42 protein-coding genes are annotated in these 43,474 nt (G+C 66.8%); 13 read left to right on the top strand and 29 right to left on the bottom strand.

Annotation, left to right across the window (positions count from 1 at the left end; translation table 11 throughout):
- Positions 1–163: 163 nt before the first annotated feature.
- From QRM89_RS20820 to QRM89_RS20810, 3 genes are all read right to left on the bottom strand, one after another.
- A complete protein-coding gene (locus tag QRM89_RS20820) occupies positions 164–937 on the bottom strand; it encodes a pseudouridine synthase (RefSeq protein ID WP_343237693.1) in 774 nt (257 codons plus the stop codon).
- A 96-nt stretch (positions 938–1,033) separates the two neighbouring features.
- Entirely contained in the window at positions 1,034–2,707 is a 1,674-nt protein-coding gene (gene ubiB, locus QRM89_RS20815) for a ubiquinone biosynthesis regulatory protein kinase UbiB (RefSeq protein WP_014509433.1), read from the bottom strand.
- The gene (locus QRM89_RS20810) at positions 2,704–3,348 is read right to left on the bottom strand and encodes an SCP2 sterol-binding domain-containing protein (protein WP_285448993.1); all 645 of its coding nucleotides are present in this window, start codon (positions 3,346–3,348) and stop codon (positions 2,704–2,706) included. The genes ubiB and QRM89_RS20810 overlap by 4 nt, the downstream gene beginning before the upstream one ends.
- 173 nt (positions 3,349–3,521) lie before the next feature.
- Here QRM89_RS20810 and ddlA point away from each other — a divergent pair, with 173 nt between their 5' ends.
- The gene (ddlA, locus tag QRM89_RS20805) at positions 3,522–4,628 is read left to right on the top strand and encodes a D-alanine--D-alanine ligase (protein WP_285448991.1); all 1,107 of its coding nucleotides are present in this window, start codon (positions 3,522–3,524) and stop codon (positions 4,626–4,628) included.
- Positions 4,625–5,107 (top strand): GNAT family N-acetyltransferase, encoded by a 483-nt coding sequence (locus QRM89_RS20800; RefSeq protein ID WP_285448989.1) that lies wholly within the window; start codon positions 4,625–4,627, stop codon positions 5,105–5,107. The genes ddlA and QRM89_RS20800 overlap by 4 nt, the downstream gene beginning before the upstream one ends.
- A gap of 102 nt (positions 5,108–5,209) precedes the next feature.
- On the opposite strand, the gene QRM89_RS20795 is transcribed toward QRM89_RS20800, so the two are convergent.
- The 3 genes from QRM89_RS20795 to oleC form a co-directional block, all read right to left on the bottom strand.
- Positions 5,210–5,368 carry a DUF1328 domain-containing protein gene (locus tag QRM89_RS20795; protein ID WP_003468167.1) on the bottom strand — a complete coding sequence of 53 codons (159 nt, stop codon included), beginning with the start codon at positions 5,366–5,368 and terminating at the stop codon, positions 5,210–5,212.
- Between the two features lie 64 nt (positions 5,369–5,432).
- On the bottom strand, positions 5,433–6,443 hold the full coding sequence (gene oleD, locus QRM89_RS20790) for a 2-alkyl-3-oxoalkanoate reductase (RefSeq protein ID WP_285448987.1): 1,011 nt from the start codon (positions 6,441–6,443) through the stop codon (positions 5,433–5,435).
- Between the two features lie 96 nt (positions 6,444–6,539).
- Positions 6,540–8,192, bottom strand: coding sequence for an olefin beta-lactone synthetase (oleC, locus tag QRM89_RS20785; RefSeq protein WP_285448985.1), 1,653 nt, complete (start codon positions 8,190–8,192; stop codon positions 6,540–6,542).
- Between the two features lie 359 nt (positions 8,193–8,551).
- Between oleC and QRM89_RS20780 the strand changes: the two genes are divergently transcribed.
- Positions 8,552–8,935, top strand: coding sequence for a YkgJ family cysteine cluster protein (locus QRM89_RS20780; RefSeq protein ID WP_285448983.1), 384 nt, complete (start codon positions 8,552–8,554; stop codon positions 8,933–8,935).
- 143 nt (positions 8,936–9,078) lie between these two features.
- Here the strand turns inward: QRM89_RS20780 and QRM89_RS20775 are convergent, their stop codons facing one another.
- The 3 genes from QRM89_RS20775 to QRM89_RS20765 form a co-directional block, all read right to left on the bottom strand.
- Complete coding sequence (locus QRM89_RS20775; protein WP_115576118.1) at positions 9,079–9,996, bottom strand: alpha/beta fold hydrolase; 918 nt, start codon at positions 9,994–9,996, stop codon at positions 9,079–9,081.
- An 89-nt stretch (positions 9,997–10,085) separates the two neighbouring features.
- Positions 10,086–11,102, bottom strand: coding sequence for a 3-oxoacyl-ACP synthase III (locus QRM89_RS20770; RefSeq protein WP_040940356.1), 1,017 nt, complete (start codon positions 11,100–11,102; stop codon positions 10,086–10,088).
- Between the two features lie 101 nt (positions 11,103–11,203).
- Positions 11,204–11,524 carry a DUF4156 domain-containing protein gene (locus tag QRM89_RS20765; protein ID WP_014509441.1) on the bottom strand — a complete coding sequence of 107 codons (321 nt, stop codon included), beginning with the start codon at positions 11,522–11,524 and terminating at the stop codon, positions 11,204–11,206.
- Between the two features lie 387 nt (positions 11,525–11,911).
- Here QRM89_RS20765 and QRM89_RS20760 point away from each other — a divergent pair, with 387 nt between their 5' ends.
- Together QRM89_RS20760 and QRM89_RS20755 are read left to right on the top strand one after the other, a co-directional pair.
- Positions 11,912–12,370: a hypothetical protein gene (locus QRM89_RS20760; protein ID WP_225043201.1), complete on the top strand. Its 459-nt coding sequence runs from the start codon at positions 11,912–11,914 to the stop codon at positions 12,368–12,370.
- A 54-nt stretch (positions 12,371–12,424) separates the two neighbouring features.
- Positions 12,425–12,901 (top strand): tRNA (cytidine(34)-2'-O)-methyltransferase, encoded by a 477-nt coding sequence (locus tag QRM89_RS20755; protein WP_285448979.1) that lies wholly within the window; start codon positions 12,425–12,427, stop codon positions 12,899–12,901.
- Positions 12,902–12,910: 9 nt separating this feature from the next.
- On the opposite strand, the gene QRM89_RS20750 is transcribed toward QRM89_RS20755, so the two are convergent.
- From QRM89_RS20750 to poxB, 6 genes are all read right to left on the bottom strand, one after another.
- Positions 12,911–14,131 carry an MFS transporter gene (locus QRM89_RS20750; protein WP_285448977.1) on the bottom strand — a complete coding sequence of 407 codons (1,221 nt, stop codon included), beginning with the start codon at positions 14,129–14,131 and terminating at the stop codon, positions 12,911–12,913.
- 102 nt (positions 14,132–14,233) lie between these two features.
- The gene (locus QRM89_RS20745) at positions 14,234–14,869 is read right to left on the bottom strand and encodes a hypothetical protein (protein ID WP_285448975.1); all 636 of its coding nucleotides are present in this window, start codon (positions 14,867–14,869) and stop codon (positions 14,234–14,236) included.
- A gap of 139 nt (positions 14,870–15,008) precedes the next feature.
- Positions 15,009–15,791 carry a hypothetical protein gene (locus QRM89_RS20740; protein ID WP_285448973.1) on the bottom strand — a complete coding sequence of 261 codons (783 nt, stop codon included), beginning with the start codon at positions 15,789–15,791 and terminating at the stop codon, positions 15,009–15,011.
- Between the two features lie 177 nt (positions 15,792–15,968).
- On the bottom strand, positions 15,969–17,330 hold the full coding sequence (locus QRM89_RS20735) for a sigma-54 dependent transcriptional regulator (RefSeq protein WP_285448971.1): 1,362 nt from the start codon (positions 17,328–17,330) through the stop codon (positions 15,969–15,971).
- On the bottom strand, positions 17,315–18,757 hold the full coding sequence (locus tag QRM89_RS20730; protein ID WP_285448970.1) for a HAMP domain-containing sensor histidine kinase: 1,443 nt from the start codon (positions 18,755–18,757) through the stop codon (positions 17,315–17,317). The genes QRM89_RS20735 and QRM89_RS20730 overlap by 16 nt, the downstream gene beginning before the upstream one ends.
- A gap of 45 nt (positions 18,758–18,802) precedes the next feature.
- Entirely contained in the window at positions 18,803–20,512 is a 1,710-nt protein-coding gene (gene poxB, locus QRM89_RS20725; protein ID WP_285448996.1) for a ubiquinone-dependent pyruvate dehydrogenase, read from the bottom strand.
- A gap of 364 nt (positions 20,513–20,876) precedes the next feature.
- Here poxB and QRM89_RS20720 point away from each other — a divergent pair, with 364 nt between their 5' ends.
- Positions 20,877–21,473 (top strand): diffusible signal factor-reguated Ax21 faimly virulence factor, encoded by a 597-nt coding sequence (locus QRM89_RS20720; RefSeq protein WP_103701217.1) that lies wholly within the window; start codon positions 20,877–20,879, stop codon positions 21,471–21,473.
- A 480-nt stretch (positions 21,474–21,953) separates the two neighbouring features.
- On the opposite strand, the gene QRM89_RS20715 is transcribed toward QRM89_RS20720, so the two are convergent.
- From QRM89_RS20715 to QRM89_RS20695, 5 genes are all read right to left on the bottom strand, one after another.
- On the bottom strand, positions 21,954–22,979 hold the full coding sequence (locus QRM89_RS20715; RefSeq protein WP_011035460.1) for an NAD(P)H-dependent glycerol-3-phosphate dehydrogenase: 1,026 nt from the start codon (positions 22,977–22,979) through the stop codon (positions 21,954–21,956).
- Positions 22,980–22,996: 17 nt separating this feature from the next.
- Positions 22,997–23,509 carry a protein-export chaperone SecB gene (gene secB / locus QRM89_RS20710; protein WP_011035459.1) on the bottom strand — a complete coding sequence of 171 codons (513 nt, stop codon included), beginning with the start codon at positions 23,507–23,509 and terminating at the stop codon, positions 22,997–22,999.
- Between the two features lie 109 nt (positions 23,510–23,618).
- On the bottom strand, positions 23,619–24,056 hold the full coding sequence (locus tag QRM89_RS20705) for a rhodanese-like domain-containing protein (protein WP_012437015.1): 438 nt from the start codon (positions 24,054–24,056) through the stop codon (positions 23,619–23,621).
- An 88-nt stretch (positions 24,057–24,144) separates the two neighbouring features.
- Positions 24,145–24,567 (bottom strand): hypothetical protein, encoded by a 423-nt coding sequence (locus QRM89_RS20700; RefSeq protein WP_285448965.1) that lies wholly within the window; start codon positions 24,565–24,567, stop codon positions 24,145–24,147.
- A 30-nt stretch (positions 24,568–24,597) separates the two neighbouring features.
- Positions 24,598–25,068, bottom strand: coding sequence for a YiiD C-terminal domain-containing protein (locus tag QRM89_RS20695; RefSeq protein ID WP_019237134.1), 471 nt, complete (start codon positions 25,066–25,068; stop codon positions 24,598–24,600).
- 233 nt (positions 25,069–25,301) lie between these two features.
- Here QRM89_RS20695 and QRM89_RS20690 point away from each other — a divergent pair, with 233 nt between their 5' ends.
- From QRM89_RS20690 to QRM89_RS20680, 3 genes are all read left to right on the top strand, one after another.
- Positions 25,302–26,186 carry a uroporphyrinogen-III synthase gene (locus QRM89_RS20690; protein WP_285448963.1) on the top strand — a complete coding sequence of 295 codons (885 nt, stop codon included), beginning with the start codon at positions 25,302–25,304 and terminating at the stop codon, positions 26,184–26,186.
- Positions 26,187–26,289: 103 nt separating this feature from the next.
- Entirely contained in the window at positions 26,290–27,267 is a 978-nt protein-coding gene (locus tag QRM89_RS20685) for a uroporphyrinogen-III C-methyltransferase (protein WP_285448961.1), read from the top strand.
- Entirely contained in the window at positions 27,264–28,529 is a 1,266-nt protein-coding gene (locus QRM89_RS20680) for a heme biosynthesis HemY N-terminal domain-containing protein (RefSeq protein WP_011035452.1), read from the top strand. Before QRM89_RS20685 ends, QRM89_RS20680 begins: the two co-directional genes overlap by 4 nt.
- A gap of 55 nt (positions 28,530–28,584) precedes the next feature.
- On the opposite strand, the gene QRM89_RS20675 is transcribed toward QRM89_RS20680, so the two are convergent.
- Positions 28,585–29,127 (bottom strand): hypothetical protein, encoded by a 543-nt coding sequence (locus QRM89_RS20675; protein WP_285448958.1) that lies wholly within the window; start codon positions 29,125–29,127, stop codon positions 28,585–28,587.
- Between the two features lie 150 nt (positions 29,128–29,277).
- Entirely contained in the window at positions 29,278–30,573 is a 1,296-nt protein-coding gene (locus QRM89_RS20670) for an acetyl-CoA C-acetyltransferase (RefSeq protein WP_011269465.1), read from the bottom strand.
- Between the two features lie 88 nt (positions 30,574–30,661).
- On the opposite strand from QRM89_RS20670, the gene QRM89_RS20665 reads away from it, so the two are divergent.
- Positions 30,662–31,546, top strand: a complete 885-nt coding sequence (locus tag QRM89_RS20665) for a hypothetical protein (RefSeq protein WP_070689331.1) — start codon at positions 30,662–30,664, stop codon at positions 31,544–31,546.
- Complete coding sequence (locus QRM89_RS20660) at positions 31,543–31,980, top strand: VOC family protein (RefSeq protein ID WP_285448955.1); 438 nt, start codon at positions 31,543–31,545, stop codon at positions 31,978–31,980. The genes QRM89_RS20665 and QRM89_RS20660 overlap by 4 nt, the downstream gene beginning before the upstream one ends.
- A 750-nt stretch (positions 31,981–32,730) precedes the next feature.
- Here the strand turns inward: QRM89_RS20660 and QRM89_RS20655 are convergent.
- The 7 genes from QRM89_RS20655 to glnA form a co-directional block, all read right to left on the bottom strand.
- Complete coding sequence (locus QRM89_RS20655) at positions 32,731–33,378, bottom strand: superoxide dismutase family protein (RefSeq protein ID WP_019237109.1); 648 nt, start codon at positions 33,376–33,378, stop codon at positions 32,731–32,733.
- A gap of 48 nt (positions 33,379–33,426) precedes the next feature.
- On the bottom strand, positions 33,427–34,029 hold the full coding sequence (locus QRM89_RS20650; protein ID WP_070689325.1) for a superoxide dismutase family protein: 603 nt from the start codon (positions 34,027–34,029) through the stop codon (positions 33,427–33,429).
- Positions 34,030–35,182: 1,153 nt separating this feature from the next.
- Complete coding sequence (gene ntrC, locus QRM89_RS20645; protein ID WP_011035445.1) at positions 35,183–36,613, bottom strand: nitrogen regulation protein NR(I); 1,431 nt, start codon at positions 36,611–36,613, stop codon at positions 35,183–35,185.
- Positions 36,606–37,661: an ATP-binding protein gene (locus QRM89_RS20640; RefSeq protein ID WP_014509462.1), complete on the bottom strand. Its 1,056-nt coding sequence runs from the start codon at positions 37,659–37,661 to the stop codon at positions 36,606–36,608. Before QRM89_RS20640 ends, ntrC begins: the two co-directional genes overlap by 8 nt.
- Before the next feature lie 264 nt (positions 37,662–37,925).
- Entirely contained in the window at positions 37,926–39,368 is a 1,443-nt protein-coding gene (locus tag QRM89_RS20635) for an ammonium transporter (RefSeq protein WP_042596697.1), read from the bottom strand.
- Positions 39,369–39,390: 22 nt separating this feature from the next.
- Positions 39,391–39,729 carry a P-II family nitrogen regulator gene (locus QRM89_RS20630; RefSeq protein WP_002808480.1) on the bottom strand — a complete coding sequence of 113 codons (339 nt, stop codon included), beginning with the start codon at positions 39,727–39,729 and terminating at the stop codon, positions 39,391–39,393.
- 287 nt (positions 39,730–40,016) lie between these two features.
- On the bottom strand, positions 40,017–41,426 hold the full coding sequence (glnA, locus tag QRM89_RS20625) for a type I glutamate--ammonia ligase (RefSeq protein WP_012437000.1): 1,410 nt from the start codon (positions 41,424–41,426) through the stop codon (positions 40,017–40,019).
- A gap of 222 nt (positions 41,427–41,648) precedes the next feature.
- Here glnA and QRM89_RS20620 point away from each other — a divergent pair, with 222 nt between their 5' ends.
- Both QRM89_RS20620 and QRM89_RS20615 read left to right on the top strand, forming a co-directional pair.
- Positions 41,649–42,440, top strand: coding sequence for an undecaprenyl-diphosphate phosphatase (locus QRM89_RS20620; protein ID WP_011035441.1), 792 nt, complete (start codon positions 41,649–41,651; stop codon positions 42,438–42,440).
- 90 nt (positions 42,441–42,530) lie between these two features.
- On the top strand, positions 42,531–43,352 hold the full coding sequence (locus tag QRM89_RS20615) for an META domain-containing protein (RefSeq protein WP_285448952.1): 822 nt from the start codon (positions 42,531–42,533) through the stop codon (positions 43,350–43,352).
- Positions 43,353–43,474: the final 122 nt, after the last annotated feature.

Raw genomic sequence — 43,474 nt, 5'->3', positions numbered from 1 at the left:
TTCGCTCGCACCCTCATCCGCCCCTACGGGGCACCTTCTCCCGAGGGGAGAAGGACCAGTCAAGCCTCTCTCCCGTCGGGAGAGGGGTTGGGGTGAGGGTACGGCTGCCTAGAAACGTTGCCGTTCGACGTTGAGGCACGGACAGATCAATGACCACGCCGCATCACTGCACGTGTGTCGTGCCTTGCAACTCCGCCACGTCCCACCCGAACAACGCACACGCTTTTGCAAACTCCACATCCAGCGGCGCAGTAACGCTGATGCGCCTCCCATCGGCCGGATGCGGAAATCCCAGGCGTTCGGCATGCAACAACATGCGGTGGATGCCGAGCATGCGGAAACTGCGGTTGTGGCGGCCATCGCCGTGGCTGGTGTCGCCGATCATGTGATGCGACAGGTGCTTGAGATGCCGGCGGATCTGGCGAAACCGCCCGGTCTGCGGTTGGCAGCGCAGCAAGGCATAACGCGAGGTGGCAAAGCCGGTGGACGGGATCTCCAGCTCGCCGGTGGCCAGGCGCTGGAAGTGGGTCACCGCCGGCTTCTTGATCGGTTTGCCCGGGCCGCCGTCCAGGTCGTGGTCGACGATGAGCTGTTCCTCGGCGGGCCAGCCGCGGCAGATGGCCAGATAATCCTTCTCTACTTCGCCGGCCATCAGGGCCTTGCCCAGCGCGCTGGCGGTGTCGCGATCGAAGGCCAGCAACAGGCAGCCGCTGGTGGCGCGATCGAGCCGGTGCACCAGAAAGATCGGGCGGCCCAGCTGCACGCGCAGACGGTCCGCAAGAAAATCGTCCTCCCCGCGCGCCAGCTTGCTGTCGTGGACCATCAGGCCCGCGGGTTTGTCGACAACGGCCAGGACGGCGTCCTGGTAGAGAATCTGCAGTGGATCAGGGGATGTGCTCACCGGCGGATTATCCGCGTCGCCGACAGCGCATGCCACTGCGTTGCCGCGCCACGAATCGAGGGCCGCGCTGGGGCTCCGCTGCAGGCACTGCCGAAATGTAGCCGAATGCAGCGGGCCACCTATCGCAATGTGTCAGCGGCGCAGCCAGGCGATCAGCAAGGCGACCGAGCCGGCGCCGCCGCTGATCCAGCTCCACACCGGCACCGTGCCCAGATACCAGCCGTCCGGATGCAGGCCATACAACACGGCCGCCACGACTAGCAGCCCGCTGCCAGTGATGGCGGTGACCACGCGGGTCTGCAGCTTGCGCAGGCTCAGGTCCAGCGCGCGCAACTCACTCGAGCGGATGTCCAGCTGGTGCCGGCCTTCCACCTGCTGCTTCAACCAGCTATGCACCAGGCGCGGCATGTCCGGCGCGTGGGTCATGATTTCCGGTAGCCGCTTGCGCAACTCGCCCAGCACGCGGCGCGGGCTGTAACGCTCGCGCAGGATGCGTTCGAGCACCGGCCGCGCCACGGCCCAGATGTCGAGTTTGGGATCGAGCTGGCGGCCCACGCCTTCGATGTTGAGCAGCGTCTTCTGCAGCAGGATCAGCTGCGGCTGCAGCGTCAATTCATAGCGCTGCGCCACGCGGAACAACTTGATCAATACCTCGGCCAGCGAGATCTCCGACAACGGCCGGGTGAAGTATGGCTCGCACACCGAACGCGCAGCCGCTTCCAGTTCGTCGATACGCACGTTGGACGGCATCCAGCCCGCCTCCACGTGCAGCTCGGCCATGCGGCGGTAATCCTTGTGGAAGATCGCCATGAAATTCTCGGCCAGGTAGTACTGATCTTCCTGCGAGAGCTGGCCCATGATGCCGAAATCCAGCGCAATGAAGCGCGGATTGAGGCGCCGCTCCGGGTCCGAATCGACCCAGATGTTGCCGGCGTGCGCATCGGCGTGGAAGAAATTGTCGCGGAAGACCTGCGTGTAGAACACGCGCACGCCCTTGGCGGCCAGCGCCTTGCGGTCGATGCCGGCCGCATCGAGCTTGGCCACGTCATCGGACGGGATGCCGTACACGCGCTCCAGCGTGAGCGCACGCTCGGCGGTGTGCGACCAGATCACCTCCGGCACGTACAGATCGTCCGAGCCTTCCCAGAACCGCCGCAATACACTGGCGTTGGCGCCTTCGCGCTGCAGATCCAGTTCGGCCGACAACGTGCCTTCGATCTCGGCCACCACTTCGCGCGGCCGGATCTTGTCGGCGCGCGGATGGGTGCGTTCGACCAGCGTGGCCAGCGAATGCAGCAGCGCGATGTCGGCGTCGATCTGGCGCTCGATGTCCGGCCGCAGCACCTTGACCACCACTTCGCGGCGCACGCCGTTGGCGTCCGGCGGCAAGGTGGCCGCGTGCACTTGCGCGATCGAGGCCGAGGCCAGCGGCGTGGTATCGAAGGCGGCAAACGCCACGCTCACCGGCAGCCCCAGCGCGCGCTCCACGATCAGGCGCGCGGCCTCGCCGTCGAACGGCTTGACCCGGTCCTGCAGCAGGGTGAGTTCTTCGGCCACGTCCGGCGGAATCAGGTCGCGGCGGGTGGACAAAATCTGCCCGAACTTGACGAAGATCGGGCCCAGTTCCTGCAGCGCCAGCCGCAACCGCGCACCGCGCGATTGCGCGGCGATTTCGGCACTGGCGCGCGGCACGAACGGCTTGGCCAGACGCAACCAGCGCTCGGCCGGGGTGCCTTCCAGCAACGCGTCCAACCGATACCGCAGGATCACCCGGCCGATGCGGCTTGCCCGCAGGATCGCCTTCATGGCGTGCCTCCAGCCGCAGACAGGCGATTGATGCGTGCAGCCAGGCGTTCGACAGCGTCGCGCAGCTCATCCACGTCGTCGTGGAAGGCCTCCAGTTCGGCGCGCGGCACCACGTCGCGCGATTCCTCGGTGACGAATTCGGCTGCGCTCTGCGCCAGGTCGGTCGCGCTGCGGCGGGCCTGCTGCAAGGCGCTGCGCACGGCGCTGGCGATCTGCACGCCCAGGATCTCGCCGAACACCGCCACGAACGGCAACTGCCAGTCCGGATCGAAACGCCCGGCCAGTTGTTGCAGCTGGCGCGCCAGCTCGGCATCGCCGGAGACCTTGAGCCGGCCGGCCGGCGCACCGCTGCGGCGGGCATTGGCCAGAAACGGCAGCTGCCCGAGCAAGCCGGCCAGGCTGCTGCGCACCGCCAGATCCGGCTCGTGGGTGGCATCCACCGGGCCCACCAGCAGCCGCCGCTCGTGCACGCGGATCTGCAGCGCCAGCGCGGGCGCCTCCAGGATCAGTGCGATGCGCTGGCCTTCCAGCGGCAGCAGGGCATCGCGGGTATCCGGGTCCAGCGCCAGCGCGCGGTTGAGCGCGGCCTGCAGGGCCTGGCCGGCGAGCGGCTTGAGTGAGTTGAAGAGTGATCCGGGCATGGGCGCATTCTACCGTCCCTGCATGTCGCAACCGCTTGACGGGCGCGGGCCGGGCCATTGCATCGGCGGGCAGGTGCATGTGCCACGGCTCGGGCAGGCACCCGGCGCTTCCGTTCGGCACCGCGCCGGCGGCATCCTGTGCCGCTTCCGTGGAGCAATGACAGGAGCAGGCGATGGGCAGGATTCGGGTCGGACTCATCTTTGGCGGCAAGTCGGCCGAGCACGAGGTCTCGCTGCAATCGGCGCGCAACATCCTGCAGGCGCTGGACCCGCAGCGGTTCGAGCCGGTGCTGATCGGCATCGACAAACAGGGCCAGTGGCACCTCAGCGCACCGGAGAGTTTCCTGCTCGATGCCGACGACCCCAGCCGCATTGCGCTGCGCCACAGCGGCCGTGGGCTGGCCGTGCTGCCCGGTGCCGCCAGTGCGCAGCTGCGCGCGGTGGATGCCGAACAGGCGTTGGCGCAGATCGATGTGGTGTTCCCGATCGTGCACGGCACGCTGGGCGAAGACGGCTCGCTGCAGGGGCTGCTGCGCATGGCCAACCTGCCGTTCGTCGGTTCCGGCGTGCTGGGGTCGGCCGTGGCGATGGACAAGGACATGGCCAAGCGGGTGCTGCGCGATGCCGGCCTGGAGGTGGCGCCGTTCGCATGCTTTACGCGCCACACCGCTGCGCAGGCCGACGTGCAAACGCTGATTGCCCAATTCGGGCTGCCGCTGTTCGTCAAGCCGGCCAACCAGGGCTCGTCGGTCGGCGTCAGCCAGGTCCGCAGCGCTGAGGAGTTCAGCGCGGCATTGGAGCTCGCGCTGCGCTACGACCACAAGGTGCTGGTGGAAGCGGCGATCGCCGGGCGCGAGATCGAATGCGCGGTGCTGGGCAATGCCACGCCGCAGGCCAGCGTCTGCGGCGAGGTGGTGGTGCACGACGCGTTCTATTCGTACGAGACCAAGTACATCCGCGACGATGGCGCAGCGACGGTGATTCCCGCCAATATCGATGCCCACACCCAGCACCGTATCCAGCAGTGCGCACTACAGGCCTATCAGGCGCTGGACTGCGCCGGCATGGCGCGCGTGGATGTGTTCCTGTGCGCGGATGGGCGCATCGTCATCAACGAGGTCAACACCCTGCCCGGCTTCACCCGCATCAGCATGTATCCCAAGTTGTGGGAGGCAAGCGGCCTGGACTATCGCAGCCTGGTTACGCGCTTGATCGAGCTGGCACTGGAGCGGCATGCCGACGATGGGCGCCTGCACAGCAGCGTGGTCACGCATGCATGACCGCGGCACGGGTGCGTGCAGTGCATCCGCACGAACACGCAGCGCTGCTGGCACTCAACAATGCCGATGCCAGCGCCTTGTCGTGGCTCACACCTGATGCGCTCGCCAGCCTGTTGCAGCAGGCCTGGCACGCACGGGTGGCGGATCCGGCCGACGCCTTACTCATCGCGCTGGATCAGCACGCCATCTACACCAATGCGAACTTCGCCTGGATGGCCGCACGCTTCGCGCGCTTTGTCTATGTCGACCGCATCGTGGTTGCCGCGCACGCACGTCGACGCGGCTTGGCAACACAGCTGTATGACGAACTCATCCGTGACGCACGCGCCGCAGGCCATGCGCGCCTGGTCTGCGAAGTCAACCTATTGCCTGCCAATCCACCCTCGTTGGCGCTGCACCGGCAGTTGGGCTTTCAGCCGATCGGCGAGTCCGTGTTGGAAAGCGGAAAACGCGTGCAATACCTGGAAAAAGCGCTGTAATTGGCAAATTCTGCGTGCCGCAAAAGCACACGGCCCGCCTCCTTGCGGAAGCGGGCCGTGTGATCGTCAACCGGCAGCGCCGCTGCCGTGACGTGCCGCGGACTAGACCTTGCCGCGACGGAACATCGAGATCACGGCCAGGATCAGGAACACCACGAACAGAATCCAGGCGATGTTGGTCGCCGCACCGGCGATACCGCTGAAGCCCAGCACGGCGGCAATGATGGCGATGACGAAAAAGATGATGGCGTAATGCAGCATGGCAATGTGTCCAGAAGTTGTCGTGCCGAATCGGCGCAGACGTATCTTGTGGATGTGCCAGTCTTTATCGAGTGATGGAGATGTCGCGGGAAGATGAGGATCGCAGCCGTTGCAGGCCCTCTTCGATGCTGATCTGCGGCACATAGCCGAAGTCGCGCCGCGCCGGTTCCATGCTGTACCAATGCGGCGTGCACAGCTGCTCGACCAGAAACCGCGTCAGCGGCACTTCGCCTGGCAGACGCAACAGTGGCCACAATGTTTCGCACACCGCACCGATGCGGTACGCCGTCTTGAACGACAGCGAGCGCGTCACCGCCGGCGCATCCACCGCCGCCAGCAAACGGTTGAGCAGTTCGCGCATCGGCAACGGTTCGCCGTTGGAGATGAAGTACGCCTTGCCTGCGCACGCAGCGCCCGGCGCCAGATGCGCGAACGCATCGAAGTGCGCCTGCGCCGCATTGTCGATGTAGGTGCTGTCCACCAGGTTGCTGCCATCGCCCACCATCCGCAGCCGCCCGGCGCGCGCACGTGCCGCCAGACGCGGCAGCAGGTGGTTGTCGCCCGGCCCCCAGATCAAGCGCGGGCGCAACGCAACGGTGGCCAGCTGTGCATCATTGGCTGCCAGCACCGCGCGTTCGGCAATTGCCTTGGTCGCCGCATACGACGCACGCAGGTCTTCGCCATACGGCACTTCGTCCGCACCCAAGCCTTCCACCGGATTGGTGGCGCGATGGGTCACGCTGGGCGTGGAGGTGTAGATCAAGCGCGGCACGCCATTGGCACGGCACGCATCGAGCACGTTCTGCGTGCCCACCACGTTGGCCTGGTGATAGCTGTCGTAGCTGCCCCATGCCCCGGCCTTGGCCGCGTTATGGAACACCGCATCGATGCCGGCAAGTGCATGCCGCACCGCCTGCGGGTCAGCCAGATCGCCACGGATCTGGCCCACACCCAAGGTGTGCAGCACCGGGTAGTCACCACGCTGAAAGCTCACCACCTCGTGTCCACGCGCCACCAATCCACGGCACAGCGCCTGCCCGAGAAAGCCACCACCACCCGTTACCAGTATCTTCATCACATCACACCGATTGCAGAAGGGAACACACGACAGCGGCAGACACTTGCGCTGGCGATACGCCTGCGCCTGACAGCATCGCCCTGCTGCCTGCACTTACACACGTTGTTGCGCCGCCCAGATCGCAAGCTTTTCGCGGCCGATCTTGGCGTTGTGGCGAATATCCACCGGAAAGCCGGAATGGCGCAGAAAACGCGCAATTCCTGCGGTGTGCGGGTGCGCAGCGCCCACTGCGCGCAGTGCAGTTTCCACTTCGGCAAAGGCCGATGCCGCAACGCCTGGCTGCAACTCCACGCACAGCACCGGTTGCTGCTGACCGGGCGTGCCGACACCCACCAACGCGGTCCGCCGCACCTGCGGATGCACGTTGAAGATCGGCTCTACCTGTTCGGTGTAGAGCGGGCCAGTGGCGGTTTCCACGCGGTGGGTCTTGCGGCCGCAGAACCACAAGCGCCCCTCGCCATCGAAATAGCCGACGTCGCCCATGCGGTGCACAACGCGCTCGCTGCCGTCGCTGCAGCGCTCGCGGATCTTGGCGTTGCGCGTGGCCGCATCGCGGTTGAAGTAGGTGTCGGTAGTGGTGGGGCCAGCCACGGTGATCTCGCCCACCTCGCCCGCTGCCAGCACGCGCACGCCGCTCCACTCGGGGATCGCCGCGTCGTCGATGGCGATGATGCGCACCTCGTTGGGTGCAACCACCTGGCCGACGCAGGTGCCGGCACCGGCCTCGGTGGCCGTGCGCGTGGCGTCCAGGGTGCGGCCTTCGATCGCTGCCACCGGCAGGCATTCGGTGGCGCCATACGGCGTCCAGAACTGCGCATCGGCCGGCAGCAACGCACGGATCTTGGCCACCACATCCGGCGGCACCGGTGCGCCGGCCGAGGTAGCCAGGCGCACGTTCGGCAATGGCTGGCCGTAATCAGCCAACACGCGCATCAATGCCGGCGAGCCGAACAGCTGCGTCACACCAAAGCGCGTCATCGCATCGTGCAGCTTGCGCGGATCGGCGGTGGCCGGACGGGTCGGGTCCATGTCCGGGATCACCGAGGTCAGGCCCAACGCGGGATCGAACAGCGCGAATGGCGGAAAGGTCGGCAGGTCCACACCGCCCGGCTGCATGTCGAACGCGTTGCGCAGCAGCTCGATCTGCCCGACAAAATGCCGGTGCCGATACACCACGCCCTTGGGCACGCCGGTCGAGCCGCTGGTGAACAGGATCGCCGCGACGTCGTCAGCCGCGGTATCGGCCAGCTGGCTGCCGGCACCGGCACCATCGCGCTCCAAGCGTGCCAGCGTCACCCCGCCCCAGCCATAGCGGCCGCCCACGGTGACGATCTGCCTGGCCGACCGTGCCCAGCGCAACAAGCGCCGTGCCAGCTGTGCGAGCGGAATGCCGATGAAGGCCTGCGGCTGCGCTTCGTCCAGGCATTGCTTGAGTGCGCGCTTGTCGATGCCCGGATCCACCAGCACCGGCACCGCACCGGCTTTGAACAAGGCGAACATCAGCAAGAAGAACTCCGGCGACGGCCGCACCATCACCACTGCACGCACGCCACGACCGATGCCGTGCAGGGCCAGACCGGCAGCAATCGCGTCGCTGCGCGCGTCCAGCTCGGCATAGCTCAGGGTCACATCGTAGGCGGCCATTCCATTGGCACCGCGTCCGCCCGGGCAGCGGATGGCGATCTGATCGGGGCGCTCGCGCGCCAGTCGCGGCAGCGAGGCGGCGATATTGCAGAGAGTTGTCATGCGCCCATTATCACCCATGCGTGCCTATGGCACCGGTCGCTTGCGCGTGCAACGTTCGGTCGCGTGCATTGGCTGGCTCGCATTGCTGCAGAGAGGCCACTCGCAGCGTGCCTGCATGCACAGCTGCAAGTGCGATGCATCAAAACGCTGGAAACATCGACTGGAACAGTGCGCGTAATCGCCAGCAAACCTTGCACGCTACCGGGCGTTTTCTGGCAAGTCCGGTGATCCGCCGGCCACCAGCAACCGCCACCGCATGAATCGCTAACCCGCCCGCACACGCGCCCCTTGTATCGCGCCGTGATTCGGTCAGAATGCCGCGCTCTCCACGCTATTTCGCCGCGCAAGGCCCGGCATCCATGGCACACCCCTGCCTTACCTGCGGCGCTTGCTGCGCCTACTTCCGCGTCAGTTTCCACTGGAGCGAAGCCGATCCCGCGCTGGGCGGCAGGGTACCGATTGCGTTGACGGATGCACTGCGTACGCACGAACGGGTGATGCGTGGCACCTCGCAAGCGCAGCCACGCTGCATTGCGCTGGACGCAGACATCGGCCGCTACAGCCGTTGCAGCATCCACGACCGCCGCCCGTCATCGTGTGCCGCAGTGCCGGCATCGCTGGAGTTCGGCGAGCGCAGCACGCAATGCGACAAGTCGCGGCTGGCACATGGCCTGCACGCGCTCACTGAAGTCGACTGGGTTGGCGTGGACGACGCGCAACGCAATCCGCTGCCTACGCTGTAAGGCCTGGCCGCAGCAGCGCATACGGCGCAGCCGCAGTGCGATCCAATCCGGACCTGCGCGATGCACGCATTGCCCGGTGCATCCACTTCGCACACGTCGCGCGCAGCTCTTCGGCGCGCGCGCGCACGGATGCGAAACTTGTCCTACAGCGGGTTTCGTTCCAGAAACGCGCGGATTGCCGGCACCAGCACCTCGTGCTTGTCTTCGAGCACGTAGTGGTTGGCATCCTCGAACGCCATCACCTCGGCCTGCGGCAGTGCGCGGCGGAACCCGGCCAGAAAGTGCTTGTCGAAACAGATGTCGCGCAGGCCCCAGGCGATGAAGGCCGGGCGGTCGGCAAACGACGGCAACGCTTGCGCCGAGCGCTCCAGCAGCGACCAGGCCTGATCGGCCGGCGACAGCGGGATGTCCTGCATGAAGCGGATCGTGGAAATGCGGTTCTTCCAGCTGTCGTACGGAGCGACATAGGCACGGCGCACAGCCGCCGGCATCCGCCGCGACACGCCCAGCCACGAGGCGCCTGAGGAAAACGCATTGAAGGTGCGGATGAACCACTCGCCCAACCGCCAATGCCGGCCCATCGCGATCTGCCATGGCATCGGCTTTTCCGGCGGTAGCGGGAATGCGGCGGTGTTGGTGATCACCAGACGCTTGACCTGCGCGTGGTGCGAAAGCGCCCAGCCAAAACCGATCATGCCGCCCCAATCGTGCACCGCCAGCGTGATCGGCCCGGTGATGCCCAGGTGCTGCAGCAGGCGGTCCAGATCGTCCACGCGCGATTGCAACGTGTAGTCGTAACGCGGCTGCGCATCGGGCGCATCGTCGGGCTTGTCGGACAGGCCCATGCCGATGTGGTCGGGCACGATGCAGCGGTAGCGATCAGACAGACCGCTCACCAGATGCCGCCACAGATAGCTCCACGACGGATTGCCGTGCAGCATGACCACCACCTCGCCATCGCGCGGACCTTCGTCCAGATACGACATCGACACGCCCGGGCGGACCTGCAGACGGTGTGGCGTGAACGAATAGCCCGGCAGGCGCGAAACGGATGCAGTCATCGGGTCACCAGCAAAAAGAAAAACGCCTGCGTCGCGATGGCGCAGGCGTCGGTCGTACGATCAACAGCGATGGGCGTGCGCCCGATCGATCACCAAACCACTTCGGCCATCGAGCAGTTCAGGCCCGAACCGATGCCGAGCAGCGCGATGCGATCGCCCTTCTTCAACCGGCCCAGTTCCTTGAGCTTGCTCAACACGATCGGCACCGAGGCCGGGCCGATGTTGCCGTGCTCACCGAAGATGGTCATGACCTTGGCCGGGTCGATGCCGAAGGACTTCACGAACGCCGCCGTGTGCGGGCGGCTGACCTGGTGGATGACGAACTGGTCCAGTTCCTCCACGGCCCAGCCCAGCACCTGCTTGGCGGCCACGAAGGTTTTCTGCGCCAGCTTGATGCCTTCGATCAGCAGCAGGCGGGTGTCGGTGACCATGCGGTCCAGGTTGCCCCGGCACAGCTTGTTCCACTCGGTGGCCGAGCGCGTCACGCCGCCCTTGTAGCGCGGCGCGTCGGGGACCAGCTCCGAACGTGCCATCACCATGGCGGCCGCACCGCAGCCCAGCGTCAACGCAGCGAGTTCGTTGCGGAACTCTTCTTCGGTGACGTCCGGCGAGGTCATGCGCTCGAGGGTTTTTTCGTAAACAAGGTTGGCGGTTTCGCCATCCACGACCAGGGCGTAGTCGATCTCGCCGCGTTCGAGCATGCGCGCAGCGATGTCCATGCCATTGATGAAGGCAAGACAGGCGTTGGCCACGTCGAAGGTCATGCAGTGGTCGCTGACGCCCAGGTTGCCGGACACGATGGAGGCCGTGGACGGCTCCAGGTAATCACGGCTCACCGAGGTGTTGACCAGCAAGCCGATCTTCTCGATGCCGATGTTGGCATCGATCAGGGCCTTGCGGGCAGCCTGGGTGGCGGCGTCCGATGCCTGGACATCCTGGTCCCACAAGCGCCGTGCATGGATACCGGCAACATCGCCCAATACGTCGGTCTTGATCCCAAGACGGTCGTAGGTCGGTTGCAGGCGCTCGTTGATTTCCTTGGAAGTCAGCGTGTGCGGCGCATCAATATGCGCCAGTCCCGCGATGGAGACATTCTGGAAGAGCATCGAAGTAGCGCCATGGCGTCAGGCGAGGGGGCGCCATTCTATCTGCTGGCCGCTTTTACCGCATCTTTACATTTGCCCCGCGCTCGCCCCAGCCCAACGGTTCAGCGCGGCGGGCACCGGAACGCGTTGAAACGCTGGCTGCCATCGAGCGGCTGGCCTTGTGCCTGCACGGTGTTGGCATTGGCGCCGGGCGCCTCGTTACGCGCAAGGGTTTCCAGTTCTTCCTGCACCCGCAATGGGTTGCGATTGTAGAAACCGACCTTGCTCTTGACCGTCACCACCACTTCGCCCTGCTGCTGACAGCCAGCTGGCACAGGGCCTGCGGGCAGGACCTGCACGCCTTTGCCGCTCTGTTCGATGGGAACCCAGGTGCAGGCCGCGGTGGTGGCGGCAACCAGAACAGACAGCAGGATCACGCGCATAAGACAGACACCTGAGGGCAAAGCCGGATTGTGCCGTAGCTGCCTGAATTGGCAATAAGGCGTGCTACCGAGAGGCAACCGGCAGCCCCCGGTGTGCGCTGCGCTCCCGCCCAGGCCTTGGCCCGGCGCGTCCGCCCGGCCGATGTGGTGTCCGCGTGTCCGGATGCGGACAGCCCCATGCAGCACCGCTGCCTTCAAAAACAACAACTTAAAGATGGCACGGCGATTGCTCTGGTTATCGCAGCCGTCCCGACGCCCTGTGCGCTGCCAGTAAATATGACTACACGCTGAACAAAATAAAAATAACACCGAAAGTTCTTGCAGCTACCGAAACGGTGTACTACCTTACTACCACACCACTGCTCACCCACACCAAGAGACCTCGCCATGACCACCAAGACCCTGCGCATCGCCCTCGCCGCCGCCCTGATTGCCGGCGCCTCCTTTGCCAACGCGCATGCCTCTTCCCTCACCACGCTGGACACCGTGCAGGTGCGCCCGGCCGCCGACCAGATCGCCCAGCAGACGCTGGAGCGCAGCAGCGGCATCCGCACCTTGGCCGCCGTGCAGGTGCGCCCTTCGACCGAGCAACTGGCTGCCCTGGCCGCCGAACAGGCCGGCCCGCGCATCGTGACTCTGGCCGCCGTGCAGGTGCGTCCGACCGCCGAACAACGCGCCGACCTGCTGGTGCATACCGCTGCCGCCACCGCGCAGGCTGCCACCGGCCACGCCGCTGCTGCACTTGGTGCGCTGGTCGGCCAGGTCATCGTCAACCTTCCGGTGCCGCAGCTGCAGCCCACCCCGGTCGAGCTGGAAGCACTGGTCAGCGCCACCCTGGGCCAGTAACTGCCGGCCGGTCATTACCGGCCAGCCCATGCGCGGCGCAGCTACACTGCGCGCATGTCAGCCTCCGTCCTCGATGTCATCCTGTTCCAACCCGAAATTCCGCCCAACACGGGCAATGTGATCCGCTTGTGCGCCAATACCGGCGCGCGCCTGCACCTGATCGAGCCCCTGGGCTTTGACCTCAGCGATAAGCAGCTCAAGCGCGCCGGCCTGGACTATCACGAATACGCGCGTCTGCAGGTGCATCCGGACCTGCCCACTGCGCTGGCCACGCTCGCACCCAAGCGCGTGTTTGCGCTGAGTACCCGCAGCACCGTGCGCTATGACACACCGCAGTTTGCCGATGGCGATGCCTTTCTGTTTGGCCCCGAAACACGCGGCCTGCCGGCAGAGGTGCTGGAGTCCATCCCGCCGCAGCACCGGCTTCGCCTGCCGATGCGCCCGGACAATCGCAGCCTCAATCTGTCCAACACCGTGGCGGTGATGGTGTTCGAGGCGTGGCGACAATGGAACTTCACAGGCGGGCAGTAGCCAGGCGCATCACCTCGCCGCGCCGGCAGCCAATGCCTGTTTGAGCACCGTGTGGCAGCTCGCCCAGAGCGCAACCGCGAGCAGCGCGATGGCGCCTAGCACCAGAAACGCGGTGCGGTAGCCGAAGGCGGCGCTGAGCCAGCCGCCCAATGCAGGGCTCAAAGCAGCACCGATCCCTTGCACGGTCATCACCGCGCCCTGGCCCACGTTGACCCGGCCGGTGCCATGCAGCAGCCGCGCGACCAATGCGGGGACCACCACGCTCTGCAAGCCGGCGCCCAGGCCATCGAGCATCTGCACTGGAAACACGCCCCAGCCTTCGATCAGCGAAGCGGCCACCAGCGCGCGCAGCGGCAACGCCAGAAAAGCCACCAGCAGCACCCACCAATGGCCATGCACGCGGATCCAGCGCATCGCCAACAAGGCCACCAGCATCATCGTGGCCTGTGCCACCACGATGGTGGTGGCGGTCAACGCGCTGGGGTCGCCCGCATGGGCGGCGACGATCGCCATGCCGTACAGCGGCAGCATGGCCGCGTTGCCCAGATGGAACAGCCCCAGGGTGATCGCCAACAGCGCCAGCGGGCGGCAGGTCAGCAGCACCCGCCAGCCACTCACCGCCTCACCGGTTTGCGCTCCCTGCAAACCACGCGCAGCGCGGTGGTCGATGGACGCTGCAGGAATCAGCAACACCGAGGCGATCGCCAGCACGCCAAAGGCCGCCGTCAGCACAAACACCGCGCCGAAGCCGTAGCGCCAGCCCAGCCAGCCGGCGAGTGCAGCGGCCAGCAGGTTGCCGCCGTGGTTGGCGACCTGGTTGCGCGCCAACTGATGATCGAAGCCCTGTGCCCGGACCAGTCCGAGCGTGATGCCGGTCAGCGCCGGGCCGATGCCGGCGGCTGCCAGGGCCGAGGCAATCTGCGCCACCACTACCCCGGGAAAACTCGGCCGCAGCCAGATCAGCGCGGTGGCCAGCAGGATCGCCAGCGCGCCAATCACCACCACCGCGCGTTTTCGGCGGGTGGTATCGACCAATGCACCGGCCGGGGTGGTCGCCAGCACGCCGGCGATTCCGCCGGCGCTCATGACAGTGCCGATCGCCCCCACCGACCAGCCCCTGGATTGCAGGAACACGCTCAAGAATGGCCCCAACCCGTCCTGCACATCGGCCACGCTGAAGTGCAGCACCTCCAGCGCGCGGGTGCCACGCCGGCCGCGGCTCATGCGCACGTCACATGCAGCACGCGCACGACCGCTGCGCGCAGCCCGGCGGCGGTGCGCACACCCCAGGGACCGGAACGCCTTGCACGCAGCCGCCGCATCGCCGTCTCCTCAGTGCTTGGGCTTGGGCTTGGGCTTCTTTTTTTCGCCCGGGCCATGTGGTGGATGCGGTGGGTGTGCGATCTCGGTCAGCGTCGCCGGCTTGGCGCCCAGTGCGTGCGCGTGCATCAGCACGCCGTGCGGCGTGGTGGTGAGCTCGCCTTCGGCACTGAGCGGCTTGCCGAGGACCAGTTGCCTGGCAAACGCGCCCGCGGCATGCGGCGGAAACCGCACGGTGACCGCGTCGTCCAGCAACACGCCGTGCACCTGCCCGTGCGGGCCATGCAGCAGGTGGGTGATGGTGCCGCTGTGCTGGGCGTGTTGCGGTTTGGCGGGTTTGGCTGCCGGCGGTTTCGGCTTGGGCTTGGCATGTGGGCCGTGCGGGCCCTCGTCGAGGATGCGGGCGCCGCCGTCGGGGTCGATCGCCAGCGCGACCAGCATGTCTACACCGCGTGGTTTGAGCCCGCGGATGGTCAAGGCGCTGCCCGGCGCAAGCGCCTTCAGCAGGGCGGCGGACAGATGCGGCGGCGTGTGCACTTCGGTGCCATCGGTCAGCAGCAGGCCGTCGATATCGGCCTTGGGGTTGAGCAGAAAGCGCGCCAGGGTGCCGCGGGTTTCGGGCAGGAAATCGGGATCGACCCAATGCATGGTGGTACTCCAATCAGGATGGCCGGCGAAGACCGGCAACGCGCGCCCCGTGCCACGCGCAAGGCATGGCTAGTGACGGGGCGCAAGGGGGTGACGTGGGACGTGGGACGCGGCAGTGCCGCGGGGCCCGGCGCGGGACTTAGCGCGGAGCGGGCGGTGCGGAGGGTGCTGGCGGCACGGGCGGTGCCGGTGGCACTGGGCCATCCGGACGCGGCGGGGCGAACAGGGCCCGTTGCGAGGCACGGTCGCGGCCTAGCTGGGTGGCCTCGATGGACCGCCCGGCTGCCGTGGCCACACCGAACCCGCTCACGCTCAACGGCGCACCGGGCTGCAACAGGTCGCCGAACTGCACTGCCAGGTGCGGCGGCATCCGCACCACGGTGCCATCGCTGAGCAGGGCACCGGTCGCTTCACCGCCCGGCCCGTACACCAGGCGTTCGATCCGCCCCTGCGCTTGCAAGGGCGTCAACGTCGCGGGCGCGGGCGGTGCCGGAGGCGGCAGTGCGGCCGATGGCGGTTGGTCCACCACCTCCTGCCCGCTGCGGGTGGAGCGGATGGCACTGGCACGCAGCACCGGCAGGCGGCCCAGGCGATAGCCCTGCACGCTGACGGTATCGCCACGCCGCACCGCCGCCTGCAGGGCGGTGGACAGATGCGGCGCAAACGCGACCTGGGTGCCATCGCGCAGCCACAGGCCGTCCACCGCGCCATTGGGATTGAGCATGAAGCGTTCGACAGTACCGGTGACACGCACGGCGGTGGCGGCCACCGGTGCAGGCGGTGCGGGTGGGGTCGGCGGCGGTGGCGGGGCATCGGCGGGTGGGCGCGGCGCAACCGGTGCGGCCGGCGCAGCAGGGACCTGCGCGGCAGCGGTGGCCACGCTGCAGGCCAGCGCAAAAGCGAGTGCGGTCTGACGAATCATGGGCAGTGTCTCCATCGCGGCAGGGGCGCCGCGTGCCATCAGGACAATGCAGCTATCGTGCCAACTGGCAACGCCTTGATTTCATTGACAGTGGCTGGAGATGCAAGCCATCGCGGCGTCTGCATTCCAGACAACCGCTGTCCGCTTTGAAGACAGCCTGCCGTGCGCAGCGCCTGGCTACTGCAATCCATAGTCGTCGAGCTTGCGGTACAGCAGTTGGCGGTGGATGCCGAGCTGACGGGCGGCCTCGGCGCGGTTGCCCTGCGCCTGCGTCAGCGCGGCCTGGATCATGCGTTTTTCCAGCTGCGCCACCGCTTCGGGCAGCGACTGTGTGCCGGTTGGCGCATCGGCTGGCTGCGGCTGCAGCAGGTCGCCTGGCAACGGTTCGCCCAATGCCTCGTCCAGATCGCCCGCCGCGATGGTGTGCCCGCGCACCAGCAACGCGCAGCGCTGCATGACATTGCGCAATTCACGCACATTGCCCGGCCACGGATGGTCCAGCACCCGGCGCTGCGCATCGGGCGACAGCGCGCGCGCGGCGCCACCGGCGCTCTGCAGAAAGTGCGTGGCCAGCAGCAGGATGTCGTCGCCGCGTTCGCACAGTGGTGGCAACTCGATCGGCACCACGTTCAAGCGGTAGCGCAGGTCGCTGCGGAACTGCCCGGTGCTCGCCAAGGCCGCCAGGTCACGGTGGGTCGCCGCAAGCACGCGGACATCCACCTTCTGCGCGCCATTGCCGCCCAGCGGCGTGACCTCCCCCTCCTGCAGAAACCGCAGCAGCTTGCCCTGCATCGGCAGCGGCATGTCGCCGATCTCGTCGAGAAACAAGCTGCCGCCATCGGCCTGGCGAATCAGGCCGATGCGGTCGCTGGTGGCGCCGGAGAATGCGCCTTTGCGGTGCCCGAACAACTCGCTCTCCATCAACTCTAGCGGAATGGCCGCACAGTTGACCGCCACGAAAGCGCGCTGTGCGCGGGTACTGGCGCGATGCAACGCGCGCGCGGCCAGCTCCTTGCCGGTGCCGGTTTCGCCGGTGATCAGCACCGGCAGGTCGGCGCCTGCCGCCAGGCCGATGCGTTTGTGCACGGTGCGCATCGCCGGGCTGTGGCCGATCAATGCGTCGGCCTCTTCGGCCGGTGCCAGCGATGCGGCACCCGGTTCCGGCGCGTCGGTGGCGCTGTGCAGCGCACGCTGCACCACCTCCACGATCTCCGCACGCCCCACCGGTTTGACCAGATGGTCGAACGCACCCAAGGTCATCGCTTCGATGGTGTTGCTGCTGGAGGCGTAGGCGGTGAGCATCACCAGCGGCACCTGGCGCGCCGTGGCATGGTCCTGGCGCGCACGCAGCACCGCAATGCCATCCATGCCCGGCATGCGGAAATCCACGAACGCCATGTCCACGCCACCTTCGCGCAACTGCGCGACGCCGGCCTCGCCGTTGTCGCGCGCAATCACGCTGTGGCCGAGCGAGCGCAGCGTGGCCTGCAGCGTGGCCAGAAACGCGGCATCGTCGTCGATGATCAGGATGCGCGCCATGGCAGCTCCAGGATGAAATGGGTGATGCCATCGGCATGCGTGTAACGCACCTGGCCGGCGTGCGCGCGTGCGATCTCGCGTACCAGTGCCAATCCCAGGCCGTTGCCGTCGCTGCGGCCACTGACAAAGGGCTCGAACAACTGCGCAGCCACCGGTTCGGCGATCGATGCGCCCTGGTTGGCAACGCATAGCTGCAACCTGCCGGCACGCACTGCCGCGTCCACGCGCACCACAGTGCCAGGCTGCGCGTGCTGCCAGGCATTGCGTACCAGGTTGTGCACCGCCCGACCCAGCTGCTGCGGGTCCAGCGCCCATTGCAGCGATGGGTCAGGCACCGACAGCTGCGGCGGCGGTGTTCCGGCGGGCAGTTCCGCCGGATCCAGCAGTGCCGCCAGCCAGTCGCGCACCACCACGGTGTCCAGGTGCAGGCGGATCGGCTGCACCATCCCGAGCAGGCTTTCGACCACGCCATCCAGGCGCTGGATCTGCGCGAGCATCAAGGCCGCATGCGCGGCCTCGTCCGGCGTGGCGTTGCCACTGGCAATCGCATTCTCGACCGCCAGGCGCATGGTGGCGATCGGGTTGCGGATCTCATGCGCCACGGTGGCGGTCATGCGGCCCAGCGCGGCCAGGCGTTCGTGCCGGGAGAGTTCATCGCCGAGCCGGCGCGTCTGCGCCAGCGCCTGCGCGTTGCGCTGCGCATAGTCGTTCACCGCCGCGCCGAGCCGGTCCAATTCCGGCGCACCGGTCACCGGAATCTGCGGGAGTTCGGTCTCGGCCGCCAAGGCCTGCTGGATGCGATCCAGTCGCCGGCCCCAGCGCCGCACTACCACGCCCAGCGCAATCGCCGACACCGCCACCAGCGCAAAGATCAGCACCATGCCGATCACCAACGGCCGCCAGGCGTCGGAGGTGCTGGCCGGCACCCGCGTCATCGTCCATGCCGCGGTGCCTGCCACCAACGGACAAGCACTGATCAACAGCACCTCACGGCTGCCATCGCGGCGGTACTGCACCGGCGTGTTACCGCGCGCACTCTGGCGTGCGGTGGCGACGATGGTGTTCCACTCGGCAGCCGGGATGTCGGTCTTGTGGTCGCTGCCGTCATAGGTGGGATACGCGTAGGCGATGAATCCCTTCTCTAGATTCCACACCCCGCCCTCCACGCCCGGCGCATCTGCTAACACCAATTGCACCACCACCGCGGCCAACCCCGCGCCGTTATCGCCCGCGCGGGCGGCCTCGCTGGCACCGGTGTAGCGCTGCACGATGCGCCCGCACTGCGCCTGCAGTTGCTGGCGTGCCTGGTCCAGGCGCACGCCTTCGGTCTGCTGATACAGCCCAAAGAGCATGGTGGCCACGCCGATGCACGCGGCCACGATCACGATCCAGATCAGCAACAGTTGCCGCAACAACGAACGGGGCATGGGTGCGATCCGAAAGGAGACGTGCAGTGTGCGCGCAGCGCGGTGTCAGCGCAGGTTGGTCTTGGCCAGCGCCAGCACCTCATCGCCCCGCCCGCTCATCACCGCCTTGAGCAGATACAAGCCCATGCCCTTGGCCTGTTCCAGCTTGATCGCCGGTGGCACCACCAGCTCCTGCGTGGCAATGCGCACGTCGACCAAGGCCGGGCCCGAATGCGCGAATGCCTGGCGCAGTGCGCGCTCCAGCTGCGAGGAGGTCTCCACGCGCAGCCCCAGGATGCCCATCGCATTGCTCATCGCGGCGAAATCCGGATTGCGTAGCTCGGTGCCGGTATCCAGATACCCGGCCGCCTTCATTTCCATCGCCACAAATCCCAGCGACGCGTTGTTGAACACCACCACCTTCACCGGCAGGTTCAATTGCGCCAGCGAGATGAAGTCGCCCATCAACATCGCAAACCCGCCATCGCCGGAGAGCGAAATCACCTGCCGCCCCGGGCAGGCCGCCTGCACACCCAGCGCCTGCGGCATCGCGTTGGCCATCGAGCCGTGGTTGAAGGAACCCAGCAGGCGGCGCTGTCCGTTCATGCGCAGATAGCGCGCGGCCCATACGGTCGGCGTGCCCACGTCGCAGGTGAACACCGCATCTTCGTCGGCAATCTGGCTGATCAGGCGGGTGACGAATTGCGGATGCAAGGGCTCGCCTTCGTCCGCCGGTACCGCCAGTTCGTCCAGCCCCTCGCGCGCCTTGCGGTAGTGCGCAAGCGACTTGTCCAGAAAGCCGCGCTCCTCGCGCCGCTCCAGCTGCGGCAACAGCGCAGCCATGGTTTCGCCCACATCGGCGGCAATGCCCAGCTGCAAGGGCGTGCGACGCCCAAGTGCAGCCGGGTCACGGTCCACCTGCACAATCGTGGCGTCCTTCGGATAGAACTGGCGATACGGGAAATCCGTACCCAACATGATCAAGGTGTCGCAATTGAGCATGGCGTGATAGCCGGAGCTGAAGCCGATCAAGCCGGTCATGCCGACATCGAACGGGTTATTCCACTCCACATGCTCCTTGCCGCGCAGTGCATGCACGATCGGCGCGCCCAGCGTGTCGGCCAGCGCCACCACCGCATCGTGCGCCCCGGCACAGCCGCTGCCGCAGAGCAACGTCACCGCCTTGCTCTGCTGCAGGATCTCCGCCAGTTGCTGCACGTCCTCGGCCGCCGGCAGCAGCCGCGGTGCACGTAGCACGGGCCACGCGGCAGAGAGGTGTTTGTCGACCTCCATCAGCGCGATGTCGCCGGGAATCACCACCACGGCCACGCCTTGCTGCAGGATCGCAGTGCGCATCGCACGGTGCAGCACCTCCGGCAACTGCGCTGGGTTGGTCACCAGCTCGACGAAGTGGCTGCACTCGCGGAACAGCTCCTGTGGATGCGTTTCCTGGAAATAGCTCAGGCCGATCTCGGACGACGGGATATGCGCGGCGATGGCAAGCACCGGCTGCCGGCTGCGGTGGCAATCGAACAGCCCATTGATCAAATGCAGATTGCCCGGCCCACAACTACCGGCGCACACCGCCAGCTTGCCGGTCACTGCGGCTTCGGCCCCGGCGGCGAATGCCGCCACCTCTTCGTGGCGCACATGCATCCATTCGATGCTCTGCATCTCGCGCAACGCATCGGTCAGCCCATTGAGGCTATCGCCGGTCACCCCCCAGATTCGCTCCACCCCGGCACTTTCCAGCGTTTCGGCCATGAACCGCGCCACCGTCTTCTTCTTCGCCACGATGCTGCTCCGCTTCTTCTGGGGACGCCTATGCTCCCAGTGCGCGCGTATCGGCGATGTGCTCGCTTGCAGCAGCGCGATGCTTGATTTGCGGTGTTTTTGTGCGACACCTACACGCCAGCATCACGTTGCTAGCACGCACGTGACGCTGCGTCACGCTTTGCACGTGCTACTCGCATACGTTGACAGCCACAAGAAAGCGCAGCTGAACTTGGCGCGATGATTCATCAACCGGTCAGTTCAAAATTCATGTCGCGTTCCATCGAATAACGGAGAATTTACATCTCGGCAGCGAACGGCATTCGCCTCAGCGCCGGCCCAAACCATAAGTACAGGTATCTCGATCATGAAGACTTCTCTGCTGGCCCTCGGCCTTCTCGCTGCCCTGCCGTTTGCGGCCTCCGCTGCCGAAAACCTCTCCTACAACTTCGTCGAAGGCGACTACGTGCGCACCCCGACCGAAGGTCGCGATGCAGATGGTTGGGGCGTCAAGGCGTCCTACGCCGTTGCTCCGAACTTCCACGTGTTCGGCGATTACAGCAAGCAGAACGCTGACGACGACGACAACGTGTTCGAAAGCTCGAACTCCGACTTCCAGCAGTGGGGCGTCGGTGTAGGCTACAACCACGAGATCGCCACGAGCACCGATTTCGTTGCCCGCGTTGCCTACCGCAAGCTGGACCTGGACACCCCGAACATCAGCTTCGACGGCTACAGCGTTGAAGCCGGTCTGCGTAACGCCTTCGGCGAGCACTTCGAAGTCTATGCCCTGGCTGGCTACGAAGACTTCTCCAAGAAGCGCGGCATCGACATCGGCGACAACTTCTACGGCCGCCTTGGCGCCCAGGTGAAGTTGAACCAGAACTGGGGCATCAACGGCGACATCCGTATGGATGGCGACGGCAACAAGGAATGGTCGGTCGGCCCGCGCTTCAGCTGGTAAGCCGCACGTTTGACTGCAGCGCGACTCTCTCCCGCGCTGCATCGGAAGCCCGGTCCCCCGACCGGGCTTCTTTCTTTTGTGCGATCGGAGTTGCATGCGCATGCATGCGCCTGTGCAAGCCAGCGCGTTTCGCAAACTCGGCGCTCCAACGCCGAAGCCGACACGTGTGCGCACGACAGCTTCTGCCGCGTCACCGTGGCGCACTGGTCGAAAGCTCTGTGCTGCCGGTACACACCCCTAGTCTTCGCGTGCAATGCGAGCATGGAGATCCTGCGATGGACACGCGTCGCCAATCCGGCGTACGGCCCTAAGAGCATGTAGAACCCGAGACTGCTCAGCACACGATTGCACAGTTAGCACTGGAAGCAACCTGGCCTCGTTTGCACTGCAGCGGCAGCATGGAACGCGCCGCACCAACAAAAAGCCCGGCAATGCCGGGCTTTTTGGTGTCCTGGATCACGTGCGCAACGCACGCAGGACTCAGGTAAACAAGGTCTGCGGATACTCGGGCTTGCGCTCGCGTGCCAGCAATTCCTTCAATCCCGCTTCCGGGGTGATCTCGCCATGCAGGACTGCACGCACCGCGTTGGAGATCGGCAGCTCGATGCCATGCTGCTCTGCCTGACGCATGACCTCGTCGGCGGTCTGCACCGATTCGACCACTTGACCGATTTCACGGATGGCATCGCTCAAGCTCTGCCCGCGTCCCAGCGCCAGACCCAGCCGCCGATTGCGTGACAGATCGCCGGTGCAGGTGAGCACCAGATCGCCCAGGCCGGCCAGGCCCATCAATGTTTCCGGCCGTGCGCCGATGACCGCGGCCAGGCGCAGCATTTCGTTCAAGCCGCGCGTGATCAGGCCGGCACGGGCGTTGAGGCCCAGCTGCATGCCATCGGCCACGCCGGTGGCAACCGCCAGCACATTCTTCATGGCGCCGCCCAGTTCGGCACCGACCATGTCATCGCCGGTGTAGGCGCGGAAAGTGGGCCCGTGCATGGCGTCGGCCACCACTTGTGCAAACGCGGCGTCATCGCCGTGCACGGTGATCGCGGTCGGCAGGCCCAGGGTGACTTCCTTGGCGAACGAGGGCCCGGTCACCACGGCCAGCGGCACGCTGGGGCCAAGGATGTCGCGCGCCACTTCATGCAGGAAGCGCCCGGATCCCGGCTCGAAGCCCTTGGTGGCCCAGGCGATGCCCGCGCCAGCTGGGCGCAGCGGCGCGAGCAGCTTGATCGTTTCGGTAAACGCGTGCGACGGCACCACCACCAGGATCCAGCTGGCGCCGGCGATGGTCTGCTGCAGGTCGGTGGTCGCGCGCAGGCTGTCCGGCAGGGCAATGCCTGGCAGATAGCGAGGGTTCTCGTGGGTGCGGTCGATGGCATCCACCATCGCCGCATCGCGGCCCCACAGCACGGTCGGGTGACCGTGCCGGGCAACCAGCGCCGCCAGGGCCGTGCCCCAGGAACCGGCGCCGAGAACGGCGATTTTCTGTGTCGGATCGCTCATCCGGTGCGCAACAACGCTTACGCGTTGCCGGCCGGCTCGGAATCGGCCAGCGAGGTTTCGCCCTGCGAACGCTGGCGCAGGGTTTCGGCGTACAGCGCTTCGAAGTTGATCGGCTGCAGGTAGAACGGCGGGAAGCCGCCGGCCTGGATCAGATCGCTGACCAGGGTGCGCACGTACGGGAACAGGATGTTCGGGCACTGGGTGCCGAGCAGCACGTCGATCGCCTGCGGCTCCAGGCCGACCAGACCGAACACGCCAGCCTGCTGCACTTCGGCCACGTAGGCGGTCTTGCCACCGGCGGTGCAGGTCAGGGTCACAGCCAGCACGACTTCGAACGCGTTGTCGTTGAGGCGCTGCACCTTCTGGTTGAGGTTCAACTGCAGCTCGGGCTGGTTGGCGTCATTGAAGACGGCCGGGGCGTTCGGCGATTCGAAAGAAACGTCCTTGACGTAAATCTTTTCGATGGTGAAAGCGGGGCCAGCAGCGGCGTCGGCCGGCGCAGCGGCGCCGTTGAGGATTTCGTCGGACATTCCTAACTCCAGAAAACGGTTCGATGGATGCAACGTTGAGTGATGCAGACGTGAAAGCGCAGTATCTCACGCAAGCAATGGGGGCTTGCGCGGCGCCTCACAAGGCAGATCAGGCGCGGCCCTTGACCAGCGGCAGCTCGGCCATCTGCCAGGCGGCAATGCCGCCCTCCAGCCAATAGACCTGCTCGAAGCCGGCCTTCTTCAGCGTCTTGGCGGCGCCGGCAGAGGCGTTGCCGCTGCGACAGACCACCACCACCGGCGAGGACTTGGCGTTGGCGAGCAACTTGCCGGCCGGGTCGAACTTGGCCAGCGCCACGTTGCGGCTGCCGGCGATGTGGCCTTTTTCGAAATCGGCAGTGGGCGACAGATCAATCACCAGCGCATTTTCGCTGTTGATCAGGCGGGTCAGCTCGGCCGGCTTGAGCGCGCGATAGCCGCGGAACAGGCGCGCGATCTCGGTGACGATGATGGCGATGGTCAGGCCCACCAGGGCCAGCGACAGCATGGGGTTGCGGCCCACAAAGGCCTGCAGCTCTTCGAAATTCACTGAGATCACGGTCGATGAAGCGGGCGGGAATTGTCGCACAGCTGGCGTACGCGACGGGCAGTGCCGCGCTGGGCGGGCAAGTGGAAGGCTATTGGCCCTGCCACAGGTCCGGCAGGCCGGTGGTCAGCCACCAGCGTTTGCGCTCGGCATCCCAGTGCCACACCTCGATGCTGCGGACCAGCCGCTCGGCCTGCGTATTGCGGTTGATCACCCGCAGCTCGACCTCCCGGCGCAGGTCGCCGGTGTCGGTCTCGCCAACGCGCAGTTCGCGGTAGCCAGAAATCTGCACCTGCTCGTAGCGCGAGCGTTCCAGCTCGCTGATCGGGTGGGCCTGCGCATAGGTCGGCTCGATGAAGCCCTGCGCGGCATCGAAATCGCTCCAGCGCACCGCCGCCGTGTAGGCGGCCTGGGTGGTTTCCAGCGCGCGCGCCTGCGCCCGGCTGCCGGCTGTGGCCAGGCCGCTGACCAAGGCCAACCCCAGCAGGAACACCATTCCCATCACTGCACGCATGCGCCTTCCCCCAAGGACCAGGCCCGCATCCTACCGTTTTGGAAAGGCCACGAACCGCCCGCTCAGCGTCGCCGCCGCCGCACCCGACTCCAACGCCACCTGCGCGCGCATGTCGATGCGTGCCTTGCCGCGCTGGCGGAAGGTGGCCAGAAACACCTCCCAGTTGCCGGCCGCCGACGGCGCGGCGTCTGCCACCAGTTCTTCGTACACCGGCGCGACATAGCGCAGCTGGCTATCGGCGACGTAGACATCGGCATCGTGCCCGGCCAATTGCAGCTGCAAGGTCAACCACCCCCACCCGGCCAGTGTCATCAGCGAAGCCAGACTGCCGCCGAAGGCGTTGGCCTTGTCATTGACGTTGGCCTGCAACGGCGCGCGTAGCCGCAAGGCCCCGTCATGCAGCCCGTCCACGGCAATGCCCATCGACAGCACCGGTGGCATGGCGACGAACTGCTGCTGCAACGAGTGCAGGGCGGATGCGAGCGTGCACGGAAGGATCATCGGCAAAGGCTGCAAGACGGCGAAGGGTTGGCATCATGCCGCAATGTTCTGCGAGCGTCTTGTGCGTTTCAGTCACAAAAGTAGCTGGCGATCGGCCTGCAAATGCACGCGTAACGCGAGCGCCTTGTGCCGCTTCGCTTTCTCGAAAACGGCGGCAAATGCAGTACCGCGGCGTACGGATCGGCGAACCAGTCAATACGCTGCCGCATGCATGACGCCAGTGCGCAGAAGCCATGCGGCAACGCGATCAGCTAGACGCGTCATCACTGGTGGCGTCGTTGCGCGCGACGGCAAAGCGCAAGCGGCCTGCGCATGCCGCGCGGCTCTCGCATAATCCACCGATGACCTTGTCCCTGCCGTCGCCCACTCCGTGGACCTTGCTGTCGCTGCGCCCCAGCGGCGAGCACGCGCCGCTGCGGCGTGCGGTGGCCCGGCATGGCGGCCAGTTGCTGGCGGTGTCGCCCTGGCGCTTGCAGATCAACGACACGCCGCAGGCACGCGATGCGCTGCGGCAGGCACTGGGCGCGCCGATTGTCGTGTTCACCAGCCCGGCCGCCGTGCACGCGGCGCACCGGCTGCTGCCCCTGCAGCGGCCTGGACCGGCCCAGTGGGCAAGCGTGGGCGAAGGCACGGCGCGGGCGCTGCAGGCCTGCGGGATCGGCGCGGTGATGCGCCCGGCGCGCATGGACAGCGAAGGCCTGCTGGCATTGCCGGTGTTCGATGCCCCGCTGCACACCGTGGGCCTGGTCACCGCGCCCGGCGGCCGCGGCATGCTGGCACCGGCGCTGGAGCAGCGCGGTGCGCGGATCCTGCGCGCAAATGTGTATCAGCGTGTTGCGCTACGGCTGCGTGCGTCGACGCTGCATGCGTTGGAGGCCGCGTTGCCACGCAGCGTGATGGCCTTGAGCAGCAGTGAAGCGCTGATGTTGATCGTGCAGCAGCTGCCGCCGTCATTGGCCACTGCATTGAAGACCCGCCCGGTGGTCGCCTCCAGCGACCGCATGCTGGAAGCCGCCCGCGCTGCCGGCTTCATGCAGGTCCATCGCGCGGAGGGCCCACTGCCTGCGCAATTGGCAGCCGCCGCCGCTGCGATCATGACGCCGCCGCTACCTTGCTGAACTGCGGACTCAAGCACAGCTTGCAGGTGTCTGTGACCACACGCCATGCTGTGGCGGATGACTGCGGCGCCTGCGCCTGTCGTGACCGCCCGAGGATGCCCGAATGACCGACATGCCCGCTCCTGCGCGACGTTTCCCCCTGGCCTGGCTGCTGCTCGTCGTGGCGATCGTTGCCGTGGGCGTAGCGCTGTTTCTCGGGTGGCGCGCATGGCAGAGCTACCAGGACACCCAGATCCAGACCGCCCAGGCGCAGCAGCAACGCTGGGACGGGACCCAGCAACTGCTCGACACCCTGCGCCGCGACCAGCGCCTGGCCAACGAACGCCTGCAGGATGCCGCCGCCACCAACCGCGTGCTGCGCGATGAAATGCTTGGGCTGAGCCAGCGCAGCGCATTGCTCGAAGACACTGTGCAGAAGCTGGCCGATCCCAACCGTCACGGCGCCCAGGCGCTGCGGCTGGACGAGGTGGAATTACTGCTGCGGCTTGGCCAGCAGCGGCTGAGCATCGCCGGCGATGCCGATGGCGCACGACGCGCCTACGCCCTGGCCAATGGCGCGCTCAACGGCATCGACGACCCGGGCTATCTCAATCTGCGTCAGGCGCTGGTGCAGGAGCGCGACGCCCTCGATCGCCTGGGTCCCGGCCCGCAGGCGCAGGTTGGTGAGGGGCTGGATCGCCTGGCAACGGACCTGCAGCGCCTGCCCGAGCAGAGTGCGCAGGACAGCGAGGCCGCACTGCCCTGGTGGCAGAAGGCCCTCTCGCCCCTGGTGGAAATCCGCCCGAGCCGTGGCGATGCCTTGATCACCGGCGGCGAGCGCACGGCCGCGCGCGATGCGCTGCAGATTGAAGTCAGCCTGGCGCGTGCAGCCGCCGAGCGCGGTGATGCGCAAGGGTTCGCGCAGGCCTTACGGCGCGTGGACACCTGGACCACGCGGCTGTGGCCAGACTCGCCGCAACGCCGCCAGGCACGCACGCGCCTGCGCGAACTGCAACAAGCGCCACTGCGTCCGCGCCTGCCGGAACTGGGCACCACCCTGCTGCAATTGCAGGCCATGCGTGAAGGGAGATCCACACAATGAAAGTGCTGCGTACCGTCTTGATCCTGCTGGTTGCCGTGGCGCTGGGTGTGCTGGGCGCGCAATGGCTGTCGCACCAGAACAGCTACGACCTGGGCAATGTGGTGGTCAGCGTGGGCGGCAACGATTACCGCGCCGCCATGCCGCAGGCGGTGCTGATTCTGGTCATCGCGCTGCTGGTGCTGTGGCTGTTGTGGACGCTGATCAGCCTGCCGTTCCGGGTCTGGGGCAAATACCGCCGCAAGAAGGGCCGTGCGCGCCTGATCGAAGGCCTGCGCGCTGCCGATCACGGCCAGTGGCAGCGTGCCGAGCGCCTGCTGGTCAATGCCAGCGAGGACGAAGAAGTCAGCGGCATCGCCCTGGCCAGCGCCGTGCGCGTGGCCGATGCGCGCGGTGACGTGGCCTCGGCCACAGCGCTGGCGCAGCAGTTGGCCGAGCGCGACCCCACCGCACACGCACTGCTGCAAGGCGAGCGGCATCTGGCGCAGCAGCGCCCGGTGGATGCGATCAATGCGCTCGACAGCGCCGCCGCCCAGCCGCTGCCGGCCCGCGGCCTGCTGTTACGTACGCATGCACTGGCGCAGATCGGACGCGCCGACGAGGCCTATGGCCAACTCGGCGCCCTGCGTCAGCAGGCGGTGTTGGCGCCGGAGGCCTACAGCGCACTGGAGGCCACATTGGCCGAGCAGACCTTGCTGCAGGCCGGCGATGCCAACGCACTGGCCGAACGCTGGGAAGCCTTGCCGAAAGCACTGCGCACCTACCCGGCGGTCGTTGGCGCCTATGCCCAACGTGCGGCCGTGCTGCACTGGGACGATGCCGCGGTGCACAGCCTGGAACAGGCGCTGGATACGCAGTGGGACGAATCGCTGGTGCGCCTGTACGGCGTGTTGCCGCTGGAAAAATACGATTCGCGGCGTGCCAGTGCGCAGCGCTGGCTGACCCAGCATCCGGACAGCCCCGGGCTGCTGCTCACCCTGGCCCGCCTGTCGCGCCATCAGCAACAGTGGTCGCAGGCCGAAGAATTCCTGCACCGCGCACTGGCCAATGGCGCCGGTGCCGATGCCTGGGAAGAACTGGGCCACGGGTTTGCAGCGGCCGGTGATCTGCTCTCCGCGCAGCACTGCTACGCCAACGCACTGCGCGCCGCGCGCGGCGAACCGGTGCTGGAGATCATGCCGCAGCAATCCATCCGCGGCCCGATCGTGGTGGCCCATGAAACACCCCCATCCGGCCCGATCACGCCGGACGATCGCCTCGTGTAATCGCTGCAATTGTTCGGCCTTGCAGCGGCGCACGCCACGGCTGCGCCACATTGCATCAACGCTGGCGCTTTGCCTGCGGCAGTGGCGGCAGATCGCTCAGGAATGCATCGCAGGCACCCAGATACCGTGCCTGCACGTGGTCGACCTGCGTCGGCGACAACACGCGCGACCCCAGGCGGCAGATCAACAGCATCACCGCCATCACGCCGGCACCGATCAGCCACCGGAACTGGCTATCGATCGAGAGCCCGCACACCAGCAATGCCAACACCGATGCCATCGCCACCGCGACATAACGCATGCGGCGGCGCTCGTGTTGCGCGCACAGGGTGAGCACGTGCGCGCTGCGCTTGCGTAGCGCGATGGCCAGGATCACGTACGGCAGCACGCCCAGCAGCAGCGCCGCGTAGATCACCGGATGGTGCCAATGAAAGATGTAGCGACGTGGCGGCATGTCGGCCGGCGCGTTGCACTTGACGCACCGTGGCGGCAGAGTGGCGCCCGCCGTACACACCAGCACGTCGCCCTCGCGCCACACATCGCCGTTCGCCGACGGCAGGTACAGGCTGGGTGGCTCGCGGAACTCGTCAGTCGACATCCATGCGTCCTTGCAGGTTTGGGATTGGAGATTGGAGATTGGAGATTGGAGATTGGAGATTGGGAATTGGGGATTCGTAAAATCAGGAGTCCGCGTCTGCTTTTGCCAATCCCCAATCCCGAATGCCCAATCCCACGCTGCGCAGCAGCGTCAGCGTTCCACGATCGCCACCACGCCCATGCCGCCGGCGGTGCAGATCGAAATCAGGGCACGTCCGCCGCCGCGTTCTTCCAGCTGCTTGGCTGCGGTGGCCACCACGCGTGCGCCGGTCGCGGCGAACGGGTGACCGGTAGCTAGCGAGGAGCCCAGCGGGTTGATCTTGTCCGGGTCGATGCGGCCCAGCGGCGCGTCCAGTCCCAGGCGATTGCGGCAGTAATCCTCGCTCTCCCAGGCGCGCAGCGTGCACAGCACCTGCGCGGCGAAGGCTTCGTGGATTTCGTAGATGTCGAAGTCCTGCAAGGTCAGCCCGTGCCGGGCCAGCATCTGCGGCACCGCAACCGTGGGCGCCATCAACAGGCCCTCGCCATGCACGAAATCCACCGCCGAGACCTGTGCATCGCGCAGGTAGGCCATCGGCGTGTGGCCGTGGGCCAGCGCCCAGGCTTCGCTGGACAACAGTACCGCGGCGGCGCCATCGGTGAGCGGGGTGGAATTGGCGGCGGTGAGCGTGCCGCGGCCGGAGGTCTTGTCGAACGCCGGGCGCAACGTGGCCAGCTTTTCCAGCGAGGTGTCCGCGCGCAGGATGTTGTCGCGCGACACGCCACGGAACGGGGCAATCAGCGAATCGAAAAACCCGCGCTCATACGCGGCCGCCAACTTGTGGTGCGAGGCCACCGCCCATTCGTCCTGCGAATCACGCGAGATGTTCCATTCCTTGGCCATGTCTTCGCAGTGCTCGCCCATGCTCTTGCCGGTGCGCGGCTCGGCCACGCCGGGGAACTCGGGCTTGAGCTCGCCCAGCTTGAAACCACGCAGCAGCGCCTTGAGCTTGTCGCCGGTGGCCTTGGCGCGGTTGGCGGCCAGCAGGCGCGCCCGCAGTTTCTTGCCGTAGACGATCGGCACCTCGGAGGTGGTGTCCGAGCCACCGCCGATGCCCGAATCGATCTGCCCCAGCGCGATCTTGTTGGCGATGGTAATCACCGAATCCAGACTGGTGCCACAGGCGCGCTGCAGGGTGATGCCCGGCGTGAGCGGCGACAGGCCCGACGACAGCGCGGCTTCGCGGGCCAGGTTCCAGTCGGAGGAATGCTTGATCACCGCCCCCATCGCCACCTCGCCCAGTTGCTGGCCATGCAGCCCGAAGCGTTCGACCAGCGCGCCCAGCGTGCGCACCGACATGCCCAGGTTGCCCACGTCCGCGTATGCGGTGTTCTGGCGACAGAACGGGATACGAACGCCGCCCAGGATGGCGACGGGACGGGCTGCGGGCATCGGCTGACCTTGCATGAGGGACTCGGGGACATGGCCTGCACAGGGCCGGCAGGCATAATGGCCGCAGTGTAGCTTCGACCCTGTGATGGGCCAACCGCGAATCATGAGTACGACCGAACACGGCATGACCGCCATGGGTGTCCTGGCGCTGGAACTGACGGGCGGGACCGCCCCCACGCGTGGGGCGCTGGCGCCTGCGCAGGCCGGCATGCTGGCCGAGCGCATCGGCCGCGACCTGGCCCAGTGGATCCCCGAAGTGCGCGCGCTGGAGCTCAGCGTGGCGATGGCGCATTTCGATCCCGCCGAAGTGCTGCGGCCGGGCTGGCCGCTGCACCGCCGCCTGGAAGAACTGCATGCACGTGCCCCGGGCCGCGATGAAGGCCCACGCGTGCTGGCATTCGGTGCCGATGCGCAGGGCGAGATCCCGCTGCCGTTTCAGGCCGATGCGCAGCTCACCGGCGGCGGCCTGCGGGTGCTGCCGTTCCTGTTCTCCGGTGATCCGCAGACGCTGGCGACCGTGGCCGATGCCATGGAAGAAGTGCTGCTCGCGCAGGGCATGGCCCAGGCCGATACCGCACTGCTGGCACAGGAAAGCTTCGGTGCGCGCATCGAGCACGCGCGTTATCTCACCGGGCACGACCTGGCGGCGATGATGTCGATGCAGTACGACAACCAGGGCCTGGCGCCGCTGTGGCCGCTGATCGAAGCCGCGCTGCTCGCCCCGCAGACCGAAGAGTGGCTGGATCAGTCGCCCGAGCCGGTGCTGCGCTATGTCGGCGGCGAAGTGCGCATTGCCCTGTTCGACCCGGCTGGCTGGTGCGACCACTACGCACACGAACGCGAAAATTGCGAACGCCTGCGCGGCGTTTACGAGCAGTACCTTGCCCGTCAGCGGCAGATGGCTGCCGTGCTGGAAGCCCATGGCTTGCCGGTGCTGTACGTGCATGTGGAGCCCGGCCAGGATCCGCGGCAGGCGCTGGCCGCATGACCTCGGCGCCGGCCTCCACCGCACCCGCCCTGCGCGGAATGCTGGAGACCGGCGTGTACGTGGCCGATCTCGACCGCGCCTGTGCGTTCTACGCGCAGGTGCTGGGCTTGCAGCCGATGCACCGCGATGCACGCATGGCCGCCTATGCGGTTGCGTCTGCGCAGGTGTTGCTGCTGTTTCTGCAAGGCAGCACGACCACCACCGTCCGCCTGCAAGGCGGCACCATTCCGCCGCACGACGGGCACGGGCACACCTACTACGCCTTGGCGATCGCCACCGAGTCGCTGGCGGCCTGGGAAGCGCATTTGCACGCGTGCGATGTCGCCATCGAAGGCCGCACGCAGTGGCCGAGCGGTGGCCAGAGCGTGTATTTCCGTGATCCCGACGACCATCTGGTCGAATTGGCGACGCCGGGGCTTTGGCCTAATTATTAAAGCGTTTTTAATTGGTGCGGTGCGCCTATCGCGGCGTGCTGTGTGCTGTGGGCTGCGCATGGGATCAAGAACGCGCGTCATCAGACCGATTCAACTGGCTTGATGAGCAGGCGGCAGTAACGTCGCGCGCCAGCCGCTTGAATGCATCTCGGTCTTCGGCGCGCGAGTCAACATTGCACGCGTAGGAGCGCGCTTGCGCGCGACGGGGCGTTACCGGGAGGCTGCGCCTTCGGTGAAGCTTCATCGCGCGCGAGCGCGCTCCTACGGTGCTACGTGTTCTGCAGGCATCGCGTTGCACCCACGGTGTGCGATAGCAAGCGGTCGCCCTATTGATGCGCAGGTTGCTGAGTGATCGCCGCCGTGGGCTCGTGAGCCGCCAAGACACTGGTGGGAGCGCGCTTGCGCGCGACGGGGCGTTATCGGTGAGGGCGCGTTCCTGGTAAAGCTTCATCGCGCGTGAGCGCGCTCCTACGGTGCTACGTGTTCTGTAAGCATCGCGTTGCACCACGGTGTGCGATAGCAAGCGGTCGCCCTGGTATGCGCAGGTTGCTGAGTGCATCGCCGCCGTCGGCTCGTGAGCCGCCAAGACACTGGTAGGAGCGTGCTTGCGCGCGATGAGGCGTTATTGGTGAAGCTGCTTCCCTGGTAAAAGCTTCATCGCGCGCAAGCGCGCTCCTACGGTGCTGCGTGTTCTGTAGGCATCGCTGTGTGGTCACGCCGTGGTACCCACCGCGGCGTGACCATTGACCATTACTTGGTCGGTGCGGGCGCGTTGTCGGTGGTGATCACGCCGCAGGCCAGGCGGCCGCCGGCGTTGCCGGTGGGCTGGGTCTTGTAGTCGTCCGGGTCGGCGTGGACGATCACGGCGTGGCCGGCGATGTCGGACTGGTCGGCCTTGCCCAGGTTGACGTTGCTCGCCACCGGGCCGTCGATGCTGGCATTACCCTGCGCATCGGCCTTGATGTTGGGCATGTCGCCACCGTGATGCGGGTCGGCGCCGACCATGCCGTGGTCGGTCTGGGCCGGGTTGAAGTGACCGCCGGCGCTGCTGCCGTCCGGCGCACTGCAGTCGCCCTTCTCGTGGATGTGGAAGCCGTGCTCGCTGTTGGGCTTGAGCCCGCTCAGCTGACCGGTGACCCGCAGCGCACCGTCCACGGTCTTGAAGGTGACTGTGCCCTTGACCTCATTGCCCTTGGTCGGCTTGAGCTCGGCGGTAGCGGTGGTGGTGGCTGCCGCTTCGGTGACCATCGAGGCGGCATGCTCACCGCCGTGGGCGGCTTCGGCCGGGGTGCCAGCCTGCGGGGCGGGCGCCGGTTCGGCCGGGGCGGGCTCGTCGCGTTTGCAGGCCGTCAAGACCAGCGCGGTCGCCAGGAACAGGGTGGTGGGAAGAATACGCATGAATCACTCCTCAAAAGACGCCGCGGGGGCGGCATGGGTGCCCACGGCTCAGGGCTGCGAAGGCGGTGTCTGCCACTTGGTGGCACGGATGACGCCACAGGCCAGCCGCGCACCTGCGTTGCCGCTGGGCTGGCTGCGGTAGTCGTCGGCATCGGCATGCACGATCAGCGCCTTGCCGAGTACGTCGCTGGGCGCGGCGTCGCCCAGGGTGATATCGCTCAGGATCATGTCCAGATGCGCCACGCCTTCCGCGTCGGCGCGCAGATTGTCCATGTCGCCCAGATGGTGGGTACCGTTGCCGGCACGGCCGTGCGCTGCGCCGGTGGGATTGAAATGCCCACCGGCGCTGCTGGCATCGGCCGCGCTGCAATCGCCACGCTCATGCACATGGAAGCCGGCGACCGCACCGGGCCGCAGACCACCGACGGTGCCGGTGAGGCGAATGCCGCGCAGCGCGGGCACCAACACCACCCGGCCACTCACCAGGCTGCCCGAGGCCGATGCCAGCGGCGCTTCGGCCTGCTGCACCGCGCGCACGGGGACTACCCGCGCAGGCACCGGCGGCGGCGTCGGGGGCGCAGGTGGCGTGCTGCTGCAGGCAGCCAGTGCCAAAGCGGTAAGGGCAACGACGGTGGACGACCGGTAACGCATCGAGCTGTTCTCCTGATCAGGCTGAAACCTATGCGGGCGCATGTTCACGTGTCATGAAATGCGCCGTGCGGCAGGCCGGCAGTGTACGGGTGACGGACGCGGATGGAGTCACCGATGACGGGGGCGCCGGTGTTGACTGACGAACGCGCGACGGGCAGCTCGTGATGTAGCGTGCGCGCGGCATCGGTTCTGCAGGCAGCAGGGATTGGTGCAACCCGAAGCGCCGTGACCACGCAATCGACACACACGGCGGCAGTGCCACATCGCGTGCCTGCGCCAGCGCATCGAAGCGCTGTAAGGCCTTGGCATGGAAGGCCGCCTCGCCGGCGTCGGCGGCCAATGGGCCAGCGGGATAGCCCCAAGCGCATCGCGCACCGCGCCCATCAGGTGCTGACATGCGCGCGTCATGCGAGAAACCGGTGCAGCACCGCGCTACGGGCAAGCGGCGTGCGCGGGTTGTACGCAGGCTGCGATTTCCAGCGTTTTGAGCAGTGCAGCTGCAGCGTGATCGACTGACAACCCACTCATCTGCAGATGCGCAATTCCAGGGCGCACCGACTGCCTTTCGCCGCCATGTCCAGCGCCCGTACGATCAGTGGGTTGGGCTTCTCAAGGCGCAATCAATGCGAGCGTCTGACTCGCGTTAGCCAGATACGACTATAGGCGCAGCGCGTCTAGCGACTGCTGGGGCGCGCCGCAAACAGCTGCAACGCGCGCAAGTGACATGATGCTTACGTGGTTGCCGCTGCCGATGTCGCGCGCGCGTACGATCAGCGGGCGGGACTTCCCACCGCGGATTCAACGCGAATGCCGCACGCGCACTAGCCCGATACGACTGCATGCCTCGCGCGTCTAGCGCCTGCTGGCGCACGCCGCAAGTCGCTGCAGCACGCGGGGCTTCCCCTCTGCGCAGATTGATGCAGCACCTGGCCTGCTTGGCCGTGGCGTTGTTGTGTGCGCGCCGTTGATGAGCCGGACACTCAATGGCGCACAGCAGGTTCGCGTGAGCGATGAGAACCTCCTGCTCCAACCGCGCAATCCGCACGCCCTGCTGGCGGATGGACGTGCGGAGACACATACGCCAGGACACGAGGACTTGCGGGCATCACAGCAACAGCACCACGCCGCACACCCACGAAGCGCGCGACGCACCTCAGCGCCGCTTGCGCCCCGGCCCCAGCTTGCGGGTCACGGTGTTGCGGCCCAGGCCCAGGCGGGCGGCGGCTTCGGCGCGGCGGCCCTGGGTGAGTTGCAGTGCGGCTTCGAGCAGGGTTTTGTCCAGGCGTTCGCGCGCTTCGGCGTGCAGGCCCTGCGCGCCTTCGCTCAGGCGCTGCGCCGCCCAGCTGGAAAGCATCTCGTCCCATTGCCCATCACTGCGTCCGGCGCGCACGCGGCGCCCACCGCGCGCGAGTGCGGCATCGACATCCACCACATCGATGGTGTCTGCGGTGGCCAGGGCGGCCAGGCGCCAGCACACGTTTTCCAGTTCGCGCACGTTGCCGGGCCAGTCGTACTGACGTAGCGCTTCCAACGCGGCAGACGACAAGCGCTTGGGCAGCATGTCGAGCTTGCGCCCGGCCATGGCCAGGAAATTTTCCGCCAGCTGCGCGATGTCGCCGCGGCGTTCGCGCAGCGGCGGCAGCTGCAGCCGCACCACATCCAGGCGATGCAGCAGATCGGCGCGGAAGCGGCCCTGTTCGACCAGGGCTTCCAGGTCCTGGTGGGTGGCGGCGATCACGCGCACATCCACGCGGATCAGCTCGCGCCCGCCGACACGGAAGAATTCGTTCTCGGCCAGCACGCGCAGCAATCGGGTCTGCAGCGGCAGCGGCATGTCGCCGATTTCATCCAGAAACAGCGTGCCGCCGTCGGCCTGTTCGAAGCGGCCGATATGCCGCTTGGTGGCGCCGGTGAAGGCGCCGGTTTCGTGGCCGAACAACTCGCTTTCCAGCAGCTCGGCCGGAATGGCGGCAGTGTTGAGCGCAACGAACGGTTTGCGTGAACGCGGCGATTCGTTGTGCAGCGCGCGCGCCACCAGCTCCTTGCCGGTGCCGGTCTCGCCATTGATCAGCACCGACAACGGCGCCTGCGCCAGCCGGCCGATCGCACGGAACAAGGCCTGCATTGCCGGGGTGTCGCCGATCAGCGCGGCCGAGCCTTCGGCCACAGGCGTGCCGAGCGTGTCTTCAACCGCCGCATCGGCGTCGGGCAGTGCACGCGCGGCCAGCGCCACCGCATCGTCCAGGTCGAACGGCTTGGACAGGAATTCGTGCGCGCCGCCACGAAAGGCACCGGCGGTGCTGGCGACATCGGTGTAGGCCGACATCACGATGACCGGCAGCTGCGGGTGCTTGGACTTGAGCTTGTCGAGCAGGGTCAGGCCGTCTTCGCCGGGCATGCGCACGTCGGTGAACAGCAGGTCCGGCGTGGGCCGCATTGCCAGCGCCTGCAGCGCGGCTGCGGCGCTGTCGAAACCGTCCACCGCGTAGCCGGCATCGCGCAAGGCGGTGGACAACACGAAGCGGACCGAACGGTCGTCGTCGACCACCCAGATGCGGTGGGATACGGCGGCGGCCTCAGCCATGCAGATGCTCCTTGTCGTGATCGCCGGCCAGCTCGGGCAGCAGCAGGGTGAAAACGGTATGGCCCGGCCGCGAGCGGTAGGTCAGCGTGCCGTGGTGTTCGCGCGAGACCTGCTGCGCCAGCGCCAGGCCCAGCCCGCTGCCTTCTGCACGCCCGCTGACCAGCGGCAGGAACAGGTGCTCGGCCAGTTCTTCGGGCACGCCGCCGCCGTCGTCGATGATTTCCAGCCGCAGCGACATGGCGTGCACGCGGTCGCGGATGCGCTGGCCATGCTCGACGCGGGTGCGCAGGGTCACCCGGGTGGCGCCAGCCTGGAAGGCGTTGCGCACCAGGTTCCACACTGCCTGGGTGAGCCGGTCCACGTCGCCGAGGATGTCGGGGATGCTGGGGTCGTAATCACGCTGCACCTGCACCGACCAGCCGCCTTCGGCCTCGGCCAGCCGCAGCACGCGTTCGAGCACCACATGGATGTTGAGACGCTCGTGCGGGCGTAAGGGTGAGGGTGAAAGCAGGCGTTCGAGCAGGGTGTTGAGGCGTTCGATTTCGGTGCCGATCAACTCGATCAGCTCGCGTTCGTCCTCGTCGCGCCCGGCAGCGCGGCGCGCCAGCAACTGGGCGGCGCCCTTGAGCCCGGCCAGCGGGTTGCGCAGCTCGTGGGCCAGGCCCTTCAGCGCCGCGCTCAATGCGTTGGGCAACGCGTGGGTGGGGTCCAGTGCGGGGAATTCGTCGACCGGATGGGTTTCCAGCAGCCAGCCGCCGTCGTCCAGCCGCGACAGCCAGCCTTCGGCAAAGCGCGGCGCGTCATTGGGCAGGCCCAGGGCCAGCCGGTGCAGCCGCAGGATGTCGCGCTCGTCGTTGAGCAGAAAGCGCGCCAGCGCGTCGCCCTGCACTTCCAACGCCGCCAGCGGCTGGTCCACCAACCGGCGCGCACTCACGCCGAGCCAGCGCGCGAACGCGGGATTGACCCCCAGCACGCGCCCGTCGCGGTCGGCCCAGGCCACCGGCGTACCAAGGCTGTCGAGGGAAGGCGTGGATGACGACATCAGCATTGCACCAATTTAGTGCAAGCACCGCCCGACCGGCGCAGCCCAGCTGCCGACGGGGCAATACCCGGAGATGAGGGAACTGGGGCGAGGACGTGCAGCGGGCCAGCGCGCAACCACTCGGGACTGAGGGGCGTGGGGCGGGTCATGCAGGCACCTCGGCAACGTGGCCCGGCGCTTGGTGCCGGGCCGGGGGCAGCAGACCCGGCGCGGGCACTTCCGGCCGGGTCGTCGTGCAGCCCGCGGCATGCTGGCCGCGGGCAGTCATGCTCAGGACTCGTAGGCAGCTTCGCCGTGCGAGGTGATGTCCAACCCCTCACGCTCGGCTTCTTCGGTGACGCGCAGGCCGAACACCAGCTTGGCGACCACAAAGCCCACCACCGACACCACGCCGATCCAGCCCACCGTGATGCCCACGCCCAGCGCCTGGATACCGACCTGATGCAGCATGTCGTAGTCGCCGCCCTTCTGGCCGCCCAGCGAGGCCGCCGAGAACACGCCGGTGAGGATCGCGCCGATGATGCCGCCCAGGCCATGCACGCCGAACACGTCCAGGCTGTCGTCGGCACCAAGCAGGCGCTTGAGGCCAGTGACGCCCCACACGCACAGCACGCCGGCCGCCAGGCCAATGATGATCGCGCCGAACGGGCCCACCGTGCCGCAGGCCGGCGTGATGCCGACCAGGCCGGCGACCATGCCCGAGGCCACGCCCAAAGCGGAGGACTTGCCCTTGATGATCTTCTCGGTGAGCGACCAGCCCAGGACCGCGGCTGCGGTTGCCAGCAAGGTGTTGAGGAAGGCCAGCGCTGCACCGGCATTGGCTTCCAGGTTGGAACCGGCGTTGAAGCCGAACCAGCCCACCCACAGCAGCGAAGCACCGACGAAGGTCAGGGTCACGTTGTGCGGCTTGATCGCCTCACGCCCGAGCCCGGCCCGCTTGCCCACGAAGTAGGCGCCCACCAGACCGGCGATACCGGCGTTGATGTGCACCACCGTACCACCGGCGAAATCCAGCGCGCCCAAGCCGAACAGATAGCCGCCGGTGGCCCAGACCATGTGCGCCAGCGGCAGATAGCCGAAGGTGAACCAGATCACCGAGAACAACAGCACCGCCGCGAACTTGGCGCGTTCGGCAAACGCACCGACGATGAGCGCACCGGTGATGCCGGCGAAGGTGGCCTGGAACGCCACGAACACGTATTCCGGCAGGCTGACCCCCTTGGTGAAGGTGGCCGACAAGGTCTCGATGGTCACGCCCTTGAGCAGGGCCTTGTCCAGATTGCCGATCCACGCGCCTTCGCCGGAGAACGCCAGGCTGTAGCCGTAGAACACCCACAGCACCACCAGCAGCGAGAACACCACCGCCACCTGGATCAGCACCGACAACACGTTCTTGGCGCGCACCATGCCGCCGTAGAACAGCGCCAGGCCCGGCACCACCATCAGCAGCACCAGCAACGTGGAGGTCAGCATCCAGGCGACATCGCCCTTCTCCACCACCGGCGCTGCCTCGGCCGCCGCAACCGGCGCGGCGGCCGGCTGTGCGGTGGGGAGCGGTTCGGTAGTGACCGGCTCGGTCGGCAATGGGGTGACCTGCGCGCCGGACTGAGCCTGCGCGTTGCCCAAGCCGCCAACCACCAGCGCACTGAACAGCATCAACATGCAGACGCTGTAGAACCGGGCTTTCCACCCGGCAACAAGACCTGTCTTCATAGGGACTCCGGGGTGGGTGGGGTCAGAGCGCATCGGCGCCGATCTCGCCGGTGCGGATACGCACGACTTGCTCGATCGCGGTCACGAAGATCTTGCCGTCGCCGATCTTGCCGGTGCCGGCGGCGTTCTGGATGGCCTCGACCACCGCATCCAGCCGGTCGTCAGTCACCACCGTCTCGATCTTGATCTTGGGCAGGAAATCCACGACGTACTCGGCGCCGCGGTACAACTCGGTATGGCCCTTCTGCCGGCCGAAGCCCTTGACCTCGGTAACGGTGATACCCGACACGCCAGCTGCGGACAGGGCCTCGCGGACCTCGTCGAGCTTGAACGGCCGGATGATGGCGGTGATCAATTTCATGCGCATACCCCGAATGGTGGAAAGAACCGGCCGGCATTGCGCCGACCGGCGGTGTCATTCACCTGGATGCCAACCCCGGCATCCCCGATTCCTGATGAATCGTCACACGGTGGCGCAGACCCCAGCGGATGCGATGCATCCGCCTCGTGGGAGAGGTCAGGCCCGCGCACCGCGTGCTGTGTACTCTCTCGTCCCCTAGCGGCCCACGGCACCTGCCATGGACCCTCGAACATGTGCGGCGATGGCGGAGGTGGGAGGGGGGGCCTCCGCCATCACCGCGGTGGAACTCAGTTGCCGTAGTACAGCTGGTACTCCAGCGGATGCGTTGCGGCGCGGAACTTGGTGACTTCCTGCATCTTCAGCGCGATGTAGCCGTCGATGAAGTCGTCGCTCATCACGCCACCGGCCTTGAGGAACTCACGGTCCTGGTCCAGCGCTTCCAGGGCCTGGTCCAGGCTGGAGCAGACCTGCGGGATCAGCTTCTCCTCTTCCGGCGGCAGGTCGTACAGGTCCTTGTCGCTCGGTGCGCCCGGGTCGATCTGGTTCTTGATGCCGTCCAGGCCGGCCATCATCAGCGCGGTGAAGGTCAGGTAGCCGGACTGCAACGGATCGGGGAAGCGCATTTCGATGCGGCGCGCCTTCGGGTTGGTCACCCACGGAATGCGGCACGAGGCCGAACGGTTACGCGCCGAATAGGCCAGCATCACCGGGGCTTCGTAGCCGGGGACCAGACGCTTGTAGCTGTTGGTGCCGGAGTTGGCAAAGGCGTTGATGGCGCGGGCGTGCTTGAAGATGCCGCCGATGTACCACAGCGCCATCTGCGACAGGCCGCCGTAGCCGTCGCCGGAGAACAGGTTCACGCCACCCTTGGTCAGCGACTGGTGCACGTGCATGCCCGAGCCGTTGTCGCCGACGATCGGCTTCGGCATGAAGGTGGCGGTCTTGCCGTTGCGGTAGGCCACGTTCTTGATGATGTATTTCATCGTCAGCAGTTCGTCGGCTTTTTGCACCAGCGAGCTGAACTTGGTGCCGATCTCGCACTGGCCAGCGGTCGCCACCTCGTGGTGGTGCACCTCGGTCTCGATGCCGACCTGCTCCAGCGTCTTGATCATTTCCGCACGCAGGTCATGCAGGGTGTCGGTCGGCGGCACCGGGAAGTAGCCACCCTTCACGCCGGGACGGTAGCCGCTGTTGCCGCCGTCGTACTTGGCGCCGGTGTTCCAGGCCGCCTCTTCCGAACCCACCTGGAAGAAGGTGTGGCCCATGTCATTGGCAAAGCGCACCGAATCGAAGATGAAGAATTCCGGCTCCGGGCCGAAGAACGCCTGGTCGGCGGTGCCGGAGGACTTCAGATAGGCCTCGGCACGCTTGGCAATGCCGCGCGGATCGCGCTCGTAGCTCTGCATGGTGGCCGGGTCGAGGATGTCGCAGGTCAGCACGATGGTCGGATCGGCGAAGAACGGATCCAGGTAAGCGGTGCCCGCGTCCGGGAGCAGGACCATGTCCGACTCGTTGATGCCCTTCCAACCCGCGATGGAGCTGCCGTCGAACATCTTGCCTTCTTCGAACAACGCCGGCTCGATGATGCTGGCCGGAAAGGTGATGTGCTGCTGCACGCCACGCATATCGACGAAGCGCAGGTCGACAAACTCGACCTTGTTGTCCTTGATCAGCTTTTCAACATTTTCCACGGACATCGGAAGAAACCTCGGCAGGAGTTAAGTGGCTCGTGGGCGGTATTACAGCAGGGACCATGCCAAGCTGCGCCGCTTCACAAGTTGTTGATTTTGCTGACCTCAGTCGAGATCGCTCAACCAAGCTCAACACCATCTTGGTGCTAATCGAATCCATCGTGCACCGAAATGGTGCATGCCGCAATGCACTATCCTTTCGCCTCCCCCGCACTCCTCTCCCGCCCGATGTCCGACCTCATCTCCGCCCTGTTGCTGGGCATTCTCGAAGGCCTCACCGAATTTCTGCCGATCTCCAGCACCGGCCACCTGCTGATCGCCGAACAATGGCTCGGACGCCGCTCGGATTTCTTCAATATCGTCATCCAGGCCGGCGCGATCCTGGCGATCTGCCTGGCGCTGCGGCAAAAGCTGTGGACCCTGGCCACCGGCCTGGGCGAGCGCGCCAATCGCGACTACGTGCTCAAGATCGGCGTGGCCTTCCTGGTCACGGCGGTGGTCGGCCTGATCGTGCGCAAAGCCGGCTGGCAATTGCCGGAAACCATCCAGCCGGTGGCCTGGGCGCTGCTGATCGGCGGCGTGTGGATGCTGGTGGCCGAGCACTTTGCCGGCAAGCTGCCAGAGCGCGACGTGGTCACCTGGAAGGTGGCGATCGCGGTTGGCCTTGCCCAGGTGGTGGCCGGTGTGTTTCCGGGCACTTCGCGCTCGGCCTCGGCGATCTTCCTGGCCATGCTGCTGGGCCTGAGCAAGCGCTCGGCGGCGGCGGATTTCGTGTTCATGGTCGGCATTCCCACCATGTTCGCGGCCAGCGGTTACGCGCTGCTGGAGATGTACAAGGAAGGCGGCTTTGGCAGCGAGAACTGGACCGATGTGTCGGTGGCGTTTATCGCGGCCACCCTCACCGGTTTCGTGGTGGTGAAGTGGCTGCTGGGCTACATCAAGAAGCACCGCTTCACGGTATTTGCGGTGTACCGCATCCTGCTCGGCGCCGCGCTGCTGCTGTGGTTGCCGGCCGCCTGAGCCGGCCGATGCCGAGGCAGTGACGGCCGTCATTGCCCCGGCAGTCCGCTGGCGGTATCACTGAGCGGGTCCGCCGCCCGGGAGCCATCGATGCGTGCCGTGTTGCTAGCGCCAGCCCTGCTGGCCATCGGTGCAACCGCCTGCGGGCGCGACGTGCCACCTGCCGCGCCGGCAGGTGGGTCAGCGTCAGCGACTCCTGCCGCAACCGCGATGCCCGAACGCTCTTCCCAGGACGCACCGCTGCGCGCCGCCCTGCAGATCCATCACTGGCAGCTGCAACATGCCCGCGATGCGCATGGCACTGCCCTGCGCAGCCTGTTCGTCGCTGGCATGCCACCGCTGCAGCTGGACTTCACCGCGCAACGCCTGCAGGTCAGCCAGACCTGCAATGCGCTCGGCGCGGTGTACACCGTGGAAGCCGCGCACCTGCAGATCGGCCGGGTGGTCTCGAGCAAACGGCTGTGCGCGGAGTCGCGGCGGATGGCACAGGAACGCGCCGCAAGCGACTTGCTCTCGGGACGCTTTGCGGCGGCGCTGGACAGCGCAGCCCCCCTGCCGACCCTGCGCCTGACCCGCACCGACGGCACGCGCCTGGAGTTCGCCGGCCAGCCCACCGCCGACACCCGCTTCGGTGGGCCCGGGCAAACCATGTGGCTGGAGGTGGCCGGCGACACCGCGCCCTGCACCACGGAGCCCACCCGCCAGTGCCTGCAGGTGCGCGAGCACTTGCAGGCAACGCAGGCGGTGCTGCAGGACAGCGCCGATGGCTGGCAACCGCTCGATCAGCCAATCGAGGGCTTCACCCACGAACCCGGCATTCGCACCTTGCTGCGCGTGACGCGCTATCCGGCCAGCGGCGAACGCGATGCGCCGGTGTATGTGCTGGAGCAGCTGCTGGAAGCGCGCAGCTAAGCCGTGTGGCTAAGAACCTGTTCACGATCTTTCCTGATCAGTGCAGACTATGCGGATGCGCCAAAATACCTATCCGAGTGACATGAGCCGGGAGCAGTTCGAACACGTGCTGCCGATCCTGG

Source organism: Xanthomonas sp. LMC-A-07, from assembly GCF_030208825.1.
GTDB lineage: Bacteria > Pseudomonadota > Gammaproteobacteria > Xanthomonadales > Xanthomonadaceae > Xanthomonas > Xanthomonas campestris.
Note: the sequence above shows the minus strand (reverse complement) of the source record. Positions and strands in the feature narration are given on the sequence as shown.

Excerpts from the sequence above, each read along its gene's own strand:
- ubiB (WP_014509433.1), bottom strand. The coding sequence starts at position 2,707 with ATGAAGGCGATCCTGCGGGCAAGCCGCATCGGCCGGGTGATCCTGCGG.
- QRM89_RS20810 (WP_285448993.1), bottom strand. The coding sequence starts at position 3,348 with ATGCCCGGATCACTCTTCAACTCACTCAAGCCGCTCGCCGGCCAGGCC.
- ddlA (WP_285448991.1), top strand. The coding sequence starts at position 3,522 with ATGGGCAGGATTCGGGTCGGACTCATCTTTGGCGGCAAGTCGGCCGAG.
- QRM89_RS20800 (WP_285448989.1), top strand. The coding sequence starts at position 4,625 with ATGACCGCGGCACGGGTGCGTGCAGTGCATCCGCACGAACACGCAGCG.
- QRM89_RS20795 (WP_003468167.1), bottom strand. The coding sequence starts at position 5,368 with ATGCTGCATTACGCCATCATCTTTTTCGTCATCGCCATCATTGCCGCC.
- oleD (WP_285448987.1), bottom strand. The coding sequence starts at position 6,443 with ATGAAGATACTGGTAACGGGTGGTGGTGGCTTTCTCGGGCAGGCGCTG.
- oleC (WP_285448985.1), bottom strand. The coding sequence starts at position 8,192 with ATGACAACTCTCTGCAATATCGCCGCCTCGCTGCCGCGACTGGCGCGC.
- QRM89_RS20780 (WP_285448983.1), top strand. The coding sequence starts at position 8,552 with ATGGCACACCCCTGCCTTACCTGCGGCGCTTGCTGCGCCTACTTCCGC.
- QRM89_RS20775 (WP_115576118.1), bottom strand. The coding sequence starts at position 9,996 with ATGACTGCATCCGTTTCGCGCCTGCCGGGCTATTCGTTCACGCCACAC.
- QRM89_RS20770 (WP_040940356.1), bottom strand. The coding sequence starts at position 11,102 with ATGCTCTTCCAGAATGTCTCCATCGCGGGACTGGCGCATATTGATGCG.
- QRM89_RS20765 (WP_014509441.1), bottom strand. The coding sequence starts at position 11,524 with ATGCGCGTGATCCTGCTGTCTGTTCTGGTTGCCGCCACCACCGCGGCC.
- QRM89_RS20760 (WP_225043201.1), top strand. The coding sequence starts at position 11,912 with ATGACCACCAAGACCCTGCGCATCGCCCTCGCCGCCGCCCTGATTGCC.
- QRM89_RS20755 (WP_285448979.1), top strand. The coding sequence starts at position 12,425 with ATGTCAGCCTCCGTCCTCGATGTCATCCTGTTCCAACCCGAAATTCCG.
- QRM89_RS20745 (WP_285448975.1), bottom strand. The coding sequence starts at position 14,869 with ATGCATTGGGTCGATCCCGATTTCCTGCCCGAAACCCGCGGCACCCTG.
- QRM89_RS20740 (WP_285448973.1), bottom strand. The coding sequence starts at position 15,791 with ATGATTCGTCAGACCGCACTCGCTTTTGCGCTGGCCTGCAGCGTGGCC.
- QRM89_RS20735 (WP_285448971.1), bottom strand. The coding sequence starts at position 17,330 with ATGGCGCGCATCCTGATCATCGACGACGATGCCGCGTTTCTGGCCACG.
- QRM89_RS20730 (WP_285448970.1), bottom strand. The coding sequence starts at position 18,757 with ATGCCCCGTTCGTTGTTGCGGCAACTGTTGCTGATCTGGATCGTGATC.
- QRM89_RS20720 (WP_103701217.1), top strand. The coding sequence starts at position 20,877 with ATGAAGACTTCTCTGCTGGCCCTCGGCCTTCTCGCTGCCCTGCCGTTT.
- QRM89_RS20715 (WP_011035460.1), bottom strand. The coding sequence starts at position 22,979 with ATGAGCGATCCGACACAGAAAATCGCCGTTCTCGGCGCCGGTTCCTGG.
- secB (WP_011035459.1), bottom strand. The coding sequence starts at position 23,509 with ATGTCCGACGAAATCCTCAACGGCGCCGCTGCGCCGGCCGACGCCGCT.
- QRM89_RS20700 (WP_285448965.1), bottom strand. The coding sequence starts at position 24,567 with ATGCGTGCAGTGATGGGAATGGTGTTCCTGCTGGGGTTGGCCTTGGTC.
- QRM89_RS20695 (WP_019237134.1), bottom strand. The coding sequence starts at position 25,068 with ATGATCCTTCCGTGCACGCTCGCATCCGCCCTGCACTCGTTGCAGCAG.
- QRM89_RS20690 (WP_285448963.1), top strand. The coding sequence starts at position 25,302 with ATGCGGCAACGCGATCAGCTAGACGCGTCATCACTGGTGGCGTCGTTG.
- QRM89_RS20685 (WP_285448961.1), top strand. The coding sequence starts at position 26,290 with ATGACCGACATGCCCGCTCCTGCGCGACGTTTCCCCCTGGCCTGGCTG.
- QRM89_RS20680 (WP_011035452.1), top strand. The coding sequence starts at position 27,264 with ATGAAAGTGCTGCGTACCGTCTTGATCCTGCTGGTTGCCGTGGCGCTG.
- QRM89_RS20675 (WP_285448958.1), bottom strand. The coding sequence starts at position 29,127 with ATGTCGACTGACGAGTTCCGCGAGCCACCCAGCCTGTACCTGCCGTCG.
- QRM89_RS20670 (WP_011269465.1), bottom strand. The coding sequence starts at position 30,573 with ATGCAAGGTCAGCCGATGCCCGCAGCCCGTCCCGTCGCCATCCTGGGC.
- QRM89_RS20665 (WP_070689331.1), top strand. The coding sequence starts at position 30,662 with ATGAGTACGACCGAACACGGCATGACCGCCATGGGTGTCCTGGCGCTG.
- QRM89_RS20660 (WP_285448955.1), top strand. The coding sequence starts at position 31,543 with ATGACCTCGGCGCCGGCCTCCACCGCACCCGCCCTGCGCGGAATGCTG.
- QRM89_RS20655 (WP_019237109.1), bottom strand. The coding sequence starts at position 33,378 with ATGCGTATTCTTCCCACCACCCTGTTCCTGGCGACCGCGCTGGTCTTG.
- QRM89_RS20650 (WP_070689325.1), bottom strand. The coding sequence starts at position 34,029 with ATGCGTTACCGGTCGTCCACCGTCGTTGCCCTTACCGCTTTGGCACTG.
- ntrC (WP_011035445.1), bottom strand. The coding sequence starts at position 36,613 with ATGGCTGAGGCCGCCGCCGTATCCCACCGCATCTGGGTGGTCGACGAC.
- QRM89_RS20640 (WP_014509462.1), bottom strand. The coding sequence starts at position 37,661 with ATGCTGATGTCGTCATCCACGCCTTCCCTCGACAGCCTTGGTACGCCG.
- QRM89_RS20635 (WP_042596697.1), bottom strand. The coding sequence starts at position 39,368 with ATGAAGACAGGTCTTGTTGCCGGGTGGAAAGCCCGGTTCTACAGCGTC.
- QRM89_RS20630 (WP_002808480.1), bottom strand. The coding sequence starts at position 39,729 with ATGAAATTGATCACCGCCATCATCCGGCCGTTCAAGCTCGACGAGGTC.
- glnA (WP_012437000.1), bottom strand. The coding sequence starts at position 41,426 with ATGTCCGTGGAAAATGTTGAAAAGCTGATCAAGGACAACAAGGTCGAG.
- QRM89_RS20620 (WP_011035441.1), top strand. The coding sequence starts at position 41,649 with ATGTCCGACCTCATCTCCGCCCTGTTGCTGGGCATTCTCGAAGGCCTC.
- QRM89_RS20615 (WP_285448952.1), top strand. The coding sequence starts at position 42,531 with ATGCGTGCCGTGTTGCTAGCGCCAGCCCTGCTGGCCATCGGTGCAACC.